The 57,671-nt window shown below is 69.2% G+C and carries 46 protein-coding genes and 1 tRNA gene (1 of these 47 running past the window's edge); 30 read left to right on the top strand and 17 right to left on the bottom strand.

What is annotated here, in order from left to right; all coding sequences use genetic code 11:
• On the top strand, positions 1-798 hold the final stretch of the coding sequence (locus MKD38_RS14005; RefSeq protein ID WP_252677660.1) for a phosphoenolpyruvate carboxykinase (GTP). The gene continues 1,059 nt to the left of window position 1, outside the view; the window shows 798 of its 1,857 coding nt (coding positions 1,060-1,857); its start codon lies off the left edge, out of view; the stop codon is at positions 796-798.
• A 57-nt stretch (positions 799-855) separates the two neighbouring features.
• On the opposite strand, the gene MKD38_RS14000 is transcribed toward MKD38_RS14005, so the two are convergent.
• A complete protein-coding gene (locus MKD38_RS14000) occupies positions 856-1,542 on the bottom strand; it encodes a response regulator (protein ID WP_252677657.1) in 687 nt (228 codons plus the stop codon).
• Positions 1,539-2,945, bottom strand: a complete 1,407-nt coding sequence (locus MKD38_RS13995; protein ID WP_252677655.1) for a cache domain-containing protein — start codon at positions 2,943-2,945, stop codon at positions 1,539-1,541. The genes MKD38_RS14000 and MKD38_RS13995 overlap by 4 nt, the downstream gene beginning before the upstream one ends.
• A gap of 406 nt (positions 2,946-3,351) precedes the next feature.
• On the opposite strand from MKD38_RS13995, the gene MKD38_RS13990 reads away from it, so the two are divergent.
• The 3 genes from MKD38_RS13990 to MKD38_RS13980 all read left to right on the top strand — a co-directional run bounded on the left by MKD38_RS13990 (position 3,352) and on the right by MKD38_RS13980 (position 6,327).
• Positions 3,352-5,424 carry a carbon starvation CstA family protein gene (locus tag MKD38_RS13990; protein ID WP_252677653.1) on the top strand — a complete coding sequence of 691 codons (2,073 nt, stop codon included), beginning with the start codon at positions 3,352-3,354 and terminating at the stop codon, positions 5,422-5,424.
• A 24-nt stretch (positions 5,425-5,448) separates the two neighbouring features.
• Positions 5,449-5,643: a YbdD/YjiX family protein gene (locus MKD38_RS13985; protein ID WP_012354346.1), complete on the top strand. Its 195-nt coding sequence runs from the start codon at positions 5,449-5,451 to the stop codon at positions 5,641-5,643.
• Between the two features lie 225 nt (positions 5,644-5,868).
• The gene (locus tag MKD38_RS13980) at positions 5,869-6,327 is read left to right on the top strand and encodes a hypothetical protein (RefSeq protein WP_252677651.1); all 459 of its coding nucleotides are present in this window, start codon (positions 5,869-5,871) and stop codon (positions 6,325-6,327) included.
• A gap of 257 nt (positions 6,328-6,584) precedes the next feature.
• Here MKD38_RS13980 and MKD38_RS13975 read toward each other — a convergent pair whose 3' ends face one another.
• Positions 6,585-6,875, bottom strand: a complete 291-nt coding sequence (locus MKD38_RS13975; RefSeq protein ID WP_252677650.1) for a hypothetical protein — start codon at positions 6,873-6,875, stop codon at positions 6,585-6,587.
• A gap of 201 nt (positions 6,876-7,076) precedes the next feature.
• Between MKD38_RS13975 and MKD38_RS13970 the strand changes: the two genes are divergently transcribed.
• Positions 7,077-8,018 carry a LysR family transcriptional regulator gene (locus MKD38_RS13970; protein ID WP_252677649.1) on the top strand — a complete coding sequence of 314 codons (942 nt, stop codon included), beginning with the start codon at positions 7,077-7,079 and terminating at the stop codon, positions 8,016-8,018.
• 74 nt (positions 8,019-8,092) lie between these two features.
• Here the strand turns inward: MKD38_RS13970 and MKD38_RS13965 are convergent, their stop codons facing one another.
• The 4 genes from MKD38_RS13965 to MKD38_RS13950 form a co-directional block, all read right to left on the bottom strand.
• Positions 8,093-10,771 carry a DNA topoisomerase III gene (locus tag MKD38_RS13965; protein ID WP_252677648.1) on the bottom strand — a complete coding sequence of 893 codons (2,679 nt, stop codon included), beginning with the start codon at positions 10,769-10,771 and terminating at the stop codon, positions 8,093-8,095.
• A 158-nt stretch (positions 10,772-10,929) separates the two neighbouring features.
• Positions 10,930-11,334: a thioredoxin family protein gene (locus tag MKD38_RS13960; RefSeq protein WP_252677647.1), complete on the bottom strand. Its 405-nt coding sequence runs from the start codon at positions 11,332-11,334 to the stop codon at positions 10,930-10,932.
• Positions 11,335-11,414: 80 nt separating this feature from the next.
• Entirely contained in the window at positions 11,415-12,605 is a 1,191-nt protein-coding gene (gene dprA / locus MKD38_RS13955) for a DNA-processing protein DprA (protein ID WP_252677646.1), read from the bottom strand.
• 7 nt (positions 12,606-12,612) lie between these two features.
• Complete coding sequence (locus tag MKD38_RS13950; protein WP_252677645.1) at positions 12,613-13,791, bottom strand: LysM peptidoglycan-binding domain-containing protein; 1,179 nt, start codon at positions 13,789-13,791, stop codon at positions 12,613-12,615.
• Between the two features lie 160 nt (positions 13,792-13,951).
• On the opposite strand from MKD38_RS13950, the gene def reads away from it, so the two are divergent.
• The 10 genes from def (at position 13,952) to MKD38_RS13900 (ending at position 24,274) form a co-directional block, all read left to right on the top strand.
• A complete protein-coding gene (gene def, locus MKD38_RS13945) occupies positions 13,952-14,458 on the top strand; it encodes a peptide deformylase (protein WP_115663863.1) in 507 nt (168 codons plus the stop codon).
• Between the two features lie 154 nt (positions 14,459-14,612).
• Entirely contained in the window at positions 14,613-15,626 is a 1,014-nt protein-coding gene (gene fmt / locus MKD38_RS13940) for a methionyl-tRNA formyltransferase (protein ID WP_252677643.1), read from the top strand.
• Positions 15,627-15,809: 183 nt separating this feature from the next.
• Positions 15,810-16,670: a zinc metalloprotease HtpX gene (htpX, locus tag MKD38_RS13935; protein ID WP_012354336.1), complete on the top strand. Its 861-nt coding sequence runs from the start codon at positions 15,810-15,812 to the stop codon at positions 16,668-16,670.
• Between the two features lie 141 nt (positions 16,671-16,811).
• Entirely contained in the window at positions 16,812-18,251 is a 1,440-nt protein-coding gene (gene rsmB / locus MKD38_RS13930; RefSeq protein ID WP_252677641.1) for a 16S rRNA (cytosine(967)-C(5))-methyltransferase RsmB, read from the top strand.
• 9 nt (positions 18,252-18,260) lie between these two features.
• On the top strand, positions 18,261-19,133 hold the full coding sequence (locus tag MKD38_RS13925) for a DUF4390 domain-containing protein (RefSeq protein WP_252677639.1): 873 nt from the start codon (positions 18,261-18,263) through the stop codon (positions 19,131-19,133).
• Positions 19,130-21,562, top strand: coding sequence for a sensor histidine kinase (locus tag MKD38_RS13920; RefSeq protein ID WP_252677638.1), 2,433 nt, complete (start codon positions 19,130-19,132; stop codon positions 21,560-21,562). Before MKD38_RS13925 ends, MKD38_RS13920 begins: the two co-directional genes overlap by 4 nt.
• 52 nt (positions 21,563-21,614) lie before the next feature.
• A complete protein-coding gene (locus tag MKD38_RS13915) occupies positions 21,615-22,325 on the top strand; it encodes a response regulator (protein WP_252677636.1) in 711 nt (236 codons plus the stop codon).
• A 60-nt stretch (positions 22,326-22,385) separates the two neighbouring features.
• Positions 22,386-22,461 (top strand) — tRNA-Phe (locus MKD38_RS13910).
• Between the two features lie 272 nt (positions 22,462-22,733).
• The gene (locus tag MKD38_RS13905; protein WP_252677634.1) at positions 22,734-23,225 is read left to right on the top strand and encodes a hypothetical protein; all 492 of its coding nucleotides are present in this window, start codon (positions 22,734-22,736) and stop codon (positions 23,223-23,225) included.
• Between the two features lie 320 nt (positions 23,226-23,545).
• Complete coding sequence (locus tag MKD38_RS13900; RefSeq protein ID WP_252677632.1) at positions 23,546-24,274, top strand: aquaporin; 729 nt, start codon at positions 23,546-23,548, stop codon at positions 24,272-24,274.
• On the opposite strand, the gene MKD38_RS13895 is transcribed toward MKD38_RS13900, so the two are convergent.
• Positions 24,258-25,907, bottom strand: a complete 1,650-nt coding sequence (locus MKD38_RS13895) for a carbohydrate porin (protein WP_252677631.1) — start codon at positions 25,905-25,907, stop codon at positions 24,258-24,260. The genes MKD38_RS13900 and MKD38_RS13895 overlap by 17 nt on opposite strands.
• A gap of 501 nt (positions 25,908-26,408) precedes the next feature.
• On the opposite strand from MKD38_RS13895, the gene MKD38_RS13890 reads away from it, so the two are divergent.
• The 3 genes from MKD38_RS13890 (at position 26,409) to dinB (ending at position 29,735) form a co-directional block, all read left to right on the top strand.
• Positions 26,409-27,545 carry a TRAP transporter substrate-binding protein gene (locus tag MKD38_RS13890; protein ID WP_018005015.1) on the top strand — a complete coding sequence of 379 codons (1,137 nt, stop codon included), beginning with the start codon at positions 26,409-26,411 and terminating at the stop codon, positions 27,543-27,545.
• A gap of 141 nt (positions 27,546-27,686) precedes the next feature.
• Positions 27,687-28,592 carry an EamA family transporter RarD gene (rarD, locus tag MKD38_RS13885; RefSeq protein ID WP_115678956.1) on the top strand — a complete coding sequence of 302 codons (906 nt, stop codon included), beginning with the start codon at positions 27,687-27,689 and terminating at the stop codon, positions 28,590-28,592.
• A 63-nt stretch (positions 28,593-28,655) separates the two neighbouring features.
• Positions 28,656-29,735: a DNA polymerase IV gene (gene dinB / locus MKD38_RS13880; RefSeq protein WP_252677630.1), complete on the top strand. Its 1,080-nt coding sequence runs from the start codon at positions 28,656-28,658 to the stop codon at positions 29,733-29,735.
• Between the two features lie 75 nt (positions 29,736-29,810).
• On the opposite strand, the gene MKD38_RS13875 is transcribed toward dinB, so the two are convergent.
• A complete protein-coding gene (locus MKD38_RS13875) occupies positions 29,811-30,809 on the bottom strand; it encodes a DUF2272 domain-containing protein (RefSeq protein ID WP_252677629.1) in 999 nt (332 codons plus the stop codon).
• Positions 30,810-31,050: 241 nt separating this feature from the next.
• Positions 31,051-31,329 carry an HU family DNA-binding protein gene (locus MKD38_RS13870; RefSeq protein ID WP_012354324.1) on the bottom strand — a complete coding sequence of 93 codons (279 nt, stop codon included), beginning with the start codon at positions 31,327-31,329 and terminating at the stop codon, positions 31,051-31,053.
• A gap of 1,169 nt (positions 31,330-32,498) precedes the next feature.
• Here MKD38_RS13870 and MKD38_RS13865 point away from each other — a divergent pair.
• On the top strand, positions 32,499-33,014 hold the full coding sequence (locus tag MKD38_RS13865; protein ID WP_012354323.1) for an SET domain-containing protein: 516 nt from the start codon (positions 32,499-32,501) through the stop codon (positions 33,012-33,014).
• A 25-nt stretch (positions 33,015-33,039) separates the two neighbouring features.
• Here the strand turns inward: MKD38_RS13865 and MKD38_RS13860 are convergent, their stop codons facing one another.
• The 4 genes from MKD38_RS13860 to phhA form a co-directional block, all read right to left on the bottom strand.
• On the bottom strand, positions 33,040-34,662 hold the full coding sequence (locus MKD38_RS13860; protein WP_371925692.1) for a sensor histidine kinase N-terminal domain-containing protein: 1,623 nt from the start codon (positions 34,660-34,662) through the stop codon (positions 33,040-33,042).
• A gap of 150 nt (positions 34,663-34,812) precedes the next feature.
• Positions 34,813-35,517 (bottom strand): response regulator transcription factor, encoded by a 705-nt coding sequence (locus MKD38_RS13855; protein ID WP_012354320.1) that lies wholly within the window; start codon positions 35,515-35,517, stop codon positions 34,813-34,815.
• Positions 35,518-35,663: 146 nt separating this feature from the next.
• Positions 35,664-35,963, bottom strand: coding sequence for a 4a-hydroxytetrahydrobiopterin dehydratase (locus MKD38_RS13850; RefSeq protein ID WP_026164049.1), 300 nt, complete (start codon positions 35,961-35,963; stop codon positions 35,664-35,666).
• A 174-nt stretch (positions 35,964-36,137) separates the two neighbouring features.
• On the bottom strand, positions 36,138-37,067 hold the full coding sequence (gene phhA, locus MKD38_RS13845) for a phenylalanine 4-monooxygenase (RefSeq protein ID WP_252677627.1): 930 nt from the start codon (positions 37,065-37,067) through the stop codon (positions 36,138-36,140).
• A 168-nt stretch (positions 37,068-37,235) separates the two neighbouring features.
• Here phhA and MKD38_RS13840 point away from each other — a divergent pair, with 168 nt between their 5' ends.
• From MKD38_RS13840 to MKD38_RS13820, 5 genes are all read left to right on the top strand, one after another.
• On the top strand, positions 37,236-37,721 hold the full coding sequence (locus tag MKD38_RS13840) for an Lrp/AsnC family transcriptional regulator (protein WP_252677625.1): 486 nt from the start codon (positions 37,236-37,238) through the stop codon (positions 37,719-37,721).
• 106 nt (positions 37,722-37,827) lie between these two features.
• Positions 37,828-43,911: an Ig-like domain-containing alpha-2-macroglobulin family protein gene (locus tag MKD38_RS13835; protein ID WP_252677623.1), complete on the top strand. Its 6,084-nt coding sequence runs from the start codon at positions 37,828-37,830 to the stop codon at positions 43,909-43,911.
• Complete coding sequence (locus MKD38_RS13830; protein ID WP_252677621.1) at positions 43,908-44,612, top strand: lysoplasmalogenase; 705 nt, start codon at positions 43,908-43,910, stop codon at positions 44,610-44,612. Before MKD38_RS13835 ends, MKD38_RS13830 begins: the two co-directional genes overlap by 4 nt.
• Positions 44,609-46,828, top strand: a complete 2,220-nt coding sequence (pbpC, locus tag MKD38_RS13825) for a penicillin-binding protein 1C (protein WP_252677619.1) — start codon at positions 44,609-44,611, stop codon at positions 46,826-46,828. The genes MKD38_RS13830 and pbpC overlap by 4 nt, the downstream gene beginning before the upstream one ends.
• Positions 46,829-46,922: 94 nt before the next feature.
• On the top strand, positions 46,923-47,876 hold the full coding sequence (locus MKD38_RS13820; RefSeq protein ID WP_252677617.1) for a delta(1)-pyrroline-2-carboxylate reductase family protein: 954 nt from the start codon (positions 46,923-46,925) through the stop codon (positions 47,874-47,876).
• Here MKD38_RS13820 and MKD38_RS13815 read toward each other — a convergent pair whose 3' ends face one another.
• Positions 47,877-48,521, bottom strand: a complete 645-nt coding sequence (locus MKD38_RS13815; protein ID WP_252677615.1) for a TetR/AcrR family transcriptional regulator — start codon at positions 48,519-48,521, stop codon at positions 47,877-47,879. It lies immediately after the preceding gene.
• A gap of 190 nt (positions 48,522-48,711) precedes the next feature.
• Between MKD38_RS13815 and MKD38_RS13810 the strand changes: the two genes are divergently transcribed.
• Complete coding sequence (locus MKD38_RS13810) at positions 48,712-50,700, top strand: alkyl/aryl-sulfatase (protein WP_252677613.1); 1,989 nt, start codon at positions 48,712-48,714, stop codon at positions 50,698-50,700.
• A 269-nt stretch (positions 50,701-50,969) separates the two neighbouring features.
• A complete protein-coding gene (locus MKD38_RS13805) occupies positions 50,970-51,692 on the top strand; it encodes an OmpW/AlkL family protein (RefSeq protein WP_252677611.1) in 723 nt (240 codons plus the stop codon).
• A gap of 65 nt (positions 51,693-51,757) precedes the next feature.
• Here MKD38_RS13805 and MKD38_RS13800 read toward each other — a convergent pair whose 3' ends face one another.
• Positions 51,758-51,958, bottom strand: coding sequence for a heavy-metal-associated domain-containing protein (locus MKD38_RS13800; RefSeq protein WP_252677610.1), 201 nt, complete (start codon positions 51,956-51,958; stop codon positions 51,758-51,760).
• Positions 51,959-52,152: 194 nt separating this feature from the next.
• Here MKD38_RS13800 and MKD38_RS13795 point away from each other — a divergent pair, with 194 nt between their 5' ends.
• The 3 genes from MKD38_RS13795 to MKD38_RS13785 all read left to right on the top strand — a co-directional run bounded on the left by MKD38_RS13795 (position 52,153) and on the right by MKD38_RS13785 (position 56,177).
• The gene (locus MKD38_RS13795; protein WP_305882520.1) at positions 52,153-54,681 is read left to right on the top strand and encodes a heavy metal translocating P-type ATPase; all 2,529 of its coding nucleotides are present in this window, start codon (positions 52,153-52,155) and stop codon (positions 54,679-54,681) included.
• Complete coding sequence (gene cueR, locus MKD38_RS13790) at positions 54,681-55,091, top strand: Cu(I)-responsive transcriptional regulator (RefSeq protein WP_240073112.1); 411 nt, start codon at positions 54,681-54,683, stop codon at positions 55,089-55,091. Before MKD38_RS13795 ends, cueR begins: the two co-directional genes overlap by 1 nt.
• Positions 55,092-55,244: 153 nt before the next feature.
• Positions 55,245-56,177, top strand: coding sequence for an alpha/beta hydrolase (locus MKD38_RS13785; RefSeq protein ID WP_252677607.1), 933 nt, complete (start codon positions 55,245-55,247; stop codon positions 56,175-56,177).
• Here MKD38_RS13785 and MKD38_RS13780 read toward each other — a convergent pair.
• Positions 56,174-57,061, bottom strand: a complete 888-nt coding sequence (locus MKD38_RS13780) for a LysR family transcriptional regulator (RefSeq protein WP_252677605.1) — start codon at positions 57,059-57,061, stop codon at positions 56,174-56,176. The genes MKD38_RS13785 and MKD38_RS13780 overlap by 4 nt on opposite strands.
• Before the next feature lie 283 nt (positions 57,062-57,344).
• Here MKD38_RS13780 and MKD38_RS13775 point away from each other — a divergent pair.
• Positions 57,345-57,671, top strand: a 327-nt coding sequence (locus tag MKD38_RS13775) for an aldehyde dehydrogenase family protein (protein ID WP_371925699.1), incomplete at its 3' end; no start/stop codon positions are given.

Genomic DNA, 57,671 nt, shown 5'->3' with positions numbered 1-57,671 from the left:
ACCGACGACGGCGACGTGTGGTGGGAAGGCATGACCAAGGAAGCGCCCGCGCACCTGATCGACTGGCAGGGCAAGGACTGGACCCCGGAGATCGCCAGGGCCACCGGCGCCAAGGCCGCGCATCCGAACGCACGCTTCACCGCGCCCGCGTCGCAATGCCCGTCGATCGACGACAACTGGGACAACCCGGCCGGCGTCCCCATCGATGCGTTCATCTTCGGTGGCCGCCGCTCGACCACGGTGCCGCTGGTGACCGAGGCGCGCAACTGGACCGAAGGCGTCTACATGGCCGCCACCATGGGCTCGGAAACCACCGCCGCGGCGGCCGGCCAGCAAGGCGTGGTGCGCCGCGACCCGTTCGCCATGCTGCCGTTCTGCGGCTACAACATGAGCGACTACTTCGGCCACTGGCTCGCATTGGGCAACAAGCTCGAGGCCGCGGGGGCGAAGCTGCCGAAGATCTACTGCGTCAACTGGTTCCGCAAGGACGCCGACGGCAACTTCGTGTGGCCGGGCTTTGGCGAGAACATGCGCGTGCTGTCGTGGATGATCGACCGCGTGGAAGGCAAGGGGCAGGGCGCCGAGCACGTGTTCGGCACCTCGCCGCGGTACCAGGACCTGAACTGGAACGGCGTCGAGTTCTCGCCGGCGCAGTTCGAGCAGGTCACCTCGATCGACCGCGATGCCTGGCAGAAGGAGCTGGCGCTGCATGACCAGCTGTTCACGCAGCTGCAGCACCACCTGCCGCAGGCGCTGGCGCAGACGCGCGCGGCGCTCGGCAAGCGACTGGACGGCTAAGCAGCCCAAAGTCCTGAGCCAGTCAAACGCCCGCCTTTGACCAAGGCGGGCGTTTTTCTATGCGCCCTCGCTGTCCCCCAGCGTCTCCACCGCATACTTCACCAGCCCGGCCCGCCCCTCGATCCCCAGCTTGCGCTTCAGGTTGAGCCGATGGGTCTCGACGGTGCGCACCGACACCCCCAGCTGCGCCGCGATCTCCTTGTTAGCCAGGCCGCGGCCGATGCCGCGCAGGATATCGCGCTCGCGCGGCGTGAGCGCATCGAGCGGGCCCGCCGCCGGGCTTTGCTCGGCGATGCCGCGCGCGATGCGGGCACTGTAGAACACGCGCCCGGCCAGCACCGAGCGGATCGCCGCGATCAGCTCGTCGGCCGGGGCGTCCTTGAGCACATAGCCGCGCGCGCCCGCACGCACGGCCTGGCGCACGTATTCCAGGTTGTCGTGCATCGACACGATCAGCACCGCCAGCTCGGGATAGCGGTCATGCAGCGCCGCCGCCAGCGCAATGCCGCCCATGCCGCGCATGCCGATATCGGTGATCACCAGGTCCGGCATCTCGCCCGCGCCGGCGCGGTCCAGCCACGCCAGCGCGGCTTCGCCGTCGTCGGCTTCGCCCACCACGCGCAGCCCGGGCTGCAGCGCCAGGTGCATGCGCATGCCGTCGCGCACCAGCGCGTGGTCGTCGATCAGCAGCACGCGCGCGGGCGCTTCGTTGTCTTCGCGATCTTCGGCAAGAAACTGGATCATGACTGCGAGGGTCCTGCGGTAATGGCATCGCGCGCGGCGCTCGCCGGGCTGGCCAGCGGCAGCGAGGCGATGATCTGGGTGCCGCCCAGGCCGGAAAGGATGTCGAACTGCCCGCACAGCGCGGCGATGCGCTCGCGCAGGTTGCGCAGGCCAATGCCGCGCTGCGGGTCGGCCTGCATGCGCGCGACGTCGAAGCCGTGGCCGTCGTCGCGCACGGCCAGCCGCGTGGCATCCGCGTCGAAGGCGAGCGACACGGCAACGCGCCGGGCGCCGGCGTGGCGCTCGACGTTGGTCAGCGCTTCCTGGGCGATGCGGAACAGCGCCGTGGCCTGCTCGTCGGGCAGTTCGCGCGGGGTGCCGCTTTGCGTCACCACGATCTCGAGGCCGCTGCCGCCCTGCATCTCGCGCGCCAGGTGCTGGAGCGCGGCGAACAGCCCCAGGTCATCGAGCAGCGCCGGGCGCAGGTTGCGCGCCACGCGTCGCACTTCATTGAAGACGGTGTCGAGCCGGTTCAGCGCCATGCCCAGCACCGGCGCCACCGCCGCGCCTTCGGACGGGGCCAGGCGCAGCCGGTTGGCGGCGGTTTCCAGCACCAGCTTGACCGAGACCAGCAGCTGGCTGATGCCGTCGTGCAGCTCGCGCGACAGCCGCGCGCGCTCTTCTTCCTGCGACTGCACCACGCGCTGCGCCAGCTGGCGCAGCTTGGCGTCGGCCTCGCGGTGTTCGCTCACGTTCAGCGCCAGGCCGCTCGCTGCCACCAGCAGGATGCTGATGCCGGCGATCACGCCGATCCACGCCATGGTTTCGCGGATATCGGTCTCGGCGCGCGCGTCGAGTTGGCGCAGCGTGCTTTCGACGTCATCCAGGTAGATGCCGGTGCCGAGCATCCAGCCCCATTCGGGCACCGCCACCACGTAGCCGAGCTTGGGCGCCAGCTGCTGCGACGAGGGCTTGCGCCACTGGTAGCGCACCGCGCCGCCGCCGTCCCTGGCCGCGGCGATCAGCTGCTGGATGGTAGGCGCGCCCTGCGGGTCGCGCAGTGTCCATAAGTCCTGGCCGACCAGCTCGGGCTGGCGCGGATGCATCAGGTTGCGGCCCTGCAGGTCGTACAGGAAGAAGTAGCCGTCGGGACCGTAGTCGAGCCGCGCCAGCGCTTCCATCGCTGCCTGGCGCGTGGCGGCGTCGTTGCGGCCGGAGCGCACCAGCGGCGCGATCGCGCTCTGCGCCAGTTCCACGTAGTGGCGCAGCTCGGTCTCCTTGCTCTGCAGGTACGCGGCCTCGACCAGCGCGCGCTCGTGCTGCGCCAGCTGGGTGGCCTGGTAGCGCACCGCCAGCGCGATGCCGAGCATCGCCACCGCGAGCGGCGCCACGGCGAGCAACAGGATTTTCTGGCGGAGTTTCATACAAGACCGGGGGAACGGGGGTAAACACCGATGCCGCGCAGGCGGCATGCCACCGTCGACTTGCGTAGTAGTACGCAGAAGTGCTGCGTAGTTACGCGCTTGTGCCGGGTTTGGCGGCTGTCAATACTACACGCCGGACGCGCAAGCCGCCCCAACATGCGGCGCGGGTCCACGCAGTTGGTGCACCGCCTACCCGGCTGGTGCACCGCCTGCCTGCAAGACGAGATCCGGAAACGACACGAACCGGGCGCGCAGCAATTCATTCCAGCAGTCCAGGAGACCCCTCACCGCCGGATTGCCCTCGCTGCCCGCCCCAGGCGCGCCCGCCGCCGACCCGCCCGTTGCCAGTTGCCAGTCCTTCGCCGCCGCAGGCTTTCCAAATCCCGGTCTGAGGAGACCCTTCACTATGAATCGCATCGGAGAACACCTGGTGTGGCTGGCCGTCGCCATCCTTGGCGCGTTTGCCTTCGGCACCGTCGCGCTGGCGCGCGGCGAAGCCGTCAGCGCGCTGTGGATCGTGGTTGCCGCGCTCTGCATCTACCTGATCGCCTATCGGTACTACAGCCGCTTTATCGCCGACAAGGTGATGCAGCTCGATCCCAAGCGCATGACGCCCGCGTGGCGCCATAACGATGGCCTGGACTACGTGCCGACCAACAAGGCGGTGCTGTTCGGCCACCACTTCGCCGCGATTGCCGGCGCCGGCCCGCTGGTGGGCCCGGTGCTGGCCGCGCAGATGGGCTATATGCCCGGCATGCTGTGGCTGCTGGCCGGCGTGGTGTTCGCCGGCGCGGTGCAGGACTTCATGATCCTGTTCATCTCCACGCGCCGCGACGGCCGCTCGCTGGGCGACCTGGTCAAGTCCGAGATGGGCACGGTGCCGGGCATGATCGCGCTGTTCGGCTGCTTCATGATCATGATCATCATCCTGGCAGTGCTGGCGCTGATCGTGGTGAAGGCGCTGGCGGACTCGCCGTGGGGCACCTTCACCGTGGCGGTGACCATCCCCATTGCCATCTTCATGGGTATCTACACCCGCTACATCCGCCCGGGCCGCATCGGCGAGGTCTCGGTGATCGGCTTCGTGCTGCTGATGCTGGCCATCATCGGCGGGCAGTACGTGCATGAAAGCGCCGTGCTGGCGCCGCTGTTCACCTACGACGGCAAGGCGCTGACCTGGATGCTGATCATCTACGGCTTTGTCGCCGCCGTGCTGCCGGTGTGGCTGCTGCTGGCCCCGCGCGACTACCTGTCGACCTTCCTGAAGATCGGCACCATCATCGCGCTGGCCGTCGGCATCCTGATCGTCGCGCCGGAGCTGAAGATGCCGGCCTTCACGCAGTTTGCCGAGGGCGGCGGACCGGTGTGGTCGGGCAACCTGTTCCCGTTCCTGTTCATCACCATCGCCTGCGGCGCGGTGTCGGGCTTCCATGCGCTGATCTCGTCGGGCACCACGCCCAAGCTGCTGGAGAACGAATCCCACGCGCGCTTCATCGGCTACGGCGCGATGCTGGCCGAGTCCTTCGTCGCCATCATGGCGCTGGTGGCCGCCGCGGTGATCGAGCCCGGCGTGTACTTCGCCATGAACAGCCCGGCCGCGGTGATCGGCACCACGCCCGAGGCGGTGGCGCAGGCGGTGTCGACCTGGGGCTTCGTGATCACGCCCGACGTGCTGGTGCAGACCGCCAAGGACGTCGGCGAGAACACCATCATCTCGCGCGCCGGCGGCGCCCCGACGCTGGCGGTGGGCATCGCCCACATCCTGCACCAGGTGGTCGGCGGCCAGGCCATGATGGCGTTCTGGTACCACTTCGCCATCCTGTTCGAGGCGCTCTTCATCCTGACCGCCGTCGACGCGGGCACCCGCGCCGGCCGCTTCATGCTGCAGGACCTGCTGGGCAGCTTCGTGCCGTCGATGAAGCGCACCGACTCGCTGCCGGCCAACCTGATCGCGACCGCGCTGACGGTCGCGGCGTGGGGCTACTTCCTGTACCAGGGCGTGGTCGATCCGCTCGGCGGCATCAATACGCTGTGGCCGCTGTTCGGCATCTCCAACCAGATGCTGGCCGCGGTGGCGCTGGTGCTGGGCACCTGCGTGCTGGTCAAGATGAAGCGCGGCCAGTACGCCTGGGTCACGCTGGTACCGACGGTCTGGCTGCTGATCTGCACGCTGACCGCCGGCTGGCAGAAGCTGTTCCATGCCGACCCGAAGGTCAGCTTCCTGACCCACGCCGCCAAGTTCAGCGCCGCCATCGCCGAAGGCAAGGTGCTGGCGCCGGCCAAGTCGATGGAGCAGATGCACCGCATCGTCTTCAACGACTACCTGGACGCCGGCCTGTGCGCGCTGTTCATGGTGGTGGTGCTGTCGATCGTGTGCTACGGCTTCAAGACCGCGCTGCAGGCCCGCGCCGTGAACCGCCCGACCGACAAGGAAACGCCGTTCGAGCCGCTGCCGGGCGCCGCTTCGGCGCAGTCCTGATCCTGACCTCGACAAGGAGCCGCCATGCTGGAACAACTTGGCACCATGGGCCGGTACCTCGGGCAGTCGCTGCGGCTGATGGTCGGGCTGCCTGACTACCAGACCTATGTGGCGCATATGGAAAGCACGCATCCTGACCGTGCGCCGATGAGCTACGAGGAGTTTTTCCGCGAGCGCCAGGAAGCGCGCTACGGCGGCGGTCAGGGAAAGTGCTGCTAAGAACATATTGATCATCGCCGCCGAACCTGGCTCGGCGGCAGACAATGCAGACAGGCGATCACATGGTCGCCTGTCTTTTTATCAAGTGTTGTATTTTCACCGCGCCCTGGTAATGGCCCGATACCGTTTCTGCAGTGGGTTACAGGGCTTTACAGGTGGTTACAGCAAGGCTGCGGCACCTTATCTACACTTGCGACACATCATGGCAATTCGAGGAAAAAACATATGACTCGCCATCCCGTTCGCAACCTAGCCGTTGCCCTTGCCCTGGCGGCCTGCGCGCTGCCGGCCGTCGCGGGCGACATGAACAATGCCCTTGGCGGCGCGCTCGGCGGTGTCGCCGGTGCCGCAGTCGGCGGCGCGCTCGGTGGCAGCACCGGCGCGGTGATCGGCGGGGCGGTGGGCGGCGGCGCCGGTGGCGCGGTCACGTCCAACCGCCGCGAGCGCACCGGCGCCATCATCGGCGGCGCGCTGGGCGGTGGTGCCGGCACCGCGGCCGGCAACGCCATGGGCGGGCGCACCGGCGGCCTGATCGGCGCCGGCCTGGGCGGCGGTGCCGGCGCGGCGCTGGGGGGCAATATCTCGCGCAACAACTCGTACGACGACGATCGCCGCTACTACAACAAGAGCCATTACAAGCGCAAGAAGCACAAGCACCATCATCGCCACCACTACGACGATTAAGTCGCAGCGGGGTCAGCAAAACGGGCCATCATGGCCCGTTTTTCTTTGGTGCCACCACCGCCGGGTATCCACCAGCCCTTGTTGCGTTGCGGCGTCTGGCATAATCGACCAGAGTTCGGCCCGGATCTGCCGGCCTCGGAAACAAAGAAGCCCGCACCGGTCCCGGTGCGGGCTTCTTCTCCAATAAAGCGGGAGAGACGCGGGGCGCTCTCCTAAAGACCTGTGGAGACCAGGTTCAAGCGGTGGACCGCGCCGGCTCAGAGCGGCGCGCGATCGGTGGTGGTGTCGTACTTCGCGCCTTCCGAGAAGGTGTCGAACTTGCCGGTGCGGGCGCCGTCGGTAAAGGCGTCGAACTTGCCGGCCTTGGCACCATCCGTGTACGGGTCGAACTTGCCGGCCCGGGCGCCGTCCGCATAGACGTCGAAGCTGGCTACCTTGGCGCCGTCGGTGTAGACGTCGAACTTGCCGTTCTTGGCAAAGGCGGGCGCGGCGGAGAGGGCGGCAGCGACGGTGGCGACAGCGATGAGGGCGTAACGGTTGGATTTCATGACTCAGGCCTTTCCTATAGCGTGGATGCCTGATCCGGCACCTTCAGGAGAAGGGCATGTTGCATTGCGGCATCCGATGGCTAGATATTAGGCATTTCCCTCATATCAATAAATATCAGGATCCACAATGATTAGTTTTGATTCGGACAATAAAACAAGCTGATTGCGTAAGAATTCAGCGAAGAATCGGGAGACTATGTCATGGATCGCCTGCAGTCGATGCGTGTGTTTTCCAAAGTGGTGGAGCTCGGCAGCTTCGCGCGTGCAGCGCAGCAGCTGGAAATGTCCAACGCGGTGGTCACGCGCTACGTGGCCGACCTGGAAAGCCACCTCGGCACGCGCCTGCTCAACCGGACCACCCGCAGCCTGTCGCTGACCGATGCCGGCGAGACCTACCTGCAGCGCTGCCAGCAGATCCTGGAAGACGTGGAAGAAGCCGAAAGCGTGGTCACGGCGCGCAGCCAGTCGCTGTCCGGCACGCTGCGCCTGGTGACGCCAGTGATGTTCGGCCTGCACCTGCTGCCCGAGTTGCTGTCGCGCTTCCAGCAGCTTTATCCGGAGGTGGTGTTCGACGTGATCCTGTCCGACCGCAATGTCGATATCGTCGAGGAAGGCCGCGACGTGGCGGTGATGCTGTCGGACCTGGGGCTGGGCTCGCACCTGGTGGCGCGGCCGCTGCTGTCGGCCGAGGTGATCCTGTGCGCCTCGCCCGGCTATGTTGCCGCGCATGCGCCGATCCGCCATGCCCATGAGCTCAGCCACCATCGCTGCATCGCCATGCGCCTGCCCAGTGCCGAGCACGAATGGACGCTGCTCGGGCCCGAAGGCGAGGTGACCGTGCCGATCCGCCCGGGGCTACTGTGCAGCAATGCCGAACTGGCGCACCAGGCCGCGCTGGCCGACATGGGCGTGGCCATGCTCTCGTCCTACCTGGCGCGGCCCAATATCGAATCGGGCCGGCTGGTGCACGTGCTGCCGCAGTACCAGTTGCCGCGGCGCGATGTCAGCGTGGTCTATCCCAGCCGCAAGTTCCTGCCCACCAAGGTGCGCGCCTTTATCGACTTCCTGCTGGAAGAAGGGCATGTGCGGGGCAAGGAAGAGCAGCCCGCCGTCAGCCTTGATGCCCACGCCTTGCGTAGCTGAACCAGCGCACGGTTTGCGTCCCGCGGAAAGCAAAACGCCCGGCATTGCCGGGCGTTTTTGCATGGGCATCGCGCTTACTCGCCGGCCGCTGCCGCGCGCGTCTTCTTGGCCGCGGCGGTCTTGGCGGGCGCCTTCTTTGCCGCGGCCTTCTTCGCCGGGGCCTTGGCGGCGGCGGTCTTGGCCGCAGTCTTGGCGGTTGTCTTGGGCGCCGGCGCCGCCTCGGCTTCCGCCGTGCCGCGCGCTGCCGCCTTGGCCGGGGCCTTGGCGGCCGTCTTGGCGCCGGCCTTGGGCTCGCGCACCTCGAACTCGAAGCCGATCTTGCCGTCCGGCTGCTTGACCAGGAAGGCCTTGAAGTTGCGGCCGGTGCGCGACGACTTGAAGCCCGTCAGCAGGTCGGTCTTGCCTTCGTTGAGCAGCTTGCCGATCTGCTCGCGGCTGATTTCCTGCTGCAGGATGATCTTACCGGTGGTGAAGTCGCAGCTCTTGGGGCTGGTGGTGCTGTTCTCGCAGACGTACTTCATGCCGTGCTCGAACACCGAGCCGCCGCACTTCGGGCAGGTTCCCACCGGCTGCTGGCCGCTGAAGTCGACCGGCTCGCCGTCGTTGTCGTCGTCATTCTGGCCGAAGTCGAACTCCATCTTGTAATGGCCTTCGTCGTCCTTGCCCAGCTTGAGGATGGCGGCGAACGGGCGGCCCATCTTGCTGCGGAAACCCTGCAGCGGACCGATCTCCTTCTTCAGCAGCAGTTCCTCGACTTCGTCGATCTCGAACTGGCGTCCACCCGGGATCTTGCTGATCGAGAACTCGCATGCGGTGCAGGCAAAGCGGCGGTAGTTCTCCTTGACCTGGCCACCGCACTGCGGGCACGGCGTGTCCAGCGTGGCGTAGTCACCCGGGATGGTGTCGCTGTCGTATTCCTTGGCGCGCTTGACGATCTGCTGCGTCATCTGCGCGATCTCGCGCATGAACTCGTCGCGCTTGAGGCGGCCGCGCTCGATCTGCGACAGCTTGTGCTCCCACTCGCCGGTCAGTTCCGCCTGGGTCAGTTCCTGCACGCCCAGGCCGCGCAGCAGCGTCATCAGCTGGAACGCCTTGGCGGTGGGGATCAGCTCGCGGCCTTCGCGCACCAGGTATTTCTCGGTCAGCAGCCCTTCGATGATCGCCGCGCGCGTGGCCGGCGTGCCCAGGCCCTTGCCGGCCATGGCTTCGCGCAGTGCGTCGTCGTCCACCAGCTTGCCGGCGCCTTCCATCGCCGACAGCAGCGTGGCTTCGTTGTAGCGCGCGGGCGGCTTGGTGGTCAGGCCGACGCCCTCGACCTTGTCGGTCTTGACCTTTTCATCCTTGGCCACCGGCACCAGGTTGGCGGCATCTTTGTCGCCTTGCGCTTCGCGGCCGTAGATCACCAGCCAGCCCGGGTTGACCAGCACCTTGCCTTCGGTCTTGAAGTGGTGGCCGGCGACTTCGGTAATGCGCGTGGTGACCTGGAACTCGGCCGCCGGGAAGAACACCGCCAGGAAGCGGCGCACCACCAGGTCGTACAGCTTCTGCTCCGGTTCGGACAGGTTTTTAGGCGCCTGCAGCGTCGGGATGATGGCGAAGTGGTCGCTGATCTTGCTGTTGTCGAAGATCCGCTTGTTCGGCTTGACCCAGCCCTGCGCCAGGATCTTCTTGGCGTGCGGCAGGTAGTTGGGCGAGCTGTCGGCAAGCATGTCCATGGTCTGCTTGACCGTGTCCAGGTAGTCTTCGGGCAGCGCGCGCGCGTCGGTACGCGGGTAGGTCAGGACCTTGTGCTTTTCATACAGGGCCTGCGCCAGGCCGAGCGTGTTCTTGGCCGAGAAGCCGAAGCGCGAGTTGGCCTCGCGCTGCAGCGTGGTCAGGTCGAACAGCGCCGGCGACTGTTGCGTCGACGGCTTGGATTCCTCGGTGACGGTGCCCGGCTTGTCGCGGCAGGCGGCAACGATGCTCTTGGCCTCGGCCTCGCTCCACAGCCGCGAATCGCGCGCCTCGGGGTCGAACTCGTTCTTCTTGAACTTGGGATCGAACCAGCGGCCTTCGTACAGGCCGGCGGCGGCGATGAACTCGGCGCGCACCTCCCAGTAGTCGCGCGGCACGAAGTGCTTGATCTTCTCTTCGCGCTCCACCACGATCGACAGCGTCGGCGTCTGCACGCGGCCCACGGTGGTCAGGAAAAAGCCTCCGCCCTTGCTGTTGAACGCGGTCATGGCGCGGGTGCCGTTGATGCCGACCAGCCAGTCGGCCTCGGAGCGGCAGCGCGCGGCATCGGCCAGCGGCAGCATGTCTTCGTCTTCGCGCAGGGCGGCAAAGCCGTCGCGGATCGCCTGTTGCGTCATCGATTGCAGCCACAGCCGGCGCACCGGCTGCTTGGCCTTGGCCTGCTGCGCGATCAGGCGAAAGATCAGTTCCCCTTCGCGCCCCGCGTCGCAGGCGTTGATCAGCGCGGTCACGTCCTTGCGCTTGATCAGCCGGTTCAGCACCTTCAGGCGCGACTCGGTCTTGGCGATCGGGCGCAGGTCGAAGTGCGGCGGAATCACCGGCAGGTTGGCGAAGCTCCACTTGCCGCGCTTGACCTCGTATTCGTCCGGCGCGGCGATCTCCACCAGGTGGCCGACGGCGGAGGACAGCACGTAGTCATCGTTCTCGAAATACTCGTCGTGCTTGGTAAACCCCCCGAGGGCACGGGCGATATCCGCCGCGACCGACGGCTTTTCCGCGATGATGAGGGCTTTTGACATGGGAAGGGTCCTTGCGGGCTGCATCCGGCAACCCGCTAATTGCACTGCAAACGTAGTAATCAGAACGCCGGGGGGCTATGAGGCGCCAATAATAAGCGCGGTTTCGACGGCGGTGCAAGCCAGCCTGATGGCGGCTCGCCTGCCATCGCACGCGCGGCCTAGGCGCCTCCGCGCTCCCCACCAAGCAACCATTCCAGCACCTCCGGCACGTCTTCCGCGGGCGCCGGCATGGCCGCGCCACGCGTGAGCATGCGCTCCAGCACCTCGATATGCGGCAGCAGGGTGCCATAGAATTGCGGCGTGCCACCAGCGGCCGGCTGCACCAGCACGGTCGGGAAATTCTCGATATCGATATCGCCCAGCGCATCCGCATGGGTCTCGATATCGATCCAGACAAAGCAATCGTCCGGATGGCGCGCGGCCAGGGCCGTCAGCGCCACCAGGTAGTCCCGGCACGTGCCGCACCATTGCGCGCACAGGCAGGCCACCAGGCGGCCTTGCGGCCGCGCCGCCAGGCAGTCGGCGATGGCGCCGGCATCACGTTCAGGAAAGTAAACGGTCATGGCTTCGGAAACATGAGGTGCCCGCGACACACGGACAGCCGGCGATTGTATCGGTATTGCGCACCTCCCCGGCGCGGCCTTCACACAAGGCGTCGGAACAGGTTTCCCGGTAGACGCTCGGCATGCCCGGCCAGTTCCAGCTCCAGCAGGCGCGCCGCGGCCGCGTCCGGGGGCTGGCCGATGCGCTCGCACAGCGCATCCAGCGTAACCGGATCGTAGCCGAGGGCGGCCAGCAGGGGGTCGGCGGCATCGGCAAATTCAGACTGGTCCGAAGCCGGAGCCGACGCGGCAGGCTCGCAACGGGCCGGTGCGGCCGGTCCCAGGTTGATTTCCTCCAGCACGTCCTCGGTGCGCTCCACCAGCTTGGCGCCCTGGCGGAGCAGCAGGTGGCAACCCTGCGACAGTGGCGCGTGGATCGATCCCGGCACCGCGAACACCTCGCGCCCGAGCTCCGCGGCCAGCCGCGCGGTGATCAGCGAGCCCGATCGCGCCGCGGCTTCCACCACCAGCACCCCGTGTGCCAGCGCCGCGATAATGCGGTTGCGGCGCGGGAAATTGGCCGGCAGGCCCTGCATGCCGAGCGGAAACTCGGTAACCACGGCGCCGCGCTGGGCGACCTCATGGGCCAGGGCCAGGTTGTCGGCGGGATAGACCCGGTCGGCGCCCGTCCCCGTGATTGCGATGGTGCCGCCGCAACCAAGCAGGCCGCCGGCATGGGCGGCGGCGTCGATCCCCAGCGCCAGGCCGGAGATCACCGTCAGGCCCGCGTCGGACAGCTCGCGCCCGAACGCCTGCGCATCGCGCTTGCCCTGCTCGGTGGCATTGCGCGCGCCGACGATGGCGACCGCGGGACGGGCCAGCAGCGCGGGATCGCCTTTGATATATAGCAGCGGCGGCGGATCGTGCAGGTCGAACAGGCGGCGCGGGTAGGCGTCATCGGCCAGCGTCAGCAGGTGGTTGCCGGGCGTGCCGAGCCACGCCAGCGTGCGTTCGACCAGCGCCGGCAGTCCGGCCCCCGGCCTGGCCAAAACCGCGCGGGCGAGCTTGACCGGGACCACGGTGGACAGCGCCGTCACGCTCTGCGCCAACACTTGCCGCGGCAGCCCGAACGCCGCCAGCAGCAGGCGCACCGCGACCGGGCCGACGCCGGGGGCACAGGCCAGTTGCAGCCAGGCCTGCAGGTCGTCGGCATCGCGGATGGAAGCCGGCGCGCCGGCGCCGGCATGGCAAGGGGATGCGGCGCCGACAGGCGCCGCCGGTGATGTCACCAAGAGCGGCTCAGCGCGGCGAGGTGGCGCGGTCGCCGACCGCGATCACGTTGGCAGCGTCGGTGACCAGCGCATACGAGACGCCGGGGAACACGCGGAAGACAAAGGCCAGCCCGTAACGCTCGTCCGGCAGCCGGATGGCGCGGTTGCTGTCGGTCTTGTCGGCCACGGTTTCGCCGGTGCGCGACAGGGCCAACACATGGCCCGGTTCCACCCCCGCCTGGCTGCCGAGGTTGAGCACCACCACCTGCCTGGCGCCACCGAATTCCACCCCGCCATAGACCTTGGCGACGCGGCCGTCGAGCTGGGCATCGGGCGCGTGGGGCACGTAGCGCAAGGCTTCGCGCGCGGGCTGCGGCATCAGGAGCGTGCCGACGCCCATCTCCTGCCTGGCCTGCGTGACCTGCAGGGTCGAGACCGCGTCCGGGCCCTGCGCGCCGCGCGCCAGGCGCACATTGCCTTCATATTCGGCCTCGTAGCCGAGCACGGCCTGGGTCACGGGATCGCGCACCGGAGTGAGCGGGCGGTAGGCCTGCCAGTCGCTGCCCCGCGGCGCGTCCGCGGGGATGCCGCGTGCGTAGCCGGTGTCGTCGCGGCCCAGGATCACGCGCGACTCCGACACCGCCACGATGCGCGCCGAGGTGTCCAGCGTGCCCTGGTCGACCACCAGCGGCCGGATCAGGAAGGGCTCGATCTCGGCGGCCGGAATGCTCAGGATGGCGGCGCCATCGGCGGCGCTGCTGCGCATCTGCGGCGACAGGCGCACGGTGTCGCCGCCGCCCGGCGTGGTCGACAGCCAGGCACGCCCGTCGCGCTGGATCAGGTACAGGATCTGGCCCGGGTAGATCAGGTGCGGATTGCGGATCTGCTGCCGGTTCATGCCCCACAGCTCGGGCCAGCGCCACGGCTGGCGCAGGAAGCGGCCCGAGATGCCCCACAGCGTGTCGCCGCCGCGCACCGTATATTGCGATGGCGCGTTGGCGGCAAGGTCGGCCACCGGAATGCCGTGCCGGGCGCTGCGCTGGGCTTCGGCCTGCTGGGCCGGTGTGACCGTCAGGTCCGCCGCCAGCGCCGGCAGCGCGGCGGTGAAGGCCGCGGCACTCAGTAACGGATAAGCAAGAAATCTGGGGATGAACGCGTGCAGCCTGCGGCCCGACGCCGCCTGGTGTTCTTTGGTAAGATCGCGCATTTTCCTGACCGGCCGGTGGTTCGGCCGGATTGACCCGGGAGAGCGTGCCTGTTGCGGCGCGCCTTGAATTTTTGTACTTGCGCCCCGATTCTGCATGTAAACATCCGCCGCCGCAACGCGGCCCGCTTGCCGGCAGCAGCCGGCGTTGCGCCCCAGCATCATGGCAAAACTCGACATCCTGACCTACCCCGATCCCCGCCTGCACACCGTCGCCAAACCCGTGGCCGCGGTGGACGACCGCATCCGCCAGCTGGTCAAGGACATGGCGGAAACCATGTACGAAGCGCCCGGCATCGGCCTGGCCGCGACCCAGGTCAACGTGCACGAGCAGGTGGTGGTGATCGACATCTCGGAAACGCGCGACCAGCTCCAGGTCTTCATCAACCCGGAGATCGTCTGGGCCAGCGACAATCGCAAGGTGTGGGAAGAGGGCTGCCTGTCGGTGCCCGAGGTCTATGACCGGGTCGAGCGCCCCGACCGCGTGCGCGTGCGCGCGCTCAACGAGAAGGGCGAAAGCTTCGAGCTCGACGCCGACGACCTGCTGGCGGTCTGCATCCAGCACGAGATCGATCACCTGCGCGGCAAGGTCTTCGTCGAGTACCTGTCGCCGCTCAAGCTCAACCGCATCAAGAGCAAGCTGCAGAAGCGCGAGCGCACCCGCATGTAAGCCGCCGATGCGGCAATAAAGATGTAACAGGGCGCCGGAATCCGGCCACCCGCGTGCGGCACCAGCGCGGGGTCTGTTATCTTTATGACTTCCGAAGAACCACGATACCGGCCGCTATAGCGGCCGGTGCCATTTCAGGCCACGGAAACCTGCCATGTCCCAAGCCAGCCCCTTGCGTGTCGCCTTTGCCGGCACGCCCGAGTTCGCGCGCGTCGCGCTGGAAGCCATCCACGCCGCCGGCTTTCCGGTGGTCGCGGTGCTGACCCAGCCCGATCGGCCCGCCGGCCGCGGCATGCAGCTGCAAGCCAGCCCGGTAAAGCAGTTCGCTGTCGCCCATGGCCTGGCGCCGGTGCTGCAGCCGCGTTCGCTGCGCCGCCAGGGCAAGTATCCCGAAGCCGCCGCCGCGGCCATCGAAACGCTTGCCGGCATCGCCCCGGATGTCATGGTGGTGGCGGCCTACGGCCTGATCCTGCCGGCCGAGGTACTGACCCTGCCGCGGCTGGGCTGCCTGAATATCCATGGCTCGCTGCTGCCGCGCTGGCGCGGCGCGGCGCCGATCCACCGCGCCATCGAGGCGGGCGACGCCCAGACCGGCATCACGCTGATGCAGATGGACGAGGGCCTGGACACCGGCGACATGCTCACGCGCGAGGCGGTGCCGATCGGCGCGGACGACACCACCGGCACGCTGCACGACATCCTGGCCGCGCTCGGCGCGCGCATGATCGTCGACGCGCTGCGGCAACTGGATGCCGGCCGGCCGCTGCCGGCCACACCGCAACCGGAACAAGGCGTCACCTACGCCGAGAAGATCGCCAAGGACGAAGCGCCGCTGGACCTGCGCCGCCCGGCCGCCGAACTGGCCAATCAGGTGCGCGCCTTCAACCCGTTCCCGGGCGCCACCGTGCAGGTGGGCGACACCGTGATCAAGTGCTGGCAGGCGGTGCCGCTGGCGGCAGCCAGCAGCCTGCCGCATCCCCCCGGCACGGTGCTGGCGGCCGACGCCACCGGCATCCTGATCGCTTGCGGCGAGGGCAGCGCGCTGCAGGTCACCGAGCTGCAGAAGCCGGGCGGCCGCCGGCAGCCGGCGCAGCAGTTCCTGCAAGCCTTGCCGCTGCCGCCGGGCACGCGCTGCGCAGTGCCCGACAACGGCGCCGCGGCGGCTTGAGCAGGCAGCCCTTTGCCGCACATGGCGCTTGAAGTGCCGCCGACAGCGCCCGCACCTGCCGGCGGACGTGCAACCTTGCAAAGGGCGTGGAACGGACGTTGAATTTTCTGCGATCGGCCCCTATCTAACGGGCATCGCGCCACCTTTTCCGGGGCGCGTCACGATTTCACGGAGATCACCGCAATGTTCAACTGGGTCAAGACCTTCATGCTGATGGCGGCCATCACGGCCCTGTTCATCGTCATCGGCGGCATGATCGGCGGGCGCAGCGGCATGATGTTCGCGCTGCTGATCGCGCTGGGCATGAACTTCTTCTCCTACTGGTTCTCGGACAAGATGGTCCTGCGCATGTACAACGCGCAGGAGGTCGATGCCGGCAGCGCGCCGCAGTTCTACGGCATGGTGCAGGACCTGGCGCAGCGCGCCGGCCTGCCGATGCCGCGCGTCTACCTGATCAACGAAGACGCCCCCAACGCCTTTGCCACCGGCCGCAACCCGGAGCATGCCGCGGTGGCGGCCACCACCGGCATCCTGCGGGTGCTGTCCGAACGCGAGCTGCGCGGCGTGATGGCGCACGAGCTGGCCCATGTGCGCCACCGCGACATCCTGACCTCGACCATCGCCGCCACCATGGCCGGCGCGATCTCGGCGCTGGCCAATATGGCGATGTTCTTCGGCGGGCGCGACGAGAACGGCAACCGCACCAACCCGATCGCCAGCATTGCCGTCGCGATCCTGGCGCCACTGGCGGCCTCGCTGATCCAGATGGCGATCTCGCGCGCGCGCGAATTCGAAGCCGACCGCGGCGGCGCCGAGATCTGCGGCGACCCGCAGGCGCTGGCCAGCGCGCTGGACAAGATCCACCGCTACGCGCAGGGCATCCCGTTCCAGGCAGCCGAGGAGCATCCGGCCACGGCACAGATGATGATCATGAACCCGCTGTCCGGCGGCGGCATCGCCAACCTGTTCTCGACCCATCCGGCCACCGAGGAACGCATCGCGCGCCTGATGCAGATGGCCCAGACCGGCACCTACCCGGCCTGAGCCGCGGGAAATCCGGGGCGCGGCCCCGCCACAAGGTACACTGCCCGCTGTTCCGCGTGGACCAGCGGGCTTTTTTTGGCCCGTGCCGCGCGCCTTCCCGATTCACGCCTTACCTGCTGCCTGATCCGCCGCCTGACCGATATGCGCCTGCCTCCCGATTCGCTTGCCTTCCAGATGCTTGGTGCCGCCACCGCGGTGCGCGCCGTCAGCGAAGGCACGGCCTTGCCCCAGGCGATCGAGGACGCCGCCGCGCAGCTGAAGCTGGACCGCGTGCGCGACGCCGCCACGCGCGGCGCGCTGCAGGACATCGCCTACCGCACCATGCGCCAGTTCGGCACCGCGCGTGCGCTGGTGACCAAGCTGGTGACGCGGCCGCCCGGCGCGCAGGTCGATTCGCTGCTGGCGGTGGCGCTGGCCCTGTTGCTGGAACACGGGCCGGGCCCGCGCGAGCGGCACGACGACGCCGACCCGGCGCGCCACGATGCCGACGCCGGCCGCCCGGGCTACAGCACCTTCACGGTGGTCGACCAGGCCGTCAGCGCGGCCGCCTCCGAACCCAAGACTGCGCATGCGCGCGGACTGGTCAACGCGGTGCTTCGGCGCTTCCTGCGCGAGCGCAAGGCCTTGCTCGCTGAAGTCAACCGCGACGAGCAGGCGCGCTGGAACCTGCCGCCGTGGTGGCTGCGCATGCTGCGCGAGGCCTACCCCGACCGGTGGATGGCGCTGGCCGCCAGCGCCAACGTGCGCCCGCCGATGACGGTACGCGTCAACACCGCGCGCGTCTCCGTGCAGCAGTACCGCACCGACCTGGCCAACGCCGGCCTGGCCGGGCACGTCGTCGGTCCGCAGGCGGTGCGCCTGGTGCGCGCGGTGCCGGTGAACCAGCTGCCCGGCTTTGCCGAAGGCGCGGTCTCGGTGCAGGACGCCGGCGCGCAACTGGCCGCGCCGCTGCTCGAGGTGGCCGACGGCATGCGCGTGCTCGATGCCTGCGCGGCGCCCGGCGGCAAGACCGGGCATTTGCTGGAGCTGGCCGATATCGAAGTGACCGCGGTCGAAAGCGACGCGCAGCGCGCCACCCGCATCGGCGAGAACCTGGCGCGCCTGGGCAAGACCGCAAAGATCGTGGTTGGCGATGCCAGCCGGCCCGCCGACTGGTGGGACGGGCAGCCCTTCGACCGCATCCTCGCCGACGTACCGTGCTCGGCCTCGGGCATCGTGCGGCGCCATCCCGATATTCGCTGGCTGCGTCGGGAAGCCGATATCGCCAAGCTGATCACCGAGCAGCGCCGCATCGTCTCCCAGCTGTGGCCGCTGCTCAAGCCGGGCGGCATCCTGGTCTATGTCACCTGTTCTATTTTCCCAACGGAGGGCGAGGAGCAGGCGCGCTGGTTTGGTGAGCAACTGGCAGATGCGATACGATTGCAGGCGCCGGGCCAGCTGCTGCCCGGCACCCATACAACGCTTGCCGCGGGCGCGGACGGTGACAAGGCCACCCTTGACAGCACCGGCCGCAACGACGGTACCAGCCTGCCATCCGATCACGATGGCTTCTTCTACGCCCGCTTCCAGAAACGCGCCTGATCTGATCCGATGCCGAGCACGCCGCGCCTGTCAGGCCTTCGCGTTGAAGTGGACCTCCGCTGCAGAATTCTGGCGCGCTGGGCACTCGCGTTGGCGCTGGCGCTAGCCGCCGCGCTGTGGCCGCCCCGCGCAGCACAGGCGCAGGTCATCGAGGCCACCGAAGCCCGCGTCGAATACCAGGACGGCGGCTTCGAGCTTGCCGCCAGCTTCGACTTCGACCTTCCGCCCGCGCTCGAGGACGCGCTGCACAAGGGCATCTCGCTGTATTTCGCGGTCGACTTCCAGCTCTCGCGCTCGCGCTGGTACTGGTTCGATGACAAGCCGGTCAACACCACCCGCAGCGTGCGCCTGTCGTACCAGCCGCTGACGCGCCAGTACCGCATCTCCACCGGCGGCCTGCAGCTGCCGTTCACGCGCCTGAAGAGCGCGCTGCAGTTTATCCAGCGCGTGCGCGGCTGGCGCGTGTTCGAGCGCAACGCGGTCAAGCCCGGCGAGACCTACAACGCCGAAGTGCGCATGCGGCTGGACCTGTCGCAGTTGCCCAAGCCGTTCCAGATCAATGCCGTCAACACGCGCGACTGGAACCTGGCATCCGACTGGCGGCGCTTCACCTACACCGTGCCGACCGACCTGAACACGCCGCCCACGCCGCCCGCGCCGCCGCCGCAGCCGCCGGCACCGCCACCCGCATTGCCTGCATCTCCCGCCGCGCCCGCACTTCCGGCCTCGCCGACCATGCCCGCGCCCGCACCGTCTCCGGCCTCGCTGCCTGCCGCGGCCAATGAGCGCGGCATGATGGAAGGACGCGGCCTGTATCTGCAGGCCGCGTCGTACGCGCTGTCGCCGGCGATGCTGGCGCAGCCCGCGCCGAGCCAGCCATGAGCAACCCGTTGTGGGACAGCCGGTTCCGGCGCGTGCTGTACCGCGTCGTGGCCGGCATCATCGTGTTCCTGGCTCTGGTGCTGGTGGGCCTGCTGGCCGGCGCGTCGGCCAATACCGAATTCTTCGATCGCTATTTCACGCTACTGTTCAAGGTGAACCTGGTGATCGGCGCGCTGCTGGTGCTGACCGTCGGCGCGCTCGCGGTCACGCTGTGGCTGCGCTATCGCCGCGGCAAGTTCGGCACGCGGCTGATGACCAAGCTCGCGGTGTTCTTCGGCGTGGTGGGCGTGCTGCCCGGCGTGCTGATCTACCTGGTGTCGCTGCAGTTTGTCTCGCGCAGTATCGAGTCCTGGTTCGACGTGCGCGTGGAAACCGCGCTCGAGGCCGGACTCAACCTGGGGCGCTCCACCATCGACAGCTCGCTTGCGGACCTGCAGGTCAAGGCGCGGCTGATGTCGGAGCAACTGGCCGGCGCTTCGGGCGTAGCTACCTCGCTGCAGCTGAACCGGCTGCGCGAGCAGTACGGGGTGCAGGAAGCCGCCATCTTCACCGGCAGCGGCCGCGTGCTGGCATCCGCTTCCAGCAACTATGCCTCGCTGGTGCCGGACCTGCCTTCCGGCGTGCTGGCGGAACAGGCTCGGCTGGCGGGTGGCTATGCCGCGGTGGAGGGCGGCACCGATCCGTCGAGCGATATCGGCCAGGCTGCCGAGCGTGTCGACAGCAGCCACCTGTATCGCCTGCGCGTGATCATTCCGCTGGGCGCTGCGCCAGGGCCGGCACAGGATACGGTCGGCGCCGCCAGCGCACCGCGTGCGCTGTCGCGCGCGCCGCGCTGGGCCGGCTCGGGCCTGTCGGTGGAGCGCAGCCCGGAAGATTCGCCGTCGAGCGGCTTCGGCCTGGTCGGCGAGACCGTGCGCGAAGAGCGCTACCTGCAGGTGCTGCACCCGGTGCCGGCCGTGCTCGCGCGCAATGCCGACGAGGTCCAGCGCGCGTACCAGGAGTACCAGGAGAAGGCGCTGGGCCGCACCGGCCTGCGCAAGATGTATATCGGCACGCTGACGCTGACGCTGTTCCTGGCGGTGTTTATCGCGGTGATGCTGGCGCTGCTGCTCGGCGGCCAGCTGGCGCGGCCGCTGCTGATGCTGCTGCAGGGAACCAAGGAAGTCGCCGAGGGCGACCTGTCGCCCAAGCGCGAGCTGAAGAGCCGCGACGAACTGGGCATGCTCACGCAGCAGTTCAACCAGATGACACGCCAGCTGGCCGAGGCGCGCCTGGCGGTCGAAGAAAACCGCGCCGCGCTGGAGCAGTCGAAGGCCTACCTCGAAAGCGTGCTGCAGAACCTCACCGCAGGCGTGCTGGTGTTCGACCGCCGCTTCGTGCTGATCACCGCCAATCCCGGCGCCGAACGTATCTTCCGCCAGCCGTTCGGCGCGGTGATGGGGCTGCCGATGGAACAGATCCCCGGCATGGGGCCATTCGGCGAGATCGTGCGCCAGGCCTTCTCGGACCAGAACACCAGCGAGGTGCTGGGCGGTGCCGAGCACTGGCAGAAGCAGATCGAATTGCCGCAGGGCGAGGAGCAGCCGCTGACGCTGCTGGTGCGCGGCGCGCGCCTGCCCGGCGGCGAGCGTGACGAACCCGGCTATGTGATCGTCTTCGACGATATTTCCGATGTGATTTCCGCTCAACGCTCGGTGGCGTGGGGCGAGGTGGCACGGCGCCTGGCGCACGAGATCAAGAACCCGCTCACGCCGATCCAGCTCTCGGCCGAGCGCCTGCAGATGAAGCTCTCGCCCAAGCTCGAGGGCACCGATGCCGACGTGCTCAAGCGCGGTGCCGCCACCATCGTCAACCAGGTGGCCGCGATGAAGCGCATGGTCGATGATTTCCGCGACTACGCGCGCACGCCGCCGGCGGTGCTGCAATCGCTGCAGCTCAACAGCCTGGTGTCCGAGGTGCTGCACCTGTACGGCATCGACGATCCGGCGGTGCACGAGCACCCGGTGATCCATCCGACGCTGGGCAGTGCGCTGCCCGATATCAAGGGCGATCCCACGCAGCTGCGCCAGGTCATCCACAACCTGCTGCAGAACGCGCAGGACGCTGCCGCGGAGAACGTCGCGGCCGGTAGGGCCGCGCCCCATATCACTCTGCACACCGAGACTGTAGAATACAAAGATTCTGCCGGCGAGAACCGGCAGGCCGTCAAGCTCACCATTGCGGACAATGGTCCCGGTTTTGCACCACGCATCCTGAGCCGTGCGTTCGAGCCTTATGTGACCACCAAAGCCAAGGGCACGGGTCTCGGGCTCGCGATGGTAAAGAAGATCATTGACGAACACGGCGCGCGCATCGAACTGCGCAATCGCATGGAAGGTGCCGAGATCGTCGGTGCGCAGATCTCGATCCTGTTCGTTAAACTGGCATAGTCAACATTGGCGTCCGGTCCCGGAACGCTGCGGTGGGGTTAAGAGGGGAAGTATGGCAACCATCCTCGTAGTCGATGACGAAATGGGAATCCGGGAGCTGCTCTCGGAGATCCTCAGCGACGAAGGCCATGTGGTCGAACTCGCGGAAAACGCGCAGCAGGCGCGCGATTACCGTGCGGCGGGCACGCCCGATCTCGTGCTGCTCGATATCTGGATGCCCGATACCGATGGCGTCACGCTGCTCAAGGAGTGGTCCGCGCAGGGACAGCTGACCATGCCCGTGATCATGATGTCGGGCCACGCCACCATCGATACCGCGGTGGAGGCCACCAAGATCGGCGCGCTCAATTTCCTGGAAAAGCCGATCGCGCTGCAGAAGCTGCTGTCCGCGGTGGAGCAGGGCCTGGCCCGCGGCATCGAACGCCCGCGCAGCACCGCCACGGCCGCCGCCGCACCCGCCACCGCACCGACGGCGGAACCCGGCACGGCCGCCGCCACGCCGGAGGCCATCGCGGAAGCGGCACCCAACGGCAGCCCTGCGCGCGTGCCCGAAGCCGAGATGCAGTTCTCGTTCGACATGCCGCTGCGCGAAGCGCGCGACCTGTTCGAGCGCGCCTATTTCGAATACCACCTGCTGCGCGAACACGGCAGCATGACCCGCGTGGCCGAGAAGACCGGGCTGGAGCGCACCCACCTGTACCGCAAGCTCAAGCAGCTCGGCGTCGAACTGGGCCGCAACAAGCCAGAGCCGGCCGAGCACTGAGGCAGTGCCCTAGATGACGCTTGACTGGTCCTGAAAGACCAGTTATAGTTTCGCTTCTTTGGCCCGGTAGCTCAGTCGGTAGAGCAGAGGATTGAAAATCCTTGTGTCGGCGGTTCGATTCCGTCCCAGGCCACCAGAACAGGAAAAGCCCGGCTCTTGCAGCCGGGCTTTTTGCATTGGACGGCTCACGTCTGTGTGCATGCCATGCCGCCCGCGCGTCGCCGACGCGACGCAACACCCAATCCAGAAGTAAAAATCTTCTACTTGGCAGCCGATCCATGTCTCTCTAGGATGCCCTGACGCACTGCCACGAGGCGGGGCGGGCCGGGCCGGCCAAGCCGCATTGCGATGCGCAGCCATAACGCGGATACCCCGGCCCCGGGCCGATACTTTCTTACCGGGGGTTGGATGGACACACTGATCGGGACGGACAAGCACTGGCCGCCGCACACCGCGGCCGGCGAGCGTGGCTTGTGGAAGAGCACCATGGCGGCGGCCAGCCAGGCGCTGGGGGCGGCGGGGCGGATGCAGCAGGCGGTGTCGCAGACGCTGAAGCTGCAGAACAAGATCCGTGCGCTGCGCGACGAGCTGCATCAGATGGAAGCCGAGCGCGATGTCTACCGCGAGCTGCACGCGCGCACGGTGGAAGAGCTGCACCAGGCCATCGACCGCAGCCCGGCCGAAATCAAGCGGCTGCGCGCCGAGACCGAGGCCATGCAGGTGCGCCATCGCGCCTACAAGCTGCTGGTGCAGCACTACATGCGCATCGGCACGCCGATCGATCCTGCCGTGTTTGCCGAACAGCGCAGTCGCGTGCAGCAGCACATCCTGTTCCAGCGCCGCAAGGGCATCCCGGTGGCCAATATCGTGGTCGAGGATATTGCGTTCCTGTTGCGCTGAAGGGCGCTGATTCTGCCCTGAACGGCGCGATTCGAAACCCGGCGTCAGCACACAACATCGCCGGCGCGCATTGACGCGCCCGGGCCGCGGCGGAACACTGTCGCGACCGCGCGCGCAGCCGCTGCGCCGCGGCGTTGCCTGGCTCGTGGCAACGACCTGCCACCGTTCGAGGCGTCGTCTCAGGCGACGTTGTCCATCTTGCTGCTGCGCGCTGTCCCCGCCGTTTCCGCCACCGTTTCCGCCACCGGCCCTGATACAGATCCACGGGCCGGCCTTGGTCCCGACGATGCTTCGCGCCGCTCTGCCGGCCAAGCGCAGCGATGAGTACGCTGGCGCGCCGCCTGGTGGCGGAAGGACTTGGCACCGCGCTGCTGGTGGCGATCGTGGTCGGCTCGGGCATTCGTGCCGAGCGCCTCGCCGCCGGCGATACCGCGCTCGCGCTGCTGGCCAATTCCCTGGCCACGGGCGCCGGGCTGGTGGCCTTGCTGGTATCGCTGGGGCCGGTTTCGGGGGGGCATTTCAACCCGGTGGTGAGCCTGTCGGCGCTGGTGCAGGGCACGCTGGCGCCGCGCGATGCGGTGCGCTACGTGTTGGTGCAGCTGGCGGGCGGCGTCTGCGGCGTGCTTGCGGCGCATGCCATGTTCGGCGAGCCGGCACTGGCGTGGTCGGCGCAGAGCCGCACCGGGCCGTCGATGTGGTGGAGCGAGTTCGTGGCCAGCTTCGGCCTGGTCGGCGTGGGCATCGGCACGCTGCGCAGCCGGCCGCAACTGCTGCCGTTCGTGGTGGCCGGCTACATCACCGCGGGCTACTGGTTCACGTCGTCGACCTCGTTTGCCAATCCCGCGCTGACGCTGGCCTGCGCGCTGACCGATACCTTCACCGGGATCCGGCCGCAGGACGTGCCGGGCTTTGTGCTGGCGCAGATCGGCGGCGCGCTGGCGGCCACGCTGCTGTTCCACTGGCTGTGCCGCAAACCCGCCGCAGTGACATCGGTCCCGGTCAGTAGCCTGGGCGGCGCAACTACCAGGGCAACTACCAGCGCCGATTGAGCTGCACGCCGAAGATCGAGCCGCTCGGCTGCGACGCCCAGGCGTCCGCCGGCGCGGTGTAGCCGATGCCATCCACATCGCTGGCGCGGCTGTAGGTGTAGAACGCGCGCAGGTTGGCATTGCCGGCCGACTTGCCCAGCGTCAGCGTCGGCGCCACCGTCAGCGCGGTGCGCTGGCCGCTGACGCCGAATCCCGACGAGATCTGGTCGTGCGACACCTCGAAGTTCAGCCGGAACTGGCTGCTGGCGACGTACGCGGGACGCAGGCGCGTGGTGGTCCATTGCAGCGTGCCGACCGGCGAACGGTCGAACTGCAGGCTCTGCTCGACCGCACCGCTCAGCCCCCAGCGGCTCTTCCATTCGATCGAGTCAGCCACGCGCGTGCGCGACAGCGACGGTCCCATGCCGGTATAGCCGGTCATGGCGTTGCGCGAACCCGAGCCGAACTGAACCCCCAGCCGGTTGGTGCCGAACAGCACGCCTTTCTGCTCGTGCAACGCGGACGCCCACCACGCCCCGCCGGAGTCCTCCACCAGCGGCTGGGCTTCCACCCGCGTGAAGCCCAGTTGGACCGAACCCTGTTCATTGGTGGGGATCGGCGCGGTGCGCAGCGAGTGGTAGCTGGGCAGGTTCTGGCCGTTCTGGTCGGCGCGCGCGGTGTACTGGTAGTTCAGGCCGATATCGCCGATCAGCCTGGCGTTGTCCACGCCGAACCGCATCGCCGTCGAATTGGGCGGCAACAGGCCGGACGACATCAGGAACGGCGCGTTGTCGCGCCGGCCGGCCCACATGGTGGCGCCGTCCAGCACCGCCAGCCCGCTCACCGCTGTATAGAACTGCGGCACCAGCGCATAGGGATCGATCGCCGCGGGGCGGCCATTGACGGTCGTGGCGTCGGTGCCGCGCGCCTGCGCGATCAGCATCACCTGGGCGCCGCCGTCGAGGTCCAGCACCGACTCGCGGATCCGGACCTCGCCCGCGCTGCGGCAGGCCAGCCCGCTGCCGATGCCGGTGGACAGCGCGCCGCCGGGGCAGGCGCGCATGGTGGACGGACGATCCTCGACCGCGGCGCGGCCGCTATAGCTCAGGCGCCACACGGACTCGCCCGCCGGGTCATCGGCGGGCAGCTGGGAATGCAGCACCGGCGGCGCGTCCGACGGGGTGCCGGCGTCCGCAGCGCCTTGAGCCGGGGCCGGGGGTGCCTCGGCCTGGAACTCGCCAAGCCTCGGCGGGAACAGCACCAGCGGCGGTGGCGGCGGGGCTGGAGGTTCGGGCGGGCCGACGAAGTCTGGATCGACCGGCGCCGGGGCCGCGGCGACGCTGGTGTCCGCCGAAGCGGGTACGGGGACGCTCGCCACGGGCGCCGCTTCGCCGGCGATCAGCGCGGCGAGCGGGTCCTCGGTGGTGGCCGGTGCGGGCGGTTGCGCTGTTGCGGCGGTCGCCGCTGCCACCGCTGGGGCGGGTGCCGCCGCTGACGCCGTGACGGTTGCCGGCACCGCCGGCCGCGGCGCAATGCGCGGCGGCTGCAAGGCTGCCGCGGATTCGTCAGCGCCCGTCGCCGGAGCGCCGGTCTGCGCGCATGCCGCCAGACCCCAGGCGGTCAGCACGGCAAAGCCGAGGCGGCGCAGCGGCACGCGGCGGCCGGCGCAAGCGCCAGGCGGCTTCAGGGGGAGTCGACGAGAACAAGCAGGCAATTGGTACGGCAACGGGGCGATTCAGCGGGCAACCACGATATCCGGCGGGCAGGGCCCCGGAGGCGGGACTGTTTTTTATCAGCCGAGACCATTTGACCGCAAGCCGGGTTACAAAATCCATCACACCGTGCGGCGTCTCACAATACGAAAAACAGCGGAAATGACGCAATCGACTAGCGAAAACCCGCACTTGCGCGGGGCCCCGTGCCGAAAGGGCCACCGCTATAATCGGCTGGCTTGTCTTTCGGGTAAGACAGCCCTCGGCCTTGGGCGCGGTTCCAGCGTCCGGCATGCAGGGCACGCCGCCGTGCCCGTTCGCCACAGGCACTGCGCTGCGCAGGCCGCCGTACCCCGGCGGCCGGTGCGTCACGGTCCGGCGCGCAGCCTCATGCAAGCGGTGCGCCCGCATCCGAATCAATATCTATAAGAGGAGAAGTGGAGATGGAACGTCGTTCCTTTCTGTTGAAAGCGTCGGCCGTGGCTGCCACCGGGGCACTGGCCGCGTGCGGCAAGGGTGAAGAGAAGGCAGCGCCTGTCGCCGCCAGCGGCCCCGCCGCGCCGGCCGTGGTGGGCAGCAACCCCGCCGTGGAATGGCGCCTGGCCTCGAGCTTTCCCAAGTCGCTCGACACCATCTACGGCGGTGCCGAACTGCTGTCGGCCCGCGTCAAGGAACTGACCGACGGCAAATTCAACATCAAGGTCTTTGCCGCCGGTGAAATCGTGCCGGGCCTGCAGGTGCTGGACGCGGTGCAGAACAACACCGTGCAGATCGGCCACACCGCCGGCTACTACTACTTCGGCAAGAACCCGACGCTGTGCTTTGACACCACCATCCCGTTCGGCCTGACCGCACGCCAGCAGAACGCCTGGATGATGCAGGGCAACGGCATGAAGCTGATGCGCGAGTTCTTCAAGGAATACAACGTCGTCAACTTCCTGGGCGGCAATACCAACGCGCAGATGGGCGGCTGGTTCCGCAAGGAAATCAAGACCGTGGCCGACCTGCAGGGCCTGAAGTACCGCATCGCCGGGTTTGCCGGCGTGGTGCTGTCGCGCCTGGGCGTGGTGCCGCAGCAGATTGCCGGCGGCGACATCTACCCCGCGCTGGAGAAGGGCACCATCGACGCGGCCGAGTGGGTGGGGCCGTACGATGACGAAAAGCTGGGCTTCTACAAGGTGGCGCCGTTCTACTACTACCCGGGCTGGTGGGAAGGCAGCGCGCAGCTGTCGTTCTACGCCTCGGCCAGCGAGTTCGAGAAGCTGCCGGCGCTGTACAAGCGCGCGCTGGAAACCGCCACCATCGAGGCGCACACCAACATGATGGCCAAGTACGACACGGTCAACCCGCAGGCGCTGGCGCGCCTGCTGGAAAACGGCGTCAAGCTGCGTCCGTTCTCCAAGGAGATCATGGAGGCCTGCTTCAAGGCGACCCAGGAGTCCTACGCCGACGAAACCGCGAAGAACCCGTCGTTCAAGAAGATCTACGACGACTGGCGCGTGTTCCGCAACAACCAGGCGGCCTGGTTCAACGTGGCCGAGCAGGGCTACGCCCAGTTCAGCTTCGCGCGCAAGCTGTAAGCGCCCGGGCAACCGGGCCCGCCGCAAACCCCATGGTCCCCCGGGAGCATGGGGTTTTTTGTTGGCGGCGGCCGCACGCGGGGCGCGCCGGCGGGGATGGCGCGGCCCCGGTAGAATCGCCGGCATCGACCGGAAAACCTTATGCAACTCGGCATTCTCTACGCCCTGCTGGCGTACCTCATCTGGGGCCTGCTCCCGCTCTATATCAAGTCGCTGCCCGGTATCGCCCCGATGGAGATCCTGCTGCACCGGATGGTGTGGTCGCTGGTCTTCCTGGGGCTGATCCTGGCCTGGCGCCGCCAGTGGGCGTGGCTGGGCCAGGTGGTCAGGGACCGGCGGCTGTTGCTGTCGTTTGCCGCCAGCGCGGCGCTGCTGTGCGCGAACTGGTTCCTCTATATCTGGGCGGTGTCGGCCAACCGCGTGGTCGACGCCAGCCTGGGGTATTTCATCAACCCGCTGTTCAGCGTGCTGCTCGGCGTGGTGTTCCTGCATGAGCGCCTGCGCCGGGTGCAATGGCTGGCGATCGCGGTGGCGGCGGCCGGCGTGGCCTGGCTGACGGTGGCGGCGGGGCAGCTGCCATGGATCGCGCTGGGCCTGGCCGCCAGCTTTGGCGGTTACGGGCTGCTGCGCAAGACCGGTGCGCTGGGCGCGCTGGAAGGGCTGTCGCTGGAAACGCTGCTGCTGTTCCCGCTCGCCGCGGCGGCGCTGGGCTGGCTGTTCGCCACCGGCCAGGACAGCTTCACCCACGCAGCGCCGGGTACGCAGTGGCTGCTGTTGCTAGCCGGGCCGGTGACGGCGGTGCCGCTGCTGTTCTTTGCCGCCGGCGCACGGCGCATTCCGCTGTCGCTGCTGGGCCTGCTGCAGTACACCGGTCCGACCCTGCAACTGCTGCTGGGCGTGTGGCTGTGGCACGAGCCGTTTCCGGCGCAGAAGCAGGTCGGGTACGCGCTGATCTGGCTGTCGCTGGCCTTGTATGCGGCCGAAGGGTTGTGGATGAATGCGCGGCAGAAGCCTGCCGGCATCCAATCTATCAATGAGACGACATAAAAATCGATATCGGCCATTCGTCCTGCTGATAACCCGAAGATAGCCGCTCCCCATCCCGGCCCCATGTCCGCCCCGCCTGATGCCAGTGCCGCGGTCCAGCGCAAGATCATCCATTGCGACTGCGACTGCTTCTACGCCTCGGTCGAAATGCGCGACGACCCGTCGCTGCGCGGCCGGCCGATGGCCGTGGGCGGGGCGCCCGACCGGCGCGGGGTGATCGCCACCTGCAACTATGAGGCGCGCGCCTACGGCGTGCGCTCGGCGATGGCGTCGGCGCAGGCGCTCAAGCGCTGCCCGGACCTGCTGATCGTGCGCCCTGCGATGGACAAGTACCGTGAGGTCTCGCGCCGCATCTTCGCGATCTACCGCGAATACACCGCGCTGGTCGAGCCGCTGTCGCTGGACGAGGCCTACCTCGATGTCAGCCTGTGCACGCACCATGCCGGCAGCGCCACCCGCATCGCCGAAGAGATCCGCCAGCGCGTGCGGGAGGAGGTCGGCGTCACCGTGTCGGCCGGCGTCGGCCCCAGCAAGTTCGTCGCCAAGATCGCCAGCGACTGGAACAAGCCCGATGGCCTGTTCGTGGTCAGGCCGGCCGCGGTCGACGCCTTTGTCGCCGCGCTGCCGGTGGAACGCATCCATGGCGTGGGCAAGGTCACCGCGGCCAAGCTGCGCCGGCTGGGGGCCGAGACCTGCGGCGACCTGCGGCCGTGGTCGCCGGACCGCCTGCATCGCGAGTTCGGCGTGTTCGGGGCGCGGCTGTATAAGCTGTGCCGCGGCGTCGACGAGCGTGCGGTCACGCCCGAGCGCGAGCGCAAGTCGATCAGCGTGGAAGAGACCTATGCCGACGACCTGCCCGACCTGCACGCCTGCCTGGCCGAGCTGGAACCGCTGATCGCCATGCTGGAGGCACGCATTGCGCGCGCCCAGGCGCACGACACCATCGACAAGCTCACGGTAAAGCTGCGCTTCTCGGACTTCCGGCAGACCACGGTGGAATGCCGCGGCCATGCCCCGGACCGCGGCATCTATGCGCGGCTGCTGGCCGAGGGCCATGCGCGGCGGGGCTTGCCGGTGCGGCTGCTGGGGGTCGGGGTGGGCACGAGCGACCGGGATACCGCGCAGCTGGAGTTGTTCGACTGATCGCCGCCGTATTTACCCGATTTATCAATATCAAAGAATAGAGTGATCGCTGATAAATCGCATCGATAAACTGGTCTACTGCAGGTCGTTGCGCATCACCAGCAGCCAAGGCATGTGCGAGTTGGTGACCCCGTCGAGCCGGCCCGAATCGCCCAGCTCGATCTCTTCCATCGATACCGATTGCTGGACGTTGCCGCCGATGGCGCGCACCACGCGCGCGGCCGGGTCCACGGCGACCACGATGTCGCAATGCATCGGCGTGGTGCCGAAGCCGATCTCGGCGATGTCCTCGAGATAGCGGTCACGGCCGCGGCCGGCGCAGATGATGTCGCCGGGGCGCGGCATCGCCGGCACCGGCTCGATGCGGAACGCGGGGCGGGGCAGGATGCCGTCGCGGGCATCGACCACGTACATCGAGTGCGACTGGCCGGTCAGGAACTGGCGCTCGTCCAGCCCCGCCTTGCGCAGCACCCATGACACGAAGACCGCCGACCAGGCCCACGCGCCCTGCGTGACCTGCCTGCAGCTGGGCGCTTCGCCGACGATGCCCCAGTAACGGCGCGCCAGCGTGCAGCCCAGCGGCGTGGCCTCCATGCCGGTGCCGTCCGGGAAAGAAAGGCAGCTGGATGCCGGCGGCGGGTTGCCGTTGGTCTTGGACTCGGTATCGGTGGTGGCCACGGCGGGCGCTGCGGCGTCGGTGGGGGACGCCAGCGGCAGCTCGGGGGGCAATTCCGGGGCCGGCACCGGGCTGTAGGTCACGCAAGAGGTGTCGTCGCGGCCCAGCCGCACCTCCTGTCCGCCCCAGCGGGCCCATTCCTGGATGGCGATCTCGACGATGCGCTCGCGCGGCGTGGCGCCCGGGCTCGTCACCGGCCGCTCGGTGTCCGGCAGCGCCCGCGCCTGCGGCCGGGCCGGCTCGATAACGGTGGTGCAGGCGCTCAGCAGCGCCAGCAGCGCCGCCGCGCAGGCGGCGCGCAGCGGCGCGCGCGCCTGTGGAGAACGCTGTGGAATCGGCTGTGGAAAGCGTTGTGCATAACGCTGTGGAGATCTGCGGTGCTGCGGACGGGCAAACATGTTGGCCCCACGTGGCACGGCGCCCGGCATGGCGAGTTCTGGCCAAGGCTGGACGCCTGTTGAAAGACTTGGCGCGCCATCGCCCCGGCGCGGAGCGGGCGATGCGGCGGATACTGCAGGATATTCAGATCACGACTGTGGATAACGTCCCCCGCCTGGCGCGCGCCTGCGCCCTCGGGCACCGGGGCGGCGGCATGGCGGGGTCAGGCAATACCGGGCTCTGCAGTGCAGCCCGTCAGGATCACTGGTTGACAGCGTCCTTGAACTTCTGGCCAGCCTTGAACTTCACGGTCTTGGCGGCTTCGACCTTGATTTCTTCACCGGTACGCGGGTTGCGCGCCATGCGCTCGCCACGCTCGCCCTTGCTGAACGTGCCAAAGCCGATGAGGCTCAGCGTGTCACCCTTGGCCACTGCGTCCATGATGGCCGACAGGGTCACGTTCAGTGCCTGTTCCGCCTTGGCCTTGGTCAGACCGTCCACCCCGGCTGCGATAGCGTCGATCAGTTCGGTTTTCGTCATGCTTCACTCCGTATCGAGTTGATAAAACACAGGCGTCCGCGGCCGGGCGGCCAGGCTGGCACCGCTCCGGCAAAGACGCCGCGGGCCACATGATACCGTGTCGGACAAGGCGCACCGGGAACAGATTGTTACCTGGCAGTTTCCGCGAGGCCGCGCCAGCACGGGGCTGGAGGCAAATCGAGCTTGTTGGAAGGGGAGCCGCCGTAGGCGGAATAGCGGCGTAAACGGCAAATGCGCGGCAACTGCGCGGCAAAGGTCCGTACGCCACGCGACGTGGCTGCCGCGATCGGCGTAGCACGGTATACCCGCAGGCCAGGCGCCTTCAGAAGGCCGCTGACAGCCTCGAGATCCGCTCCGAGGGTCTTGGCACCCCGGAGCTCCTGAACGGACTGTAGGCGCTGTAGGGGCTGCAACGCATCCAACTGCACTATGGTGCATGGCTTGGACCGGGCCACCTCCAGCCTTACCCGGCATTATTCGGCGTATGCATGGGACCCTCGGCCAACTCATTGAACCGTGATCCGCCGGCATCCGCGTGTACCGCAGCGACAGCGGTCTTGCTGGCCGGTATACGTCGCGGGGGTATACGTCACCGGTATACGCAGTGCCCGAACGGGCAAACAAAAAGTCTCTCGCAAACCCGCCGTTTACGCCTGTCGCCTTTCGGCCGATGCCTCGGGCCTGGGGTCGTTCTTTCGGTTTACCTTTTTCTTTCATGTATACAGATAGTAGTAGTAGGTAAACACCCGCACCCTCTGTGGAAAACCCCGTAAACACCTTTGCCTTCAAAGGTTTACGTAAACGAGAAGTGGTCTCATCGAATGTTGGCCGAGGTGGAAGACTCAGCCCAAGGGATGAGGTGCGAGCCGAACCCCCTCCGACTTATGCCCGAGGCATCCCCATGCCAGCCCCAGGCAGCCCACACCCAATCCGCGTGCTTGTCCACAGATCGGGGCGGTGTTATCCACATGCGGGGGTGGTAAACGTGCGCGGCGTATGCCGCGCACGGTGATGGGCAAGGTGCGCGTATACGTCGTTTGAACTGGTGGCGTCCCACAGCGAAGTGTTGCCACGTATACGTGTCGCGGCCGCCCCGGTATCATCCCCGATCGCGCCGGGCGGCCGGCACCGGTCACCCAGGCACAACAGGCGAAAGCACGGACAGGCAAATGGCGGACAAGGCAAAGCGCAAGGCAGCGGGCGAGGGCAGCAAGAAAACGGCGAGTGACCGGATCGAGGTGCGCCAGTCAGGCGTGCACGGCAAGGGCGTCTATGCCATCGCGCCGATTGCCGAGGGCGAGCGCGTGATCGAGTACAAGGGCGAGCACATCTCGTGGAAAAAAGCGCTGGAGCGCCATCCGCACGATCCCAGCGATCCCAACCACACCTTCTACTTCAGCCTGGACGATGGCAGCGTCATCGACGCCAAGTACGGCGGCAACCGCGCGCGCTGGATCAACCACGCCTGCGAGCCCAACTGCGAGGCGCGCGAAAAGAAGGGCCGCGTCTTTATCCACGCGCTGCGCGATATTGCCCAGGGCGAGGAGCTGTTCTATGACTACGGCCTGGTGATCGACGCACGCTATACCGCCAAGCTGAAGAAGGAATTCGAGTGCCGCTGCGGCAGCCCGCAATGCCGCGGCACCATGCTGGCGCCGAAGGAAAAGAAAAAGAAGGCCAAATAAGGCCGCCGCCCGCGCAGCAGCGGGTTCAGGCCATCGACCCTGCCGGCTCGCACGGGATCCGGATCACGAAGCGCATCACCGCGCGCCGCTCGGGCCTGCTGTCCGTGACGGACGGTTGAGTCGCCGCGCCTGGCGCTGGCGGCACGTCCTCGATGCGAATGGTGCCGTGGTGCAGGGTCACGATCTCATGCACGATGGCCAGCCCAAGGCCGGCTCCGCCCGCCTGGTCGGCGCGGCCGCCGCCGGGCTCCGGGGCGCGGTCGCCGCGGAAGAAGCGCTTGAACACTTCCTCGCGCCGCTGCGGCGGGATGCCGGGGCCGTTGTCTTCCACCATCACCACCGCCATGCCGCGGTGGCCCATGGCCTCGCCGCCGGCGCGCACCGTGATGCGCCCGCCCGACGGCACGTATTTCACCGCATTGTCGATCAGGTTGGACAGCGCCTCGCGCATCAGCAGCCGATTGCCGCGCACCACCGCCGGCGCGCTGCCGGTGAAGGTGGGGCCGGGCAGGATCTCGAAGCCCAGGTCGATGCGGCGCGCCAGCGCCTGCGGCACCCACTCGGCGCCGATTTCAAAGGCCAGCTCGGCCAGGTCGAAGTGTTCCACCGGCCCCAGCCGTTCCAGCGACAGCCCGGGCTCGGCCCGCGCCAGCGACAGCAGCTGGTTGGACAGCCGCACCGCGCGGTCGGCCGCGGTCTGCACCTCGCGCAGCGCATGGCGGGCCACTTCCAGCGAATCGGCGGTCTGGGCCCGGTCGGCATGCAGCTTGACCGCGGTCAGCGGCGTGCGCAGCTGGTGCGCGGCATCGGCAATGAATTTGCGCTGCGCGTCGAGCGCGTCGCGCAGCCGCGCCAGCAGCGCGTTCAGGCCGCGGATCAGCGGCGCGACCTCGGCCGGCACCTGGGTTTCGTCCAGCGCCGCCAGCGAGCGCGCGGTCTGGCGGTTGAGCTTGTCGGCCAGGATTTGCAGCGGCACCAGCTCTTCCTTGAGCACGTGCGACAGGATCAGGCTGCCGACCAGCAGCAGCAGGATCAGCGGCACCGACACCGACAGCAGGATCTCGTTGGCGGCGGTCTCGCGCCGGTCGAGCAATTCCGCCACTTCCACCACGATGGGCCCGCGCGCGGGCTTGCCGGCCTCGCTGGTGCCAAGCTCGTCGACCGCGGCGCTGGGCAGCATCACCGGCAGCCGCACCGCGCGCACCTGGCGTCCGCTGAACCAGGCGTAGAACAGCCGCGCGTCGTGCAGCGTGGTCTGGCCGGTGCCGTAGCCCAGCCAGGTATCCATGCCGCCGATCAACCCGTCGGGGCCGTGGATGCGCCAGTAGATGCGGTCGGTGCCCTCGGCCTCGACCAGCGTCTGCGCGATCATCGGGATGTCCTGCTCCAGTCGCGGGCCGGCGATGCGGATCTGCTGGGCGATGTTGTTGGCCACGCCGTACAGCGCGCGGTCGAACACCTGCGTGGTGTAGTGCGCCGCCAGCCAGTAAGACAACGAGCCGCTGGTCAGCACCAGCGCAAACAGCGGCGTGGCCAGCGCGCGCAGCAGGTGCACGCGCAGGCTGATGTTGGAGCCGGGGCGGGCGGCCTGGCGCGTCGAGGCGGGCGCGCCGCCGCCGGTGTCAGCCGCGGCGGAAGCAGGAGGCACGTTGCGCGTTGCAATGCGCGAGGCGGTGCGCCAGGAGACTCGGGAGGAGGTGCGGGAGCGGGGCCACATTGCCGGCTGGGACAGGGACAGGGACGGACAGGGCCGGGGATCAGGACCGTGCGCCGGGCGGCGCAAGCGGCAGGAGCGCTTTCATTGTCCGGCGCGGATCTGCAGCAGGTAGCCGAAGCCGCGCACGGTGACGATCTCGACGTCGCTGTCCTCGAGTTTCTTGCGCACGCGGTGCACGTAGACTTCGATCGCGGTGTCGCCGACGGTATCGCCGCCCTCGCCGGCGGGGTGGGCAAAGGTGGCCAGGTGGTCCTGCAGCTGCGCCTTGCTGACCACGCGGCCCTGACGCTGCAGCAGCAATTCCAGCACCGCGAACTCGCGCGGCGACAGCTCCAGCGGGCGCGCGTCGATGAACATGCGGCGATCGTTGCCGGACAGCCGCAGCCGGCCCAGGCGCACGTCGCGCTCGGGCGCGGCCTCGCCGTGCTGGCTGCGGCGCAGCAGTACGCGCACGCGCGCTTCCAGCTCGGGCAGGGCGAAGGGTTTGATCAGGTAGTCGTCGGCGCCGGCATTCAGGCCGGAGAGCTTGTCTTCGAGCTCGTCGCGCGCGGTCAGGATGATGACTGGGGTGGTGCGGTTGCGGGCGCGGTAGCGCGCCAGCAGGGTCATGCCGTCGATGCCGGGCAGGCCCAGGTCGAGGATGACCAGGTCGTGCTGCTCGCGCAGCAGGTGTTCGGTGGCATAGACGCCGTCGTGGACGACGCGTACCTGGTGGCCGGCGCGGGACAGGCCGGCTTCGACGCCGCTGGCAATCTGGCGGTCGTCCTCGATCAGCAGGATACGCATGGCGGCAGCTCGGGAAGGACGTTGGGCATGGCAGGCAGACAGGGCAAGGGGCCCACGGCGCACACGGCGGTGTGGGCCTGCCGCAGATTGTACTCGGCGCCGCCCCGCGCTTCCTTACGGTTAGCCTACAGCCGCCGCGCGGCCGGTCAGTTGGTCACCGCGTCGGCGGCGCGCTCGATGAAGTGGGCCAGGTCGATGTCGCGCTGGGTCAGGCCGTTGGCATCGTGCGTGGACAGCGTGATGTCGACCCGGTTGTAGACGTTGAACCATTCCGGGTGGTGGTCGGCCTTCTCGGCCTGGATCGCCACGCGCGTCATGAAACCGAAGGCGGCGTTGAAGTCGTGGAAGGTAAAGCGCTTGAAGATCGCATCGCGGTCGGCGACGGTGGTCCAGCCGGGCAGTTCGGCGAGCAGCGTGGCACGGGCTTGCGGGGACAGAGGGGTCATGGTGGTGGGCTCGATCTGGTTCTTGGGAAAAACGAGGGTCGCGCAGTGCGGACGATGCGCACCATGCGGACAGCCGGCCCGCCCGCGCCGGGGCGGCGGGCATGCCGGCATTGTTTCACAAAGCGGGGAATGGAGCAGGGGTGGGGCAGGGGCGCCCCGGGTTTGCGCGCCGGATCAGATGTCTTCGGTATCAGCCCAGCCTTCGCGGGTGCCGGCGTTGAGCACCAGGTCGCCTTCGGCGATGTCGCCCGCGCCCAGCGTCGGCTGCGCGCGCAGCGCTTCGTACAGCGGCGCGAAATCCGGGCGCGTGGCGTCGAACAGTTGCTCGAAGCTGTCGATCACGAAATAGGTCTTCTGGAAGGTGTCGATGCGGTAGCGCGTGCGCATGATGCGGCGCACGTCGAAGCCGATCCGGTTGGGGCTGGCCGAGTCCAGGCTGTAGATCGACTCGCCCTGGCTCGACACGATGCCGGCGCCATAGATGCGCAGCCCTTGCGGGGTGCGGATCAGGCCGAATTCGACGGTGTACCAGTACAGCCGCGACAGCATTTCCAGCGCGCCCAGTCCCGCCGCTTTCAGGCCGCCCTTGCCGTAGGCTTCCATATAGTCGGCAAAGACCGGGTTGATCAGCAGCGGCACGTGGCCGAACACATCGTGGAAGCAGTCGGGCTCCTGCAGGTAGTCGAGCTGCTCAGGCTTGCGCATCCACCAGCTGGCCGGGAAGCGGCGGTTGGCCAGGTGCTCGAAGAAGACCTCGTCGGGCACCAGTCCGGGCACGGCCACGACCTGCCAGCCGGTGGCGCGCATCAGGGTTTCATTGAGCTGGTCGAAGTCCGGCACGCGGTCCTTTTCCATGCCCAGCGTGGCCAGACCCTGCAGGAATTCGTCGCTGACGCGGCCGCGCAGCATCTCGGCCTGGCGCTCATACAGCTTACGCCAGATGGCGTGGTCGATGCTGGTGTAGCGGTGCACCGGCTGGGCGATGGTGAAGTCCGGGCGCAGTTCCTGGCCCGACAGCAGGCCGGCGTCGAACTGTTCCTTGAGTTTGTCGGTCAGGGTGCCCTGGAAGGCGCCGGGGGCTTCGGTGGCCATGGCGATGGACATTGCTTGCGTCTCCTTGGATGCGTGCTGGCTGCGTCGGCGCCGGCATAGATGCGGATTTACTGCGTAGTTTAGGCGCCGGAGGCCGCAATCTGTCCGCATAGTCCGCTTGTTTTCGCGCGGGCATGCATATAATGCGCATTCATGAGTTAAGAGATGCGGAATTTGTGTATGGCTTCCCAGACAGTTTCCCTCGATGCCTATGACCTCGCCCTGCTCAGCGCGTTGCAGGCCGACGGCCGCACCACGCACCAGCAGCTGGCCGAGCGCGTGCACCTGTCGCCCAGCCAGGTCGGACGCCGGCTGGCGCGGCTGGAAGCCGACGGGGTCATCACCGGCTACCGCGTCAGCCTGTCGTCGCAGGCGCTGGGGTTGGGCGTGGTGGTCTTTGTCAGCGTCAAGCTGGCGCATCACGGCGACACCATCATCGAGCGCTTCCGCGAAGAGATCCTGCTGCTGGAAGAAGTGCAGGAGTGCTATTCCGTCGCCGGCGAGGCCGACTACCTGATCCGCGTGGTGGTGCCCGACCTGCCCACGCTGGCCGAATTCACCATGAAGCGGCTGATGCGCGTGCCCGGCGTGGAGAGCGTGCGGTCGAACATCGTGCTGACCGCGATCAAGTGCGAGGGGCCGCTGCCGCTGTCGCACCTGCGCTGAAACGCTTGCCGCAGCGCGGGACGGTGCGTGCCGGCCTTGCGCTCTTGTGGCGTGCGTGTCACCCTCGCCGGGTGCCGCAAACGTGGCGGGAACGGAGGATGGCAGGATGAAGGGAATCGTCGCCCGAGCCGATCGGGGTCTTGGCAGTTCGCTACAGCAATCGCACCGGGCGCGGGCATCCGCGGCGCTGGCCCTGGCGGCCGCGCTGGCCAGCCTGGCCGGCGGCGCACTGGCCGCGCAGGTGAGCCGTTTTTCGCCGGAAGGCACGGTGGGCCAGGTGCGGCAGGTGGCGATCCGCTTCGACGAAGCCATGGTGCCGATGGGCGATGTCCAGGCCACGGCACCCGCGGCGGTTTCCTGTACCGGCGCCAGCACCAGCGGCCAGGCGCGCTGGATCGACGCCAAAAACTGGGTCTACGACTTCGCCAGCGACCTGCCGCCCGGCGTGCGCTGCACCGTGCGCATGCGCGCCGGGCTGCGCAGCGAGGCCGGTAACGCCTATGCCGGCAAGGCGGAATACCGCTTCGAGACCGGCGGCCCGACCGTGGTCTCGAGCCGGCCCTCCGGCGGCGAGATCGAGGAAGACCAGGTCTTCGCGCTGCGCTTCAACGGCGCCGCCACCGCGGCCTCGGTGCGCGAGCACGCCTGGTGCCAGGCGCAGGGGCTGGGCGAGCGCATCCCGGTGCGGCTGCTGGCCGGCAAGGAGCGCGAGGCCGTGCTCGAGGCGATCCGCTGGGACCGCCTCGCCAAGCCGTTGCCGGATGCGGTGCACCTGCTCGCCTGCCAGCAGCGGCTGCCGGCTGCGGCGCGCGTGCAGCTGGTACTGGGCGCGGGCATTGCCACGCCGTCGGGCGTCGCCACGCGCGAGGAACGCCGCTTCGACTACACCGTGCGCGAGCCGTTTACCGCCAGCTTCAGCTGTGAGCGCGAACACGCGCAGTCGCCCTGCACGCCGCTGCGGCCGATGACGGTGACCTTCTCCGCGCCGGTGCCGCGCAAGCTGGCCGAGAGCGTGGTGCTGAAGACCCCGTCGGGCCCGCGCGCGCCGCAGTTCGACCCCGACCTGGCGCCCGACGCCAGCGTCAGCGCGCTCACCTTTGCCGCGCCGTTCGCCGAGAAGGCGCAGTTCACCATCGAAGTGCCGCCCAAGCTGCAGGACGACAGCGGCCGCGCGTTGGCCAATGCGGACCTGTTCCCGCTCAAGGTGGCCACGGCCGCGATGCCGCCGCTGGCCAAGTTTGCCGCGGCGCCGTTCGGCGTGGTCGAGCGCTTCGGCGAGCTGCCGCGCGGCAAGTCGGCGGCAGACTATCCGCCGCTGCTGCCGGTGACGCTGCGCAATGTCGAAGCCGACCTGGCCGTGCGCGGCGTGCAGGCCCGGGCCGGCACCGTGATGAAGCTGCGCGTCGACGACGATGGCGCCGTGATGCAATGGCTGGGCCTGGTGCGCCGCCTGCACGAGGCCAGCTATACGCGCGGCGAGCTCGACGCCGTGCTGGCGGGCCGCTCGCCGTACCGCGTCAACAATCCGCGCAACGCGGTGTCGATCGAAACCCGCTCGGTATCGCTGCTCGAGCGCACCCCGGGCGTGCAGAAGCTGGCGGTGCCCAAGCCTTCGGGCGATGCGCCGCGGCCGTTCGAGGTGGTCGGCATCCCGTTGCCGGAGCCGGGCTTCCATGTGGTCGAGATCGCCTCGCCGATGCTGGGCGAGGCGCTGCTGGGCAAGCGCGCGCCGATGTACGTGCGCACCGCGGCGCTGGTGACCAACCTGGGCGTGCATTTCAAGCTGGGCCGCAGCACCGGCAACGAAGATGACGGCAGCCGCAGCGGGGTGGCCTGGGTCACCGCGCTGGACGACGGCAAGCCGGTGCGCGACGCCGCGGTGGCGGTGCGCGACTGCAGCGGACGCCTGCTGGGCGAAGGCCGTACCGATGCCAGCGGGGTGGCGCGCTTTGCCAGACTGCCCGCGGCACCGGAGAGCGCCTGCGACCAGAACGGGCTGTCGGGCTATTTCGTTTCCGCCCGCATCGCCGCCGCGCACCCTCAGGCGCGTGGCAAGGCCGACATGGCTTTCGTGATGTCGGACTGGAACCGCGGCATCGAGAGCTGGCGCTTCAATGTGCCGACCGACACCAGCGCCACGCCCACCGTGCGCGCCCACACAATCTTCGACCGCACCCTGCTGCGCGCCGGCGAAACCGTGTCGATGAAGCACCTGATCCGCGCCGAGACCGCGCAGGGCTTTGCCTTGCCGCCGGCGAGCCGTCCGCTGCCCACGCGCGTGACCATCCGCCATGAAGGCAGCGGCCAGAGCTACGAGCTGCCGCTGCAATGGCGCCAGACCGCAACCGGCGGGCGCAGCGCGGAAAGCACCTTCCAGGTGCCCGCCGCGGCTAAGCTCGGGGTCTATACGGTCGAGCTGGAGACGCAAAAGGGCGAGGGCGCGCAGGACGACGGCGACGCGCGCAGTTACACCAGCGGCAGCTTCCGGGTCGAGGCGTTCCGCCTGCCGGTGCTGGCCGGCACGCTGCAGGTGGCGGGCAAGGCCGGGCCCGTGGTGGCACCGGCCGAACTGCCGGTCGGGGTCGAGATCCACTATCTGTCCGGTGGCGGCGCGGCCGGGCTGCCGGTGCGCGTGTCCGCGCTGCTGCGCGACAAGTACGTGAGCTTCCCCGGCTACGACGAGTTCTCGTTCAACCCGCCGCGCGCGCAGCGCGAGAGCGGCGGCGACGAAGAGATGGACGAAGACCAGCAGAGCGACGCCAGTGCCGACGGCCAGCAGCTGGTCGCTGACAAGCTGCCGCTGACGCTGGACAAGAACGGCAACGGTAGCGTGACGCTGCGCAAGCTGCCCAAGACCGACGCGCCGCGCGACCTGGTGCTCGAGGCCGGCTTTGCCGATCCCAACGGCGAGATCCAGACCCTGCGCCAGACCGTGCCGGTCTGGCCGGCGGCGGTGGTGGCCGGCATCCGCACCGACGACTGGGTCTCGGTGAAGCAGAAGCTGGCGGTGCATGGCGTGGTGCTCGACGTCAACGGCAAGCCGGTGGCGGACGCGCCGGTCAAGGTCAATGCGCGCGCGCGCATCACTACCTCGGCGCGCAAGCGCGTGGTGGGCGGCTTCTACCGCTACGACAACCGCACCGAGACGCGCGACCTCGGCACCGTGTGCGAAACCCGCACCGATGCGCACGGCCGCGCGCGCTGCGAGGTGGCGCTGGAGCAGGCCGGCCAGATCGAACTGGTGGCGAGCGCGCGCGACAAGGACGGCCGCACCGCGCAGGCCGCCACGACGGTGTGGGTCACGCGCCAGGGCGAACTGTGGTTCGGCGGCGAGAACCATGACCGCATCGACCTGCTGCCGGAGAAGAAGTCCTACGCGCCGGGCGACACCGCGGTGTTCCAGGTGCGCATGCCGTTCCGTCACGCCACCGCGCTGGTGGCGGTGGAGCGTGAAGGCATCTACCATACCCAGGTGGTGGAACTGCACGGCAGCGATCCGACCGTGCGCGTGCAGGTCAAGCCGGAGTGGGGGCCCAACGTCTACGTCTCGGTGCTGGCCTTGCGCGGGCGCCTGCACGAGGTGCCGTGGTATTCGTTCTTCACCTGGGGCTGGCGCCAGCCGGGCGAGTGGTGGCGCGCATTCCGCAGCGAAGGGCGCGAGTATGCGGCGCCAACCGCGCTGGTCGACCTGTCCAAGCCGGCGTTCCGGCTGGGGCTGGCCGAGATCCGCGTCGGCAACGCCGGCCACCGGCTCGACGTCGCCGTGACCCCGGACAAGATCAGCTACCCGGTGCGCGGCAAGGCGCGCGTGGCGATCCAGGTCAGGCTGCCCGACGGCAAGCCCGCCGCCAACGGCGAAGTGGCGCTGGCCGCGGTGGACCAGGCGCTGCTGGAACTGATGCCCAACACCAGCTGGGACCTGCTCGACGCGATGCTGCAGCGGCGCGGCTACGGCGTCGAAACTTCGACCGCGCAGATGGAGATCATCGGGCGCCGTCACTACGGGCGCAAGGCGGTGCCGGCGGGCGGCGGCGGCGGCAAGAGCCCGACGCGCGAACTGTTCGACACGCTGCTGCTGTGGAACCCGCGCGTGCAGCTCGACGCCGAGGGCCGGGCCAGCGTCGAGGTGCCGCTCAACGATTCGCTGACCAGCTTCCGCATCGTCGCGGTGGCGGACCTGGGCCTGGGCCGCTTCGGCACCGGCAGCGCCACCATCGCCGCGACGCAAGACCTGCAGGTGATTTCCGGCCTGCCGCCGCTGGTACGCGAGGACGACCGCTACCGCGCCATGTTCACGCTGCGCAATACCACCAAGCGGGCGATGACGGTGCAGGCCAGCGCGCGCGGCACGCTGCTCGGCAATGAGGCAGGCCTGCCGGCGCAGACCGTGCAGATTCCCGCGGGCGAGGCGCGCGAGATCGGCTGGGACGTGACTGCGCCCGCGCTGCTGGCCTACGCGCGCACCGGCACGGTGATGTGGGAGGTGCAGGCGAGCGAGCAGGCGGGTGGACGTGATTCGGGAGGCGCTTCCGACCGCATCAAGGTGTCGCAGCAGATCGTGCCGGCGGTGCCGGTCACGGTGCAGCAGGCCACGCTGGCGCAGGTGGCGCCGTCGCTGTCGATTCCGGTCAAGGCGCCGCCGGGCGCGCTGGCCGATCCGGCCGGCAAGCTGCGCGGCGGAGTGCAGGTCAACTTCCAGTCGTCGCTGGCGGGCGGCATGCCGGGCGTGCGCGAGTGGTTCCGCAACTATCCGTTCACGTGCCTGGAGCAGCGCGCCTCGAAGGCCATCGGGCTGAACGACAGCGCCGCGTGGGACGCGCTGATGGCGCAGCTGCCGTCCTACCTCGATGCCAACGGCCTGGCCTCTTACTTCCCGCTGAACAGCGACAGCGACTACGGCAGCGAAGTGCTGACCGCTTACCTGCTGGCGGTGACCGACGAGGCCGCGCGCGCCGGGCAGGCGCTGCGCATCCCCGACGCGCAGCGCGCGCAGATGGAGCGCGGCCTGGCCGACTTCGTCGAGGGCCGCATCCGCCGCGACAGCTGGTCGCCGGTGGGTGGCACGCAGTACCTGGAGGTGCGCAAGCTGGCCGCGCTCGAGGCGCTGTCGCGCACCGGCCATGCGCAGGCGCGCATGCTCGGATCGATCCAGATCCTGCCGGCGCAATGGCCGACCTCCGCGTTGCTGGACTGGACCCTGCTGCTGACCCGCGTGCAGGACATCCCGCAGCGCGAGCAGCGCCTGGCCGAGGCGCAGCAGCTGCTGCGCTCGCGCCTGACGGTGCAGGGCACGCGCCTGGCGTTCTCCACCGAGCGCAACGACAACTGGTGGTGGATGATGGCCGGCGGCGACGTCAACGCCGCGCGCCTGCTGGCGCTGGCGTCTGAACTGCCGGGTTGGAAGGAAGATGCGCCGCAACTTGCCACTGGCTTGCTGGGGCGCCAGGTGCATGGCGCCTGGGGCACCACCACCGCCAATGCCTGGGGCATGCTGGCGGTGACGCGCTTTGCGCAGGCGTTCGAGAAGACGCCGGTGGCCGGCACCACGCGCGCCAGCATCAGCCATGCTGCTGACGCCGCGCGCAGTTTCGACTGGGCGCGCGCGCAGCGTACTGACGGCGTGGCGCAGGGCAGCATCGACTTGCCGTGGCCGGCCGGCGCCGACGGTGGCACGCTGCAGGTGGAACAGGCCGGAGCGGGCCAGCCGTGGGCCACGGTGCGCGCCATGGCGGCGGTGCCGGTGACCGCGCCGCTGGCGGCGGGCTACCGCATCCAGCGCACCGTGACGGCGCAGGAGCAGGCGGTGCCGGGCAAGTGGTCGCGCGGCGACGTCTACCGCGTCAAGCTGGAGATCGATGCGCAGGCCGACATGACCTGGGTGGTGGTCAGCGATCCGGTACCCGCCGGCGCCACCATCCTCGGCAGCGGCCTGGGCCGCGACTCGGCCATCGCCACGCGCGGCGAGCGGCGCCAGGGCGCGGCGTGGCCGGCCTATATCGAACGCACGCCGCAGGCCTACCGCGAGTACTTCGGCTACCTGCCCAAGGGCAAGGTCTCGGTCGAATACACGGTGCGGCTGAACAACGCCGGCGACTTCGCGCTGCCGCCCACGCGGGTAGAAGCGATGTACGCGCCCGACGTGTTCGGCGTGGCGCCCAATGCGCGGCTGGCGGTCGGGGCGCGCCCATGAGCTGGCTTTCCGCGCTGATGCCGGCGCGCGTGCGCGAGTGGTGGCTCGCGGGCGCCATGGCCGGCCTCATCTACGGCGCGCTGCTGGTGCAGGTGGCGCTGGATCTTCCCGACGGCGCGCCGCTGACCGGACATATCGCCATGCAGCCGGCATGGAAGACGGCGATGGCGGTGCTGCTGGCGCGCGCCGCGTGGTTCCATCGCGTGCCCGGCGAGCGCCGCTGGCTGGTCACGGCGCTGCTGTGCTCGGCGCTGGGCGATTTCCTGCTGGCGCTGCCGACGCTGTCGTTTTCGTTCGTCGGCGGGCTCGGCGCCTTCCTGCTGGCGCACCTGGCCTACCTGCGCCTGCTGGTGCCGCTGGCGGGCGATACCCGCCCGCACCGGCTGATTGCCTGCGGCGCCATGCTCGGCGTGGCGGGCACCATGCTGGGCCGCTTCTGGCCCAACCTCGGCACGCTGGCCGTGCCGGTGACCCTGTACGTGGGCGTGCTGGCCGCCATGGTATGCAGCGCGCTGGTGGCGCGCCTGCCGACGCCGCTGGCGGCGCTGGGCGCGCTGTGCTTTGCCGCGTCGGACCTGATGATCGGCATCGCACGCTTCCTGGTGCCGTTCGAATCGTTCCAGCTCGGCATCTGGTGGACCTACGCCGCGGCGCAGGTGCTGCTGGTCGCGGGCCTGGTATCGGGACGCAAGCAGCCATGACACCGCGCCTGGCCCTGGTTGCGATGGCGGCGGCGCTGGCCTGGTCCACGCCGGCCGCGGCATTGCCCAGCTTCGCGCAGGTGCGCGCCGACTGGCGCAGCGCCGATGTGGTGGTGCTGGACCGCGACGGCGAGCCGGTGGGCCGCGTGCGCGACGACTTCCGCGCGCGCCGCGGCGACTGGGTGGCGCTGGCCGACACCTCGCCCGCGCTGCGCACGGCGATCGTGCTGTCGGAGGACCGGCGCTTCTATGCCCACAGCGGCGTCGACTGGCAGGGCGTGGCCGCGGCCGCCTGGGCCAACCTGTGGAACACGCGCACGCGCGGGGCGTCCACGCTGACGATGCAGCTGGCCGGCCTGCTAGATGACGACCTGCGCCGCCCGGGTGCGCCGGGGCAGGGGCGCAGCCTGACGCAGAAGCTGGGACAGGCCGCCGGTGCCGCGGTACTGGAACGGAGCTGGAGCAAGGACCAGATCCTCGAGGCCTACCTGAACCTGGTGCCGTTCCGCGGCGAACTGGTGGGGCTGTCGGCGATGTCGCAGGTGCTGTTCGGCAAGTATCCCGAGGGGCTCGATGCGCGCGAGTCGGCGCTGGCGGTGGCGCTGGTGCGCGCGCCCAATGCCCGCGCCGCGCAGGTGGCCAGCCGCGCCTGCGGCATCCTGCGCGAGATGCGGCTGCCGCGCGAGTGCGATGGCCTGGCGGGCTTTGCGCAACTCGCGCTGCTGCGCACCGGTCCGGTGGCGCAGCGCGCCGCGGCGGCCGCGCCGTTGGCGGGGTTCAGGCAGCTGGCGCCGCACCTGTCGCGGCAGCTGGTCAGCGAGACCCGCGCGCAGTTGCCAGCTGGGGCCGCCATGCCCGCGCGCATCGCGTCGACGCTCGACGCCCGCCTGCAACGCGCTGCCGTGGCCAGCCTGGACCGGCACCTGCGCGAACTGGCCGGGCGCAATGTCGAGGACGGCGCGGTGGTGGTGATCGACAACGCCAGCGGCGACGTGCTGGCCTACGTGGGCTCGTCCGGCGCGCTGTCCGGCGCCGCACAGGTCGACCACGCGGCGGCGCTGCGCCAGGCGGGATCGACGCTCAAGCCGTTCCTGTACGAGCAGGCGCTGGAAGAGAAGCGGCTGACCGCGGCCTCGCTGCTCGATGACCGGCCGGTGAACCTGCCGGTCGGCGGCGGGCTCTACGTGCCGCAGAACTACGACCATCGCTATGCCGGCTGGGTCAGCCTGCGCGCGTCGCTGGCCGCTTCGCTGAACGTGCCGGCGGTGCGCACGCTGGTGATGGTGACCCCGCACCGCTTCCACAAGCGCCTGGTGGCGCTGGGGCTGCCGCTGACCGAGGCGGGCGACTACTACGGCTACAGCCTGGCGCTGGGCAGCGCGGATGTGTCACTGCTGGCGCTGACCAATGCCTACCGCGCGCTCGCCAATGGCGGCAGCTATGCGCCGCCGCGCTTGCGGCAAGGGGCGCCGGCGGTGGCGGCGAAGGCCGTGATGCAGCCGGGCGCGAGCTACGTGATCGCCGACATCCTGTCCGACCGTCACGCCCGCGCCCGCACCTTCGGCCTCGACAGCCCGCTCACCACGCGCTTCTGGACCGCGGTCAAGACCGGCACCAGCAAGGACATGCGCGACAACTGGTGCATCGGCTGGTCGCAGCACTACACCGTGGGCGTGTGGGTCGGCAATGCCAGCGGCGCCAGCATGCGCGAGGTGTCCGGGGTGTCGGGCGCGGCCCCGGTGTGGCACGACGTGATGGAAGTCCTGCATCGCGCGCAACCAAGCCAGGCGCCGGCCATGCCTGCCGGCGTGGAGCGCGTGGCGCTGCGCTTCGACGACGGGCTGGAGCCCGCGCGCGATGAAGTGTTCCTGGCGGGCACCGCGGTCCGGCACGTCAGCGTGGCGGCGCCCGCCGCGCGCCCGAGTGCCCCCATGATCGCCACGCCGGCCGACGGCACCGTGTTTGCGCTCGATCCCGACATGCCGCCGGCCGCGCAGCGGGTGTGGTTCCATGCGCAGGGCGTGGCCGGCCAGTCGGCGCGCGCGGTCAGCTGGCGCATGGACGGCAAGCCGCTCGGGCGTGGCGGCGAGGTGGCATGGCTGCCCTGGCCGGGCCGGCACCAGGTGGAGCTGCTCGATGCCGCCGGCAAGGTGGTGGACCGCATCGGCATCGAAGTGCGCGGCGCTTCGGTGCGCGCGCCCGCGGCCAGGCGCTGAGACCCGTATCGAAGTGTTCGGACCCGGTGCCGCGGCCAACGCCGCTGGCCGTGGGCAATAATGGCGCTTCGCCATATCTCGCCGGAGCCCGCGCATGTCCCTCGTTGCCCTCGATGCCGCCGCCACCGCGGCGCGCCTGCCGTATCCCGAACTGGCGCAAGCCATCGCCGACATGCTGGCCGAGCTGCGCGACGGCACCGCCATGGCACCGCCGCGTATCGCGCTGCCGGTCGGCGACGCGCAGCAGGGCGCGGGCACGCTGCTGGTGATGCCGGCGCGCAACCGCGAGCTGGTGATGACCAAGAACATCACCGTGCATCCCGGCAACCCGCAGCGCGGCCTGCCCAGCATCCTCGGCGAAGTGGTGGTGGCCGATGCGCATACCGGCGCGCGCATCGCCATGCTTGACGGTCCCACCGTCACCGGGCGACGCACCGCGGCGGTGTCGCTGCTGGCGGCGCAGCGATTTGCCGCGCGCCCGGACGGCGAACTGCTGATCGTCGGCGCGGGCGTGCAGGCGCTGACGCACCTGGAGGCCTTCGTCGCCGGGCTGGGCGTGCGCCGGCTGTGGCTGCATTCGCGCACGCGCGACAAGGCCGAGGCGCTGGCCGCGCATGCGCGCACGCTGGGGGTGGAAGCGCAGGTGGCCGAGTCGGTCGCGGCGGTATTGCCGCGCGTGTCGATGGTGGTCACGGTGACGTCGAGCCGCAGCCCGGTGCTGCCGGACCTCGACAGCGGCCTCTGGCACGACCATCACTTCATTGCCGCGGTCGGCGCGTTCCGGCCCGACATGTGCGAACTGCCGCCGGCGCTGTGCCATGCCGCCGCGGACCATGGCCGTTTGCTGGCCGATACCCTGTTCGGCATCGAGGACGAGGCCGGCGACCTGCTGCAGGCCGGCATCGACTGGGCCGCCGTGCAGCCGTTCGAGCGCGCGATCCTGCAGGCCGACGCGATCCGCGCGTGCACCGGCAGCCCGCTGGTGTTCAAGAGCGTGGGCTATGCGCTGTGGGACCTGGCCGCGTGCGTGCTCGCCAGCCGCGCCTGATCAGCGCTCGCGGTCGCGCTCGCGCAGCCAGTCGCCGAACAGCGCGCGCGCCGGCGCCAGGAAGGCGGCGACCGGTTCGCTGCGGTCGCTGGCGTACCAGTGGCAGTAGCAGCCGTGGATGGTGGCGATCATCAGGCGCGCCATCGGCGCCGGCAGCGGACGGCCGGGGGCCGATAGCGCGGCGACCAGGTCTTGCACGTGGCTGTCCCAGCTGCGGCGGATTTCCTCGCGCACGCTGGCCGGCACGCTGCCGGAGAACAGCAGCGCCAGCACAACGCCCTTGGCCTCGGGATTGGCGCTGAGATAGCCGGCAACCCGGTCGAAGCTGTTCTCGAGCCGCCGCGCCGCGGTCCTGCCGTGGTGCGGCTCGGCGCCCAGTTCCTCGCCGATCTGCCGGAACAGGCTGGTGGCGGCCTCCGCCAGCAGCATCTCCTTGCTGCCGAAATGCCAGAGCAGGCTGCTCTTGGCCACGCCGGCCTCGGCGGAAATCTGGTCGAGCGTCACCTCGGCGTAGCCATGCGCACTGATCAGCCCGCGCGTGACCGCGAGCACGCGTTCGCGCGTTTCCAGCCCGCGCCGGTTCTTCGCGACCGGGGCGGAGGCGGTGGACGTTGCAGGCTCGGTGGGCTGACGGTTCGGGGGCATGGTGGGGGCGGTAACAGGGCGGCAAATTGGCGAGACACGGCGTCGCGGCCGCCTGCATGGGCGGCCGGGCTCTATTTGACAGTAGACGAGGTCTGCCAGCAAACTCCAGCATTGTACTGAATGTTCAGCACAATGACATGAGTGTTGCCGGCCGCACCATTGCGCCCGGCGCAGGATCCAGGAGACCAGCATGCCGTATCCGACCGCCTTTGCCGCCGCCGCCACCGCGCTGGCCGCCGCCACCTTCAGCCTTGCCGGGACCGCCGCGGCCGCCACCGCCGAGCCCGGCCCCGGCAAGCCCGCCACCGATGCCACCGCCCGCGCCAACGCCGCGGTGCTGCAGCAGTTGCCGTTCCAGGATCGGCGCGACTTCGAGGCGGCGCGCCGCGGCTTTATCGGCACGCTCGACAACACCGAGATCCGCGACGCCAAGGGCAACGTGGTGTGGGCGCTGGCCCCCTACGATTTCCTCAAGCCGGAGGTGGCGCCGGCCACGGTCAATCCCAGCCTGTGGCGCCAGGCCCGGCTCAACCTGCACCATGGCCTGTTCCAGGTGACCGACCGCATCTACCAGGTGCGCGGCTTCGATATCGCCAACATGACCATCATCGAGGGCGAGTCCGGGCTGATCGTGATCGACCCGCTGACCGCGATGGAAACCTCGCGCGCCGGCCTCGAACTTTACTTCCGCCACCGGCCGAAGAAGCCGGTGGTGGCGGTGATCTACACCCACAGCCATGGCGACCACTTCGGCGGCGTCAAGGGCGTCACCAGCGAGGACGACGTCAGGGCCGGCCGGGTCAAGGTGCTGGCGCCGGAAGGCTTCATGGAGGAAGCCGTCAGCGAGAACGTCTTTGCCGGCACCGCCATGAGCCGCCGCGCGCAGTACATGTATGGTTTCAACCTGCCGCGCTCGGCCACCGGCCAGGTCGATGCGGGCCTGGGCAAGGGCGTGGCGCACGGCACGCTGACGCTGATCCCGCCGACCGACCTGATCCACAAGACCGGCGAGACCCGCACCATCGACGGCGTGCAGATCGAGTTCCTGATGGCGCCGGGCACCGAGGCCCCGGCCGAGATGCTGATGTACTTCCCGCAGTGGCAGGCCTTGTGCGCGGCCGAGGACGCCACCCACAACCTGCACAACCTCTACACCATCCGCGGCGCCCAGGTGCGCGACGCCAACCAGTGGTGGCGCGCGCTGGACGAGACCATCGACCGCTTCGGCGCCCGCACCGAGGTGCTGTTCGCGCAGCACCACTGGCCGACCTGGGGCCGCCAGGAGATCGTCACCTACCTGGGCAAGCAGCGCGACGGCTACAAGTACATCCACGACCAGTCGCTGCGGCTGGCCAACCTGGGCTACGTGCCGGCCGAGATTGCCGAGCGCGTGAAGCTGCCGCCGTCGCTGGCGAGCGAGTGGCACCTGCGCGACTACTACGGCACCGTCAGCCACAACGCCAAGGCGGTGTACCAGCGCTACCTGGGCTGGTATGACGCCAACCCGGCCAACCTGAACCCGCTGCCGCCGGAAGAGGCGGGCAAGCGCTATGTCGAATTCATGGGTGGCGCGGCGCGCGTGCTGGAGCAGGCCCGCAGCGCCTATGCACGCGGCGAGTACCGCTGGGTCGCCGAGGTGGTCAAGCACGTGGTCTTTGCCGACCCGTCCAACCAGGCGGCGCGCCAGCTCGAGGCCGACGCGCTGGAGCAGCTCGGGTACCAGGCGGAATCGTCGACCTGGCGCAACGCCTACCTGAGCGGCGCCGCCGAACTGCGCAGCGGCCCGCCCAGGACCGGCCGCCGCGCCGGCAGCCCCGACGTGCTGCGCGCGATGACCGACACCATGTTCCTGGACTACCTGGCGATCAGCCTGAACGGCGACCGTGCCGCCGGCAAGACGCTGGCGCTGAACTGGGTACAGCCGGACACCGGCAAGCGCTTCGCGCTGACCGTCGAAAACGGCGTGTTCCGCTACAAGGCCGACGCGCAGCATGCCGCGCCGCAGGCCACGCTGACCGTGCCGCGCGCCGTGCTGATGGGCGTGCTGGCCGGCCAGACCACGCTGCAGGCCGAGACCCAGGCCGGTCGCGCGCGCGTCGAGGGCGACCCGCAGGCGCTGGCGGCGTGGGCCGGGCTGATGGACAAGGCCGAGCCGAACTTCGCCATCGTCACGCCCTGACGACTTTCGCGCAGGCCAGGCGCGCGGCCGCTATTGCGCGCCTGGCGCCTAAAACCGCTTCCGCGTGAGGGTTTTTTCCGCCGCGCGGCATAAACCGTTGCGTGGATGCTGCGGACGGTGGTCCGGGGAGCCGCTGCCGCCCCTTTTTTTCATGGTTAACCCTCCCTTTAGGGGGCTGCCTCTACGAATCCGTGTCATTGATGAAACAACCCCGCGCGGGCTGGTCGGATAATGCACGCGGCAGTTACCGAAAGAGGAGTAAGAGGATTATGAAATCGACCTATAAGAAGATGCTGGCCGCGGGCGCCGTGATGGCGCTGACCGGAGCCGCACACGCGCAGTCCGCGGGCAGCAATATCGTCAGCATGGGCTGGTTCCGCGTGATGCCGAACAGCTCCGCCGATCCGCTGACCGTGGACAGCATTGGCGGTCGCCCGGTCGGCATGACCCGGCCGAACACCGGCGCGGAAATCGAGTCCGCCGACACGCTCGGCCTGGCCTTCACCCACTTCTTTACCGACAACATCTCCGGCGAGATCGTGGCGGGCATTCCGCCCAAGCATGACGTCAAGGGCACCGGCAACTACGCCCAGTACGGCAAGCTCGGCTCGGTGAAGCAGTGGAGCCCGGCGCTGGTGGTCAAGTACCACTTCTTCGATGCCAAGACCAAGTTCCGTCCCTATGTCGGCATCGGCGTGAACTACACCTGGTTCACCGACGAGACCATCACCAACCAGAACTTCGTCAACCACGAGTTCGCGCCGGGCGCGCGCATGACCGCGAGCGCCAAACCCTCGTGGAATCCGGTGTTCAATATCGGCGCCAACTATGCCATCAACGACAACTGGTTCGTCGGGCTGTCGGTGTCCTACGTGCCGCTGTCGACGCGGGCGTCGTTCACCACCCAGGCCGGGCCGGTGACGATCCAGTCGCACACCAAGATCAAGATCGATCCGGTGGTGACGTTCCTGAACGTGGGCTACCGCTTCTGAGCGGCACGCGGCAGGCTGAAGAAAAGGGCGCCCGGGGGCGCCCTTTTTGCTGGAGAGGCGATGGCTCAGGCCACCGACCTGACCGGATAGCCGGCTTCCTCGATGGCCGCGCGCAGCTCCTGCGTGTCGGCGCCGCTGTCGACACGAACGGACTGGGCCGGCACATCCGCGCTGACGCGCGCGGCGGGGTCGACGGCGAGCACGGCGCGCGTGATGGCGCCGACGCAGTGGTTGCACGTCATGCCTTCTACCTGGAACTGGATCATGTTGGAACGCTCCTGAACGGATGGAAACGCGGCATCGGGCCGCGACAGACTCAGTGTGAACCTTTCCGCGGTGGGAAGCGCAAGGGGAAATTTCCTAATGCACGTGGCACTGGCGTCATCTGCGGCGGGCCTTGACCTTCCAATGATGGTAAGGTCCATGATGCTGACATCGACACTGTGGATAACTCAGAACCATGCCAGATTCCAGCGCTGTGCTCGCTTCCCAGCCGGTCCGCACCGACCGCAACCCGCCAGCCGACGCCATGCCCGAGTGGCGTCTGCCGGTCGAAGGCATGACCTGCGCCTCCTGCGTGGGACGCGTCGAAAAGGCCCTGGCCAAGGTGCCGGGCGTGCGCGACGTCGCCGTCAACCTGGCCACCGAGGCCGCCACGCTGCGCGCGGCGTCCGCCGCGGTGCTGCCCGCCGCCGCGCGCGCCGTGGCCGACGCCGGCTACAGCGTGCCCCACGACACCCTCGAACTGAATATCGCCGACATGACCTGCGCCTCGTGCGTGGCGCGGGTCGAAAAGGCGCTGCGCGCCGTGCCGGGCGTGGTCGAAGCCACCGTCAACCTGGCCACCGAGCGCGCCAGCGTGACGCTGCTGCGCGGCGCCACCGATGCCGCGGCGTTGGAAGGCGCGGTCGTGCGCGCCGGCTATGGCGCGACGCCGGTGGCGGATGCAGCGGCTGCGACAGGCGCCGCGGCCCAGACCGGCCAGCGGGGGCAGGCCACCCGCCCGGCCTTCTGGGACGGCCCGTGGCCGGTGGCGATCTCGGCGGCGCTGTCGTTGCCGCTGGTAGCGCCGATGGTGCTCGAATGGTTCGGCGTGCACTGGATGCTGCCGGCGTGGGTGCAGTGGCTGCTGGCCACGCCGGTGCAGTTCGTGTTCGGCTGGCGCTTCTACAAGGCCGGCTGGAAGGCAGTGCGCGCCGGCGCCGGCAATATGGACCTGCTGGTGGCGCTCGGCACCACCGCCGCCTACGGGTTGTCGCTGTGGCTGATGTGGCGCACCCCGGCCGATGCCATGCCGCACCTGTATTTCGAGAGCGCCGCGGTGGTGATCACGCTGGTGCGCCTGGGCAAGTGGCTCGAGACGCGCGCCAAGCGCCAGACCGCCGATGCCATCCGCGCGCTGGCGGCGTTGCGTCCCGACACCGCGCGGGTGCGGCGCGGCGGCGTCGAACAGAGCGTGCCGCTGTCCGCCGTGACGGTCGGCGATGAAATCGTGGTGCGCCCCGGCGAGCGCATCCCGGTGGACGCCGAGGTGGTCGAAGGCACCAGCCATGCCGATGAATCGATGCTGACCGGCGAAAGCCTGCCGGTGCCCAAGCAGCCCGGCGACCGCATCACCGGCGGCGCCATCAATTTCGAAGGCCTGCTGGTGGCGCGCACTGTGGCGGTGGGTGCCGAGACCGTGCTCGCACGCATCATCCGCATGGTCGAGCACGCGCAGGCGGCCAAGGCGCCGATCCAGCGCCTGGTCGACCGCGTCAGCGCGGTGTTCGTGCCGGTGGTGCTGGTCATTGCGCTGGTGACGGTGCTGGGCTGGGGCCTGTTTGCCGGCGACTGGGAGGCGGCGTTGCTCAATGCCGTGGCGGTGCTGGTGATCGCCTGCCCGTGCGCGCTGGGGCTGGCCACGCCCACCGCGATCATGGCCGGCACCGGCGCCGGCGCGCGCGCCGGCATCCTGATCAAGGACGCCGAGGCGCTGGAAGTGGCGCACCGGGTCGGGGTGGTGGCCTTCGACAAGACCGGCACGCTGACGGTGGGCAAGCCCGAAGTGGTCGCATTGCATGCGGCCGATCCTGCCGACGCCGACGGCAGCGCGTTGTTGGCGCAGCTGGCCGCGCTGCAGGCCGGCAGCGAGCATCCGCTGGCGCGGGCCGTGCTGGCCGCGGCGCAGGCGCGTGGCATCGCCGTGCCGCCTGCCAGCGGCGTGCAGGCCCTGCCGGGCCGCGGCCTTGCCGGCGTGGTCGACGGCCAGGCGCTGCAACTGGGCAGCGAGCGCCTGCGTGAGTCGCTGGGTGCGCCGGCCGGCGCGCTGGCCGCGGTGGCGCAGCAGCTGCAGGCGGAGGGCCGCACCGTGTCGTGGCTGGTGCAGACCACGCCGCCGCGCGTGGCCGGGCTGGTCGCGTTCGGCGATGCCATCAAGCCGGGCGCACCGGCGGCGATTGCCAGGCTGCGCGCCGCCGGCGTGCGCACGGTGATGCTGACCGGCGACAACGCCGGCGCCGCGGCGCGGGTGGCGCAAGCGCTGGGGCTGGATGACGTGCAGGCCGAAGTGCTGCCCGAAGACAAGGCCGCGCGCGTGCAGGCGCTGGGCCGCGACGGCGCGGTGGTGGCGATGGTGGGCGACGGCATCAACGATGCGCCGGCGCTGGCCGCGGCCGACGTGGGCATTGCCATGTCGACCGGCACCGACGTCGCCATGCATGCCGCCGGCATCACGCTGATGCGCGGCGACCCGGCGCTGGTGGCCGATGCGCTGGCGGTCTCGCACCGCACCGTGCGCAAGATCCGCCAGAACCTGTTCTGGGCCTTTTTCTATAACGTGGTGGGGATTCCGCTGGCCGCGGCCGGCATGCTCAATCCGGTGGTGGCGGGCGCGGCGATGGCGTTCTCCAGCGTCAGCGTGGTCGGCAATGCGCTGCTGCTGCGCCGCTGGCGCGCCCAGGCCGGCACCGCGCCAGGCGCATCCAGCGCGGCCCAGGGAGGCGAGTGATGAATATCGGCGAAGCGGCACAGGCCTCGGGCGTATCGGCCAAGATGATCCGCCACTACGAATCGATCGGGCTGGTGGCAACGCCGCCGCGCACCGAAGGCGGCTACCGCCGCTATGACGAACGCGCGGTGCATACCTTGCGCTTCGTGCGGCGTGCCCGTAATCTGGGATTTTCGCTCGACGAGATCCGCAACCTGCTGTCGCTGTGGCACGACCGCGACCGCGCCAGCGCCGACGTCAAGGCGCTGACGCTGCGGCATGTGGCCGACCTGGAGCAGCGCATCGCCGAACTGGCGGCGATGCGCGATACGCTGCGCGAACTGGCGCAGCACTGCAGTGGCGACGACCGGCCGGACTGCCCGATCCTGGCCGACATGGCGCAGCCGGAGGCGTCCGCCTGCCACGGCTAAGCGATGGCTAAGCGAGGCTAAGTGAGGCTAAGCGATGGATTAGGCCTCGGTTGTAGCCATGGCAGCGCCGGCACATGCCGGCGCCGCGGACTCCATAACAACAATAGCTGGCGTCGCGCCTGGCCCGCGCGCGCCGGCAGGAGACCTGTGCAGATGGAACAGCCGATGACGGACGATCCGGCCTTGGCCGGCGTTGCCAGCCCCCCCGCCGCGAGCCCGGCGGCGACCCATGCGCCGGTGCAGAGCCGCCAGCGCATGCGCGACGGCACCGAACTCTTGCTCCGTACCTGGCAACCCGATCCGGCACGCTTTGCCGAACCGCTCGGCTCGGTGCTGCTGGTGCACGGGCTTGCCGAACACGCCGGGCGCTACCAGCATGTCGCCGATCTGCTGTGCGGCCTGGGGCTGCGCGTGCGCGCCTTCGACCTGCGCGGCCACGGCGCCAGCGGCGGCGCGCGCATGGTCGCGGACCATCCGGACACTTACCTGAACGACCTCGCCGAGATCTACGATGCCGCGGTGCCGGGCTGGCATGAGTTGCCGATCCTGCTCGGCCACAGCATGGGCGGGCTGATCGCGGCGCGCTTTGCCACCGCGCGGGTGCGGCCGGTGCGCGCGCTGGTGCTGTCGTCGCCGGCGCTGGCGCTGCGGCTGTCCCGGCCGGCGCTGACGCTGCACCGCGTGCTGCTGACGCTGGCGCCGCGGCTGCGCGTGCCCAATCCGATCGATGCCCGGCACTTGTCGCATGACCCGGCGGTGGTCGCCGCCTATCGCGCCGATCCGCTGGTGCAGACCACCATCACTGCCGGCGTGCTGGAAGGATTTATCCGCGGCATGGCGCAGGCGCAGGCCGACGCGGCGCTGCTGGAGGCGCCCACGCTGATGCTGGTCGGCGGCGCCGACCGCATCGTGGACCCGGCCGGCAGCCGCGCCTTCTTCGACAGCGCGCCGCCCGACCTGCGCGAGCAGGTCTGGTTCGAGCACGGCTACCACGAGATCTTCAATGAAGCGCAGCCGCTGCGCGGCGAAGTGTTCGCGGCGCTGAGCGGCTGGCTGCAGCGCCGGCTGGGCCGCCCGCAGCGCTAGGTACGGAACACGGACTCGGCGACACCGAACGCCGCCGCGACCACCGGGTCGTCGCGGCGCGCGGCCAGGCAGACCAGGGTCAGCTCGGTCTGTACCGAGACCCCTTCGACGATCACCAGCCCATGCGCATGCGACTCGCGCAGCGCAATCGCATCGCGTACCAGCGACAGTCCTACGCCCGAGCGCACCAGGTCGCGCATCGACGCTTCCTGGTCGACGTGCGCCACCTTGGGCACACTGGCCGGATCCACGCCTGCCTCTGCGAAGTGCGCCGACAGCAGCCGGTTGTGCGCCGATTCGGGCGGGGTCCAGATCCATGGCAGCGTCGCCAGTTGCGCCCACGAGCGCAGCGCGGTGCGCTCTTTCCAGCCCTTGGGCGCGACCACGTAATACGAGAACGGCGTCAGCGTCAGCGCATGGAAACCGGCTTCGGACGGCTGGCCCAGGTAGAAGCCCACATCGAGCGCGCCGCTGCGTACCTGCTGCAGCACCCAGCCCGACATGCCGTGGCGCAGTTCCGTGCCGATCTGCGGATGGCGCTCCACCAGCGTGCGCAGCATCGGGCCCAGCCGGGTGAATTCCGGATCGAGGATGGTGCCGATCGCCAGCCGCCCGCGCACGGTGTGATGCATGGCGTTGACCGTGTGCTGCAGATCGCCCACGCCATCGAGGATGCGCTCGGCCAGCGGCAGCAGCGCGGCGCCGTCGGCGGTCAGCGTCAGGCCCGCCGCGGTGCGTTCGAACAGCCGGATGCGCCACGCCGATTGCAGCGCCTTCAGCTGCAGGCTGACCGCGGGCTGGGTCAGATGCAGGCGCTGTGCGGCGCGGGTCAGGTTGCCTTCGCGTGCGACGGCAACAAAGGCGCGCAGGTGGTGGAGGTCCAAGGGGGGCGGCGGAAGGGTGATATGTGGTGCGTCGCAATATTTTGCGCGGCTTATATTGCGATTGACGATAAATCATTGGACGGGGCCGCGCAACTGCACCAAGCTTGCGCTCAACCATGGCCCGAAGTCTTGTGCCGCACGCCATACGTGCCGCGGCCGGTGCGCGGCGCAGCGTGGCAGCGTCTTCACCAGACGCAAAGATCGACGGGACGGACCGGAGGCAGAATCGCCCCCGGGGAACCAGCATTCAGGAGCGGAAGTGGAAGACATCCTTGCAGAGGCCGTGCAGGCCATCATCGGCCATAGCATCGCGGGCCGGCAGACACGCGGCACCTCGCAGCGCCTGGCCGACGTATTCAACCCCGCCACCGGCGAAGTTGCCGCGCGCGTCGCGCTCGGCACTACGCAGGATGTAGCTGATGCCGTGGCCGCCGCCAAGGCCGCCTTTCCCGCATGGGCCGACACCCCGCCGCTGCGCCGCGCGCGCATTCTGTTCAAGTTCAAGGAACTGCTGGACCAGCACCACGACGACCTCGCCGCGCTGGTCACGCGCGAGCACGGCAAGGTATTTTCGGACGCGAAGGGCGAGGTCACGCGCGGCATCGAGGTA

The organism is Cupriavidus sp. WGlv3, assembly GCF_023952475.1.
Lineage (GTDB): Bacteria > Pseudomonadota > Gammaproteobacteria > Burkholderiales > Burkholderiaceae > Cupriavidus > Cupriavidus phytorum.
Note: the sequence above shows the minus strand (reverse complement) of the source record. Positions and strands in the feature narration are given on the sequence as shown.

Excerpts from the sequence above, each read along its gene's own strand:
- MKD38_RS13800 (WP_252677610.1), bottom strand. The coding sequence starts at position 51,958 with ATGATCCAGTTCCAGGTAGAAGGCATGACGTGCAACCACTGCGTCGGC.
- rsmB (WP_252677641.1), top strand. The coding sequence starts at position 16,812 with ATGCGCCTGCCTCCCGATTCGCTTGCCTTCCAGATGCTTGGTGCCGCC.
- MKD38_RS13815 (WP_252677615.1), bottom strand. The coding sequence starts at position 48,521 with ATGCCCCCGAACCGTCAGCCCACCGAGCCTGCAACGTCCACCGCCTCC.
- rarD (WP_115678956.1), top strand. The coding sequence starts at position 27,687 with ATGCAACTCGGCATTCTCTACGCCCTGCTGGCGTACCTCATCTGGGGC.
- MKD38_RS13830 (WP_252677621.1), top strand. The coding sequence starts at position 43,908 with ATGAGCTGGCTTTCCGCGCTGATGCCGGCGCGCGTGCGCGAGTGGTGG.
- MKD38_RS13950 (WP_252677645.1), bottom strand. The coding sequence starts at position 13,791 with ATGCGCGATCTTACCAAAGAACACCAGGCGGCGTCGGGCCGCAGGCTG.
- MKD38_RS13890 (WP_018005015.1), top strand. The coding sequence starts at position 26,409 with ATGGAACGTCGTTCCTTTCTGTTGAAAGCGTCGGCCGTGGCTGCCACC.
- MKD38_RS13980 (WP_252677651.1), top strand. The coding sequence starts at position 5,869 with ATGACTCGCCATCCCGTTCGCAACCTAGCCGTTGCCCTTGCCCTGGCG.
- MKD38_RS13995 (WP_252677655.1), bottom strand. The coding sequence starts at position 2,945 with ATGAAACTCCGCCAGAAAATCCTGTTGCTCGCCGTGGCGCCGCTCGCG.
- MKD38_RS13925 (WP_252677639.1), top strand. The coding sequence starts at position 18,261 with ATGCCGAGCACGCCGCGCCTGTCAGGCCTTCGCGTTGAAGTGGACCTC.
- MKD38_RS13805 (WP_252677611.1), top strand. The coding sequence starts at position 50,970 with ATGAAATCGACCTATAAGAAGATGCTGGCCGCGGGCGCCGTGATGGCG.
- MKD38_RS13920 (WP_252677638.1), top strand. The coding sequence starts at position 19,130 with ATGAGCAACCCGTTGTGGGACAGCCGGTTCCGGCGCGTGCTGTACCGC.
- pbpC (WP_252677619.1), top strand. The coding sequence starts at position 44,609 with ATGACACCGCGCCTGGCCCTGGTTGCGATGGCGGCGGCGCTGGCCTGG.
- MKD38_RS13820 (WP_252677617.1), top strand. The coding sequence starts at position 46,923 with ATGTCCCTCGTTGCCCTCGATGCCGCCGCCACCGCGGCGCGCCTGCCG.
- MKD38_RS13970 (WP_252677649.1), top strand. The coding sequence starts at position 7,077 with ATGGATCGCCTGCAGTCGATGCGTGTGTTTTCCAAAGTGGTGGAGCTC.
- MKD38_RS13965 (WP_252677648.1), bottom strand. The coding sequence starts at position 10,771 with ATGTCAAAAGCCCTCATCATCGCGGAAAAGCCGTCGGTCGCGGCGGAT.
- fmt (WP_252677643.1), top strand. The coding sequence starts at position 14,613 with ATGTCCCAAGCCAGCCCCTTGCGTGTCGCCTTTGCCGGCACGCCCGAG.
- phhA (WP_252677627.1), bottom strand. The coding sequence starts at position 37,067 with ATGTCCATCGCCATGGCCACCGAAGCCCCCGGCGCCTTCCAGGGCACC.
- MKD38_RS13905 (WP_252677634.1), top strand. The coding sequence starts at position 22,734 with ATGGACACACTGATCGGGACGGACAAGCACTGGCCGCCGCACACCGCG.
- MKD38_RS13975 (WP_252677650.1), bottom strand. The coding sequence starts at position 6,875 with ATGAAATCCAACCGTTACGCCCTCATCGCTGTCGCCACCGTCGCTGCC.
- MKD38_RS13810 (WP_252677613.1), top strand. The coding sequence starts at position 48,712 with ATGCCGTATCCGACCGCCTTTGCCGCCGCCGCCACCGCGCTGGCCGCC.
- MKD38_RS13870 (WP_012354324.1), bottom strand. The coding sequence starts at position 31,329 with ATGACGAAAACCGAACTGATCGACGCTATCGCAGCCGGGGTGGACGGT.
- MKD38_RS13835 (WP_252677623.1), top strand. The coding sequence starts at position 37,828 with ATGAAGGGAATCGTCGCCCGAGCCGATCGGGGTCTTGGCAGTTCGCTA.
- MKD38_RS13850 (WP_026164049.1), bottom strand. The coding sequence starts at position 35,963 with ATGACCCCTCTGTCCCCGCAAGCCCGTGCCACGCTGCTCGCCGAACTG.
- MKD38_RS13990 (WP_252677653.1), top strand. The coding sequence starts at position 3,352 with ATGAATCGCATCGGAGAACACCTGGTGTGGCTGGCCGTCGCCATCCTT.
- MKD38_RS13900 (WP_252677632.1), top strand. The coding sequence starts at position 23,546 with ATGAGTACGCTGGCGCGCCGCCTGGTGGCGGAAGGACTTGGCACCGCG.
- MKD38_RS13985 (WP_012354346.1), top strand. The coding sequence starts at position 5,449 with ATGCTGGAACAACTTGGCACCATGGGCCGGTACCTCGGGCAGTCGCTG.
- MKD38_RS13795 (WP_305882520.1), top strand. The coding sequence starts at position 52,153 with ATGCCAGATTCCAGCGCTGTGCTCGCTTCCCAGCCGGTCCGCACCGAC.
- MKD38_RS13915 (WP_252677636.1), top strand. The coding sequence starts at position 21,615 with ATGGCAACCATCCTCGTAGTCGATGACGAAATGGGAATCCGGGAGCTG.
- MKD38_RS13785 (WP_252677607.1), top strand. The coding sequence starts at position 55,245 with ATGGAACAGCCGATGACGGACGATCCGGCCTTGGCCGGCGTTGCCAGC.
- MKD38_RS13855 (WP_012354320.1), bottom strand. The coding sequence starts at position 35,517 with ATGCGTATCCTGCTGATCGAGGACGACCGCCAGATTGCCAGCGGCGTC.
- def (WP_115663863.1), top strand. The coding sequence starts at position 13,952 with ATGGCAAAACTCGACATCCTGACCTACCCCGATCCCCGCCTGCACACC.
- MKD38_RS13865 (WP_012354323.1), top strand. The coding sequence starts at position 32,499 with ATGGCGGACAAGGCAAAGCGCAAGGCAGCGGGCGAGGGCAGCAAGAAA.
- cueR (WP_240073112.1), top strand. The coding sequence starts at position 54,681 with ATGAATATCGGCGAAGCGGCACAGGCCTCGGGCGTATCGGCCAAGATG.
- htpX (WP_012354336.1), top strand. The coding sequence starts at position 15,810 with ATGTTCAACTGGGTCAAGACCTTCATGCTGATGGCGGCCATCACGGCC.
- MKD38_RS13875 (WP_252677629.1), bottom strand. The coding sequence starts at position 30,809 with ATGTTTGCCCGTCCGCAGCACCGCAGATCTCCACAGCGTTATGCACAA.
- MKD38_RS14000 (WP_252677657.1), bottom strand. The coding sequence starts at position 1,542 with ATGATCCAGTTTCTTGCCGAAGATCGCGAAGACAACGAAGCGCCCGCG.
- dinB (WP_252677630.1), top strand. The coding sequence starts at position 28,656 with ATGTCCGCCCCGCCTGATGCCAGTGCCGCGGTCCAGCGCAAGATCATC.
- MKD38_RS13960 (WP_252677647.1), bottom strand. The coding sequence starts at position 11,334 with ATGACCGTTTACTTTCCTGAACGTGATGCCGGCGCCATCGCCGACTGC.
- MKD38_RS13840 (WP_252677625.1), top strand. The coding sequence starts at position 37,236 with ATGGCTTCCCAGACAGTTTCCCTCGATGCCTATGACCTCGCCCTGCTC.